This window comes from Roseateles sp. SL47 (assembly GCF_026625885.1).
Lineage (GTDB): Bacteria > Pseudomonadota > Gammaproteobacteria > Burkholderiales > Burkholderiaceae_C > Roseateles.
Genome location: NZ_CP113068.1, coordinates 4,397,987 through 4,455,657 on the forward strand (window position 1 = coordinate 4,397,987; position 57,671 = coordinate 4,455,657).

General features: G+C 65.6%; 38 protein-coding genes and 1 riboswitch (2 of these 39 running past the window's edge). Of the genes, 19 read left to right on the top strand and 19 right to left on the bottom strand.

The annotated features are described in order from the left end of the window. From OU995_RS19115 to OU995_RS19130, 4 genes are all read left to right on the top strand, one after another. A protein-coding gene (locus OU995_RS19115; RefSeq protein WP_267831619.1) for an alanine racemase crosses the window boundary here: on the top strand, window positions 1-1,009 show its 3' portion. The gene continues 134 nt to the left of window position 1, outside the view; the window shows 1,009 of its 1,143 coding nt (coding positions 135-1,143); its start codon lies off the left edge, out of view; it ends in the stop codon at window positions 1,007-1,009. Further along, window positions 997-1,830: a hypothetical protein gene (locus OU995_RS19120; protein WP_267831620.1), complete on the top strand. Its 834-nt coding sequence runs from the start codon at window positions 997-999 to the stop codon at window positions 1,828-1,830. The genes OU995_RS19115 and OU995_RS19120 overlap by 13 nt, the downstream gene beginning before the upstream one ends. Then, complete coding sequence (locus OU995_RS19125; protein ID WP_267831621.1) at window positions 1,827-2,909, top strand: GNAT family N-acetyltransferase; 1,083 nt, start codon at window positions 1,827-1,829, stop codon at window positions 2,907-2,909. The genes OU995_RS19120 and OU995_RS19125 overlap by 4 nt, the downstream gene beginning before the upstream one ends. 310 nt (window positions 2,910-3,219) lie before the next feature. After that, on the top strand, window positions 3,220-3,987 hold the full coding sequence (locus OU995_RS19130; RefSeq protein ID WP_267831622.1) for a 4'-phosphopantetheinyl transferase family protein: 768 nt from the start codon (window positions 3,220-3,222) through the stop codon (window positions 3,985-3,987). A gap of 51 nt (window positions 3,988-4,038) precedes the next feature. On the opposite strand, the gene OU995_RS19135 is transcribed toward OU995_RS19130, so the two are convergent. The 4 genes from OU995_RS19135 to OU995_RS19150 form a co-directional block, all read right to left on the bottom strand. Further along, entirely contained in the window at window positions 4,039-5,085 is a 1,047-nt protein-coding gene (locus tag OU995_RS19135; protein ID WP_267831623.1) for a HupE/UreJ family protein, read from the bottom strand. A gap of 116 nt (window positions 5,086-5,201) precedes the next feature. Further along, a complete protein-coding gene (locus tag OU995_RS19140) occupies window positions 5,202-6,590 on the bottom strand; it encodes a YHYH protein (protein ID WP_267831624.1) in 1,389 nt (462 codons plus the stop codon). A 50-nt stretch (window positions 6,591-6,640) separates the two neighbouring features. After that, a complete protein-coding gene (locus tag OU995_RS19145; RefSeq protein WP_267831625.1) occupies window positions 6,641-7,876 on the bottom strand; it encodes an NAD(P)/FAD-dependent oxidoreductase in 1,236 nt (411 codons plus the stop codon). A 2-nt stretch (window positions 7,877-7,878) separates the two neighbouring features. Further along, window positions 7,879-9,726 carry a LodA/GoxA family CTQ-dependent oxidase gene (locus OU995_RS19150; protein WP_267831626.1) on the bottom strand — a complete coding sequence of 616 codons (1,848 nt, stop codon included), beginning with the start codon at window positions 9,724-9,726 and terminating at the stop codon, window positions 7,879-7,881. 234 nt (window positions 9,727-9,960) lie between these two features. Between OU995_RS19150 and OU995_RS19155 the strand changes: the two genes are divergently transcribed. Next, entirely contained in the window at window positions 9,961-10,830 is an 870-nt protein-coding gene (locus tag OU995_RS19155) for a hypothetical protein (RefSeq protein ID WP_267831627.1), read from the top strand. 19 nt (window positions 10,831-10,849) lie between these two features. Here OU995_RS19155 and OU995_RS19160 read toward each other — a convergent pair whose 3' ends face one another. The 6 genes from OU995_RS19160 to OU995_RS19185 all read right to left on the bottom strand — a co-directional run bounded on the left by OU995_RS19160 (window position 10,850) and on the right by OU995_RS19185 (window position 25,140). Further along, window positions 10,850-11,650, bottom strand: a complete 801-nt coding sequence (locus OU995_RS19160) for a nickel transporter (RefSeq protein ID WP_267831628.1) — start codon at window positions 11,648-11,650, stop codon at window positions 10,850-10,852. 46 nt (window positions 11,651-11,696) lie between these two features. Next, a complete protein-coding gene (locus OU995_RS19165) occupies window positions 11,697-12,896 on the bottom strand; it encodes a tetratricopeptide repeat protein (RefSeq protein ID WP_267831629.1) in 1,200 nt (399 codons plus the stop codon). A gap of 103 nt (window positions 12,897-12,999) precedes the next feature. Next, a complete protein-coding gene (locus OU995_RS19170; protein WP_267831630.1) occupies window positions 13,000-14,601 on the bottom strand; it encodes a DUF4331 family protein in 1,602 nt (533 codons plus the stop codon). A 33-nt stretch (window positions 14,602-14,634) separates the two neighbouring features. Beyond that, entirely contained in the window at window positions 14,635-19,311 is a 4,677-nt protein-coding gene (locus OU995_RS19175) for a GMC oxidoreductase (RefSeq protein ID WP_267831631.1), read from the bottom strand. Between the two features lies 1 nt (window position 19,312). After that, window positions 19,313-22,573: a hypothetical protein gene (locus tag OU995_RS19180; RefSeq protein ID WP_267831632.1), complete on the bottom strand. Its 3,261-nt coding sequence runs from the start codon at window positions 22,571-22,573 to the stop codon at window positions 19,313-19,315. Window positions 22,574-22,716: 143 nt separating this feature from the next. Then, entirely contained in the window at window positions 22,717-25,140 is a 2,424-nt protein-coding gene (locus OU995_RS19185; protein WP_267831634.1) for an ATP-binding protein, read from the bottom strand. 235 nt (window positions 25,141-25,375) lie between these two features. Here OU995_RS19185 and OU995_RS19190 point away from each other — a divergent pair, with 235 nt between their 5' ends. Next, on the top strand, window positions 25,376-25,843 hold the full coding sequence (locus OU995_RS19190) for a hypothetical protein (RefSeq protein WP_267831636.1): 468 nt from the start codon (window positions 25,376-25,378) through the stop codon (window positions 25,841-25,843). 89 nt (window positions 25,844-25,932) lie between these two features. Here the strand turns inward: OU995_RS19190 and OU995_RS19195 are convergent, their stop codons facing one another. Further along, window positions 25,933-27,258, bottom strand: coding sequence for an O-acetylhomoserine aminocarboxypropyltransferase/cysteine synthase family protein (locus OU995_RS19195; RefSeq protein WP_267831638.1), 1,326 nt, complete (start codon window positions 27,256-27,258; stop codon window positions 25,933-25,935). 255 nt (window positions 27,259-27,513) lie between these two features. On the opposite strand from OU995_RS19195, the gene OU995_RS19200 reads away from it, so the two are divergent. Then, window positions 27,514-28,326: a CPBP family intramembrane glutamic endopeptidase gene (locus OU995_RS19200; protein WP_267831639.1), complete on the top strand. Its 813-nt coding sequence runs from the start codon at window positions 27,514-27,516 to the stop codon at window positions 28,324-28,326. 36 nt (window positions 28,327-28,362) lie between these two features. On the opposite strand, the gene OU995_RS19205 is transcribed toward OU995_RS19200, so the two are convergent. Then, window positions 28,363-30,555, bottom strand: coding sequence for a TonB-dependent receptor (locus OU995_RS19205; protein ID WP_267831640.1), 2,193 nt, complete (start codon window positions 30,553-30,555; stop codon window positions 28,363-28,365). A gap of 116 nt (window positions 30,556-30,671) precedes the next feature. After that, a riboswitch (cobalamin riboswitch) is annotated at window positions 30,672-30,923 on the bottom strand. Between the two features lie 168 nt (window positions 30,924-31,091). Between OU995_RS19205 and OU995_RS19210 the strand changes: the two genes are divergently transcribed. The 9 genes from OU995_RS19210 to OU995_RS19255 all read left to right on the top strand — a co-directional run bounded on the left by OU995_RS19210 (window position 31,092) and on the right by OU995_RS19255 (window position 45,111). After that, window positions 31,092-32,972, top strand: a complete 1,881-nt coding sequence (locus OU995_RS19210; RefSeq protein ID WP_267831641.1) for a hypothetical protein — start codon at window positions 31,092-31,094, stop codon at window positions 32,970-32,972. A 292-nt stretch (window positions 32,973-33,264) separates the two neighbouring features. Beyond that, entirely contained in the window at window positions 33,265-34,884 is a 1,620-nt protein-coding gene (locus tag OU995_RS27505; protein ID WP_324288589.1) for a methyl-accepting chemotaxis protein, read from the top strand. Between the two features lie 94 nt (window positions 34,885-34,978). Continuing rightward, window positions 34,979-35,950 (top strand): AraC family transcriptional regulator, encoded by a 972-nt coding sequence (locus OU995_RS19225; protein WP_267831642.1) that lies wholly within the window; start codon window positions 34,979-34,981, stop codon window positions 35,948-35,950. A 106-nt stretch (window positions 35,951-36,056) separates the two neighbouring features. Then, window positions 36,057-36,365, top strand: a complete 309-nt coding sequence (locus OU995_RS19230) for a VF530 family protein (protein ID WP_267831643.1) — start codon at window positions 36,057-36,059, stop codon at window positions 36,363-36,365. 233 nt (window positions 36,366-36,598) lie between these two features. Continuing rightward, window positions 36,599-38,011 carry a GntP family permease gene (locus OU995_RS19235; protein ID WP_267831645.1) on the top strand — a complete coding sequence of 471 codons (1,413 nt, stop codon included), beginning with the start codon at window positions 36,599-36,601 and terminating at the stop codon, window positions 38,009-38,011. 88 nt (window positions 38,012-38,099) lie between these two features. Continuing rightward, a complete protein-coding gene (locus OU995_RS19240; RefSeq protein WP_267831646.1) occupies window positions 38,100-38,543 on the top strand; it encodes a DUF2946 domain-containing protein in 444 nt (147 codons plus the stop codon). Window positions 38,544-38,953: 410 nt separating this feature from the next. Further along, complete coding sequence (locus OU995_RS19245) at window positions 38,954-41,149, top strand: TonB-dependent receptor (RefSeq protein WP_267831647.1); 2,196 nt, start codon at window positions 38,954-38,956, stop codon at window positions 41,147-41,149. A gap of 286 nt (window positions 41,150-41,435) precedes the next feature. Next, window positions 41,436-43,136, top strand: coding sequence for an Hsp70 family protein (locus tag OU995_RS19250; RefSeq protein WP_267831648.1), 1,701 nt, complete (start codon window positions 41,436-41,438; stop codon window positions 43,134-43,136). A gap of 10 nt (window positions 43,137-43,146) precedes the next feature. Beyond that, the gene (locus OU995_RS19255; protein ID WP_267831649.1) at window positions 43,147-45,111 is read left to right on the top strand and encodes a hypothetical protein; all 1,965 of its coding nucleotides are present in this window, start codon (window positions 43,147-43,149) and stop codon (window positions 45,109-45,111) included. A gap of 26 nt (window positions 45,112-45,137) precedes the next feature. On the opposite strand, the gene OU995_RS19260 is transcribed toward OU995_RS19255, so the two are convergent. Continuing rightward, window positions 45,138-46,094 carry an alpha/beta hydrolase gene (locus tag OU995_RS19260; protein WP_267831650.1) on the bottom strand — a complete coding sequence of 319 codons (957 nt, stop codon included), beginning with the start codon at window positions 46,092-46,094 and terminating at the stop codon, window positions 45,138-45,140. Window positions 46,095-46,306: 212 nt separating this feature from the next. Then, window positions 46,307-46,462, bottom strand: a complete 156-nt coding sequence (locus OU995_RS19265; RefSeq protein WP_420714744.1) for a hypothetical protein — start codon at window positions 46,460-46,462, stop codon at window positions 46,307-46,309. Window positions 46,463-46,686: 224 nt separating this feature from the next. Between OU995_RS19265 and OU995_RS19270 the strand changes: the two genes are divergently transcribed. Next, window positions 46,687-47,730: a PEP-CTERM sorting domain-containing protein gene (locus tag OU995_RS19270; protein ID WP_267831651.1), complete on the top strand. Its 1,044-nt coding sequence runs from the start codon at window positions 46,687-46,689 to the stop codon at window positions 47,728-47,730. Here the strand turns inward: OU995_RS19270 and OU995_RS19275 are convergent. From OU995_RS19275 to OU995_RS19295, 5 genes are all read right to left on the bottom strand, one after another. Continuing rightward, window positions 47,719-49,293, bottom strand: a complete 1,575-nt coding sequence (locus OU995_RS19275) for a methyl-accepting chemotaxis protein (protein WP_267831652.1) — start codon at window positions 49,291-49,293, stop codon at window positions 47,719-47,721. The two genes, OU995_RS19270 and OU995_RS19275, sit on opposite strands and share 12 nt — an antisense overlap. A gap of 270 nt (window positions 49,294-49,563) precedes the next feature. Next, window positions 49,564-51,864, bottom strand: a complete 2,301-nt coding sequence (locus OU995_RS19280) for a hypothetical protein (protein ID WP_267831653.1) — start codon at window positions 51,862-51,864, stop codon at window positions 49,564-49,566. A 349-nt stretch (window positions 51,865-52,213) separates the two neighbouring features. Further along, the gene (locus OU995_RS19285; protein ID WP_420714892.1) at window positions 52,214-53,818 is read right to left on the bottom strand and encodes an S-layer protein; all 1,605 of its coding nucleotides are present in this window, start codon (window positions 53,816-53,818) and stop codon (window positions 52,214-52,216) included. 184 nt (window positions 53,819-54,002) lie between these two features. After that, window positions 54,003-54,845, bottom strand: a complete 843-nt coding sequence (locus OU995_RS19290) for a DUF2145 domain-containing protein (protein WP_267831656.1) — start codon at window positions 54,843-54,845, stop codon at window positions 54,003-54,005. 166 nt (window positions 54,846-55,011) lie between these two features. Further along, the gene (locus tag OU995_RS19295) at window positions 55,012-56,022 is read right to left on the bottom strand and encodes a cupin domain-containing protein (RefSeq protein ID WP_420714893.1); all 1,011 of its coding nucleotides are present in this window, start codon (window positions 56,020-56,022) and stop codon (window positions 55,012-55,014) included. A 236-nt stretch (window positions 56,023-56,258) separates the two neighbouring features. Here OU995_RS19295 and OU995_RS19300 point away from each other — a divergent pair, with 236 nt between their 5' ends. Beyond that, entirely contained in the window at window positions 56,259-57,197 is a 939-nt protein-coding gene (locus OU995_RS19300; protein ID WP_267831658.1) for an alpha/beta fold hydrolase, read from the top strand. A gap of 262 nt (window positions 57,198-57,459) precedes the next feature. Continuing rightward, on the top strand, window positions 57,460-57,671 hold the start of the coding sequence (locus tag OU995_RS19305) for a patatin-like phospholipase family protein (RefSeq protein WP_267831659.1). Its footprint extends 1,042 nt past the window's final position; 212 of the gene's 1,254 nt are visible here — the first part of the coding sequence; its start codon is at window positions 57,460-57,462; the stop codon falls past the right edge of the window.

The following is a 57,671-nucleotide window of genomic DNA, read 5'->3' on the forward strand; positions in this document are numbered from 1 at the left end:
TCCGCTGCCGGAGGTGGTGGAGACCGTGCTGTCACACGGCATCCACGGATTTGATATTGCGTCCCTGCCCGAAGCGCGCTTGGTACGCCGTGTGACGCCCACCGCGCCCTTGTGGTTCATGAATCCGGTCAAATCGCGCCGGGATCTCGCGCTGGCCTGGAGCGATCTTCATATCCGTGACTATGTCATCGACAGCGAAGCGGAGCTTGAAAAGCTGCTGGAAGTGCTGCCCACCCACGACGCCGCCATTCGTGTGTGGGTCCGTTTTCAGCTCAGCACCTCCGATGCGGTTTATGAGCTCAACAGCAAATTCGGCGCCAGCATGCCGCTCACGGCGCGCTTGCTGGCGCGGCTGGCGCTGGAGACGCGATGGCGGCAGGGCCTGGCCTTCCACCCCGGCTCACAGACCATGACCGTGGAGCCTTATCTGGCAGCCTTGCAGATGGCGGAACAGCTGATCTGCGAGGCGCAAGCCGTGGAGGCCGTTGACATCGGTGGTGGTTTCCCCGGCCTGTATGCCAACCTGCCCCCGGTGACGCCCTGGCCCATGCTGGACGCCGTCGGGGCCTTTGTGTCCGGCTCCTCGAGCCTGCGCTCCCGTGAGCTGGTATGCGAGCCAGGTCGCTCACTCACCCACGACTGCATGTCGCTCTTCGCGCGGGTGCTGCTGCGGTCAGACACGGCGGTGTATTGCGGGGCGGGCATCTTCAACGGGCTGCTGCCCGCGCAGCAGCACCTGCAGCTCCCGGTGGCCACTTGGCGCGGCACACGTCGTCTGCCCATGACCGCCAAGGACGACCTGCGCGAGTTCACCGTATTTGGCCCCACCTGCGACAGCATGGACCGCTTGGCCCACCCCTATGCGCTGCCCGACGCCATCGAGGAAGGCGACTGGATCGAGTTCCAGGCGGTAGGCGCGTATTCAGAAAGTGTGCGTTGCACCTTCAATGGCTTCTCGGTGGACCACCGGGTACTTCTGCCCGAGGGAGGCACCGCATGCGCCGACTGAACGTCCGGACCGACCTGCTCACCTCCGTCGAATCGCTGATTGCGCAGCAGAATGAAGCGACCGCGTCCCTGCCAGGGGAGCCCCGGGTGGACATCGTCCGGGACCACGGCGGCGTCCGGGCGGCCGCTGTGGTCATGACGCAGGCCTTTGTGGAGAACCACGACAAGGGATGGCTGGCGTGGCTGAAGCCTGAGGAGGTGCGCCGCATCGAGGAGGGAGACCACGCGCTGGGAGAACGCCGCCTGACACCCATCCTGGCTTACCTGCTGCGGGCGGGCCTGGGGGCCGGCGGCATTCTGTGTGTCGAAACGGTGCAGGCCGCAGACGGCATCGGCCCGAGAGTGGTACGCGGCGCCTGCCTGCGGCGGCTCCCCATGGCGTGGCCGGCCCGTGACAGCCTGCTCTACAAATACCTCGTCGGCGGCTGGCATGCGCTGCGCACGTATGGCCTGCCGCGTGCCCTGGCGGCGGATCGGGCGCAAACACGGTTGCGCCAGGCCACCGAGCTCGCCCGGCGCGCACAGGGGATCCCGCAGGGTTGCATCTACTCCAGCATGATGTGTGTCCCCCGGCGTTTTGAAGGGCTTCATGTCGCCCGACGGCTGTCGGGGCCCTTTCTGCGCTTGGCCGACGAACAGGGTCTTCACATGCTGCTGCAGAGCAGCAACCCGGATCGCAATGATGAGCGGGTGTTCAAGCGTTTCGGTTTTTCACGGATCGGCGAGTTCAACTATGGCGTGTCCCGGCTCAATGCCGTGGGGCCCTACACCATCACCCTGCTGGCGCGCCCACCCAGACAGATCGAGGTCCATCCATCATGACGCCGCAATTCCAGGTGGTGCGGGATGAATCAGATCCCGCCTTCATCCATGCATGGACGACTCACGTCAGTGCCCGCGAGCTCTCTCTGGATCCCGACTATCTCCGCCTGCTGGCCGAGGCCTCGCCCGGGGTGACGCATCATTACGTGGCCTGTCGCGATGAGGACGGGGCTGTGCGTGGCCTGGCCTATATCGCGCTTCAGCAGCAGCGGATCGCCGGGCTGCTGCCTTTGCGTGTGCTGGTTCTGGGTGGGCGTGTTGCAGCGGGTCAGGCCTTCTGGTTCGACGAACAGGTGTGGAGCTTTAGCAGCTTCATGAGCGCACTCCGGCAGTTTCTGGCCCTGACCTTTCCCCATGGGCTGATCGTGCTGAAGGAGTTTTCGCGAGAGCGGGATGCCTCCGCCATTGACCAGAACCAGCGGGCGGGTTTTGTGAATGTGCCCTGCTTTCACCGCAGCCGCGTGCCCTTGCAAGGCGCAATGACCTTGGCGGCCTATCTGGACACCCTCTCCTCCAAGCGGCGTTACCACCTGCGCAAAGTGCTGCGGGACGCACAAGCTCAAGGCCTTGAATGCGAGGTATTGGAACGCTTTGAACATCTGCTGGATCAGCTGTATCCGCTCTACCTGGCAGTTAATGCGCGCGCACAGGAGGCGCGCACACCGCCCCTGCCTCGCCAGCTGTTTGATCTGATGGCCCGTCATCTGGAGAGTGTCCGCATGCTGGTCCTGCGCCAGGCCGGGCAGATCCGCGGCTTCGGGCTGCTGCTGCATCGGCACGGCCAGGTGAAATGTATGGTCATCGGCCAGGACTATGCGGTGGCCCGGGAGTTGAACCTCTGGTACCTGTTGGTCCTGCATTCGATTGAATACGCCGCGCAGCACGGCTGCGAGACCGTCGACCTGGGCTCCACCAACCAGGACATGAAGCGCAAGTTCGGTGCCGTCTGCGAAGAAATCTGGATCTCTGTCCGTCATCAGAATGACCGCTGGCAGCACTGGCTCGCCCCTTACATCCGATTCAGTCTGCGACGCATGTATGCCCAACCTAGGCGTGAGGGAGAAACACCCGTTCACTGAGCGGCCTCCCGTCCGCGCACGCCTCACCCTGTGTCCGTGCGTTTCGTCCTGTCTCCTCTCGCTCCTTCAGCTTTCTGCGCCTGCCTACAGCGCCCAACGCCACCACAACGCCACCACAACGCCACCCTTCAGCCCCCTGCAGCATCGCTTAACATCCCTGGGAGGGGTGTCGCCCTTTCCGGGCTGAGCGTCCTGCACTCAGCTTGCTCTCCGACGACCTTTTCATCGCCCCCCCGATTCAGTCACGGTGGATGCCTACTTGATCTCCGCTCGATCTCCGCTTGATCCGCATCAGACGCCCGCTTGATAAATGTCTTCTCTTGACCAGCGCGCTGCCCCACCCAGGGCGGCAGATCAATCGCCTTCCCAGGCCCGCGCCGTCATACGGCAAGCTGCCGACCTCCCATTGAATCCGGTGCTGGCCTCCGTCAAGTCCTGTCTGCTGACGCTGGAAGACGCGCCCTTTGATCCCATCTGGTTCGCTCAGGAGCGCATCGCCATGCCCACCTCCATCGCACGCAGCGTGCCGAAGCGGCAGGCGGAATTTTTCTTTGGACGATGGGCGGCGCGCGAGGCGCTGATGCAATGCGGCGTCACTGGATTCGACGTCGGCATCGGGGCGTCACGGGAGCCGGTTTGGCCCCCCGGCGTCGTCGGAAGCCTCACGCATTGCCATGGATATGCTGCAGCGGCTGTCGCCCCGGCTCGGGACCTTCAGAGCATTGGCATCGACATTGAGCAGGTCGCTCATCCGCAAAGCCTTGAGGCATTGCTGGCCGTGGCACTCGATGCCACCGAAATCGAGCGTCTGGGCTCATCCACCCACGGGCTGTCCACCGCACAGCTGGCCACCTTGGCCTTCTCCGCCAAAGAGAGTTTCTACAAGGCTGCCTTCCCGCAGGTGGGTCGCTTCTTTGGTTTCGAAGCGGCGCGGGTGGTCGAGGTCCGCGAGCGTCCTCGCGTCCTCCGCCTGGAACTGACCGAGTCACTGGCCGGTGAATGGCGCGCCGGATGCGCAATCGACGTGTCTTTCCAGTGGCTGACCAACGACGTCGTCTTCACCTGCTTCTGCGCGTGACGGGCCCCGTCGATCTGAGAAGCGGCTGAAAACGCTCCGCCGGAATCGGCATCAAACCGACAGGCGTTGAACCAACCACAGCAGCCCGCCACACAGAGCCACCACCGACAAGCCCTGACGAACCCGCATCTCCACACCCGGTGGGAACCCAAGACGAAGCCCCCGCATCAGCCCCAGAAACGCAACCCCGATTGCGAGCTGAACGAGCTCAATGCCAAGGTTGAAGCCCAGCAGGCTTTGCCACAGATGCTGGCGATCCAATCCCCGCGCTTCCAGAGCACCGGCCAGCCCCAGCCCGTGCACCAGCGCGCAGCCAAAGACCAGCCAGAGACGCATGGGCGTGGACATCGAACGGCCATTGCGTGCGGTCCACCCGTCATGCAGCACCACCCCCACGAGGGTCAATGCAATGCAGGGTTCAACCACCGCCGATGGCCCTTGTACGCCGCCCAACAGACTCAGACTCAAGGTGGCGGCATGCCCGGCCGTGAATGCGGTCAAGGTCATCAGAACCAGGCGCCAGCTTGTCAGACCGGCCAGAACGGCCAGCAGGAAGAGCAGATGATCGGCCCCTGACAGGATATGCGTCGCGCCGAGGCGCATGTCGTCGCGCAGCACCGCCATGGCTGAGGGGAAGAGCAGGTGCTCCGGATCTTCGGGGCCAAACACAAGCAATTGCCGCTGCTTCTCGCCCGTGACCGGATCTGCACGTGTCGCGGTGACCACGATGCGCTGTTCGTCCGGTTGATCGCCATACAGGGTGACACGGTAGCGCAGCTGCCCGTTATAGGCGTCCTGTGGATGCCGGAGCTGAAAGCGCCCCAACACCACCAACTGCGTGGCGGGGCCGGCAGGGTCCTCATCGGGCGGACTGAAATTGAGAAAGGTCCCCTCCAGCAACAGCGGGCCCTCGTCATCCCACAACTGCACCTGGGCCTGCACATCGGCGGTCAAACGGGGCAGATGCCGTGCGTAGGCCGCCTGTGACATGCCGTGGGCAAGGCCATCGCTGGCGTAGGGAAAGGCACTGACCGGCAAGGACAGCACCACATACACCCCCCCGTTCACGAAGTTCAGCGTGCCCCGTTGGGGTGGCATCAAATGCGCCTGGGCCTGCACCCAATGCAGGCTCAGGCCGAGGGCCAACACGCAAAGGCATTGGCGATGGAGGGCGCGGGGGGGCCGCCAGGAGCTGATTGCCTGTTGCCAGGCCGTCATACGTTGCCGCTGATGCAGCGAGGCGCGTAGGGATAGGTGTCGGTCACGACGTAGTAATAAATGCCGCCTGGAAACTCCGGCGTCACACCGGTTCTGCCATTGCATTCGTCCAGATCACCGCCATTGCTGCTACTGTAGGCCCAATCATTCTTGAACGTGCCCAACGGGAACACGCTGACGCTGGGGCGGGTGGACAAGGTCGTGGCAGTGGCGTTGGGTTTGTAATTGCCCCTCAACGCCACCAACCCGGAGGTGGCATCGCTGGCGGTCCGGTATCCGTATTTGAAATAGATGGGATAACCGTCCATGGCCCAGCCGATCAGCACCATTTTCTTGGCCACCGCCGTGCTGCTGTCGATCTCGCCGCCCAGCGCGGTGAACAGACGTTCCGGCGCTCCGTGGTAGTGGTAATCCCCCGTGGGCTGCACATGCGCCAGGTTGCTGTCCGCGCCAAAGTCAAACGGGGTCACCGCGACCAATGCCTCAAGGCTCCAGGCACCGCCCCCCAAGAGCGTGCAAGACCCGGTGCCTGCCGCTGAATCCGGGCATCCGCCACCCGTGTTGGCGTCGAACTTGATGCCGTTCAAGCCATACCCGGTGGGTTGCACGTTGTAGTTGGCGCTGGAGGCCTTGCTGGGGGTCAAGGTGATGGTGGCCACCGACACGCTTTGCGTACGGATGGTGTTGGGGTTGCCGCTGTTGGGGAATACACCGACCGCATGGTTGGGGATGCCATTGGCCGTCAAGCTGCGGGCCGAACTGCTGCAGGTCCAGCTATAGCTGTAATTCGTGGTGACATTGCTGCTGATGTTGCTGGTGTTGTTGGCATTCACCAGGCCCGTGACGGTGCTGCCGGTACCGCTCACGGCGCAACCAACAGCCGCGGTGGAGTTGGCCGTTCCCGTTCCACTCAGAGCCACCGCTGTGGCGCTGGTGGAACTGCCCACCGCCGTGTTGAGGCTGCTGTATTTGGCCAGGATATCGCCGGAACTTGCAGACGGTGTCACCGTGACGGTGCCTGAGGCAGCACTGGTGCCCACCGCATTGCTGGCTGTGACTGAACAGGTGTAGCCACTGCCGTTGGTCATGCCAGACACAGTGATGGGGCTGGAAGTGCCGCTGCCAGTGAGGGTCGACCCCGTGGCTGTGCAGGTCGCGGTATAACCGGTGATGGCCGATCCACCGTTGCTGCTCGGGGCGGAGAAGGCGATGCTGGCAGACGCATTGCCAGCCGTCGCGGCACCAATCGTGGGCGCCCCCGGAGCCGTGGCCGTCGTCGTTGAACTCGTTCCGGCGCCCCCACCACACGCTGTCAGCGCTGCGGTCAGAAGGGCCACAGGAATCAATCGTCCCGGCGTGTGTGCCTGGGCAGTGAACATCTGCATGGAAGAGCCCCTGGTTGCAACGGCTGCCGTAGCGTCAGACAGGATTCAAGTTATTGCAAGCCGGTAGCGATCTCCCGGCGGGCAGGCGTGTGAAATTCCGCAATGTCCCCATCGCGTGCCGGCTGTCGCCACTGGCTACGATTCAAGTTCATCCGATGCCGGTCCCAGAACGCGTGGCCACGAAACCGCACAGGCCTCGCATAGACCTCCGACAGACGCGCACGGTAGAGCCACTGCACCTGCGCCATTTCCAGAAAGAAGTCGCGCCGGGCCCCCGCCTCCCCGCTCAGCTCTCGTGAAATCGCCAGGGCAGCGCTCTCCGCCGAGGCCAAGGCATGGAACAAGCCCTGGGAGGCGATCGGATCAAAGGCCAGCACCGCATCACCAATGACATACAAGCCGGGCAGCCCCGCACATCCATTCACATCCAGGGCCACACTGCCGGCCGGCTGCACACGGGTCTGAATGCCGGCCATCCGCTCCGGCACCACCTCCCGCAGCAGGGGGTGGGACCGGGACTTCGCCAGCAAGGCTTGAGGGTCACGAAGCGCCCGCATCACCGACGCATCCGCGTCCGTATGGAACGCCAGCACCCGGCTGCCAGACGGAACCCGAACGCTGTACCACCACCCATCGGCATCGGCACAAAGGCGGGTGCTGCGGTCCTCGTCCTCCAGCGGCGGCAGCAGCGCATGGATGCACACCAGCCGATCGCCGTCCGCCCGGTTCAGCCCCAGACGTCGGCACACGGCGGCATTGCGCCCGGTGGCGTCCACCAACACCGGCGCGGTGTGTCGACGGCCCCTGGCCACATCCCGCACCCACCACCGGCCCCCTTCCCACGAGACCTGCAACGCTCCGCTCAGAGCCGTGACACTTGCTCCCACCTCGGTGGCAGCGTTCCGTAGCATCCGGTCGAAACGCAGCCGGTCCAGATGCCACCCAGGGCCGTTGGGGTCGCGCAGCGCATCCGTCCACACCGGTGAATCACTGTCCCAAACCGAGATACTGGCGCCCCGCTCCGCATGCCCATCCGCAACAAATCGGTCCCATAAACCCTGGCGGCGCAGCAGCACGGCCGCTGCACCGGGCAGAGACTCGCCAATGCGCCAGGCGGCGCCCCGGGAGGAGACCGCAGGGGGTGGCGCCCGCTCCAGCATCAGGACCCGATGCCCCGGCGACAGGCGCCGCGCCAGCGCCGCACCCGCAGGTCCGCTCCCAACCACGATGACATCCCAGTGTTGGGTCTCCCCAGCGCCCATCGGCACGATTGGCACGATTGGCACGCTCAGCGCCGCGGCGTCCGGGCGCGATGAGCCTGCCGCATCTCGTGGTCGGTTCTCGCCCGCGCCTCGTGGCTGAGTTCCTTGCCGCCACGGTCTTCCACCTGCATGATCGGCGGGAAGTCCGGGTCATTGGCAATGCCCTCGCGCACCTCCACAATGCCCTGCCGGTCGAAATGCTCTACCATCGCCTGCAGCTGCTGCTGATAGCCCTCGCCCAGCGTGCGATCCCAATCTGAACGGTCATTAAAGGCGGCAATGCGTTCCGGCCGCTCCAATGACAGGTCCATGAGCTTTTGATAGTTTTCAGCGCTCAGCACCTGATTCGGCACACGAGCCGGCCAGAACGTCGGCAGGTAGGGGTCGTACTGTGTGTCGTAGCCGGAGCGGCAGCTGGCCGTATCGGTCTGCCACGGAATCGCCATCCAGCGCGTCAGCGACCCGGGAAACTGCGCATACAGCGGCCCGTTGTACGACAGCACTTCCGCTGTCGTCAGCGTGCTCCCGTCATCCGGCTCGGGGTTGCCCTTCTCACGATGGCGCCAGCGGTACGGCTCCATGTACATGGTGGCATGCCGGACCGGCCAGGTGACTTCGCAGCCCGGATGGAAGGCGTCGGCCAGGCAGAACTCCAGGGCTGCACGGTCCAGCATGGCGGGCTGTTCCTGCAAGGGCACCTTCTCCAGGTGCCGGTAGGGCTCATGGCCGGTACCAAGGTCCGATTTGAACTCCCCCCGGGCCCAGAGCGCCAGCAGCGCCAATTGCGTGGTGGTCAGCGCCGTCATGGCCCGCGGTGTCGGCGGCATGGGAATGTCCATTGCATCCCCATACACCCAGGGCCAGGGCTTCAATGAAATGTCGTGGTCCTCGGGATTGCGAAAACTGTTGAACACCGTCCGCCGCAATTCGGCATAGGTGTCACCGGGCTGGGACAGCTGGCGCAGGTAGTCGGGCGCCAGGAAATACTGCGGCATTCCATATCCAAAGCCGGCGGCAAAGCCTGCATTCACCCATTGCAGATCACACAGCGCCTTGAGAATCGGCAGGATGTCGTCGCGGAAGGACGGCAGCCGGGGCGCAGGCAGTTGGCCGGACTGCACCGCCACATCCGTCATCAAGGCGTAGAGCGTTCTCACCGACTTCTGCTGCGGCCCATAGTTGGGTGGCGCTACCACCACCCAGGCGGGGGTCACCGGCACCTCCCGTCCGTTCAGCACCACCTTCGCGGTCACGGGGCCGTCACTCGTATCGTCATACCAGCCATCATTGTTGGCAAAGGTGGTGGGCGCTTGGCCGTCCACCGAGGCGGACTTGCCGTGGCCGCCAAACACACGCAAGCGTCCGCTGGCGTCGGTGCGCAGTTCTCCCAGCGGAACCTCGATGCCAAAACAGGTGCCGCCATCGAATTGGTAGTTTGGGCCCTGCTGGCCAGGGGCGGCAATGGTGCGAGCACCTGGCAGGATTGACAGTGACTTCCGATCCGTCACGTTGGCATTGCGGCGCGTGGTCGGCGGCCCGTTCGCGGCTTCGGGAATGTCCAGGGCCAGCTCGAAGTTGTACCAGGCGGCCTTGTGGTTGGCCAGTTCCACGGTCCAGGCCATGTCCACACCGTCCCCCATCAGCAGCTCCCGGACCACCCGGCCCTGCGCGTCGTAGCCGTAGATGCGGAATTCGGCCACTTCCCGTTTCAGCGCACCAGTGGCATCACGGTACGCCCCCGGCGGTAACGGGGCCGGCTCCACCACCTGGGGGCCGATGTAGAAGCCGTCGTCCTGCGTGGAATTGCCAACACGGGCCACACCAATGGACGGGTGGATCTTGGCATAGACGATGTCGCCGTCGCGTGAGGTCATCGATGTCTCCCTGATTTTTCAGACGGTGGATGTGCAATGTGGTCACTGCATTCATCCCGGGAAACGATACGTCCGCCCCATGAGATCCTGGCCGGGGTGCTCATCAACATTGCGGATATGGAGAGCCAGAAGCGAACGATCTTTTTCCTCCGCATTGCCGATGACGATCAGGGCGCATCGAACTACCCTCCAATCAAATTCAACGGCCCTCCACCGAATGGCGGGCGCCTCGGGATGGAACAGGGAACCCGGGGCTATTTCGCCTATGTGCCCTGGGGCGTCACCGAGATCAATGCCCGGGTGGCGCTCGCGCTGGCCCGGTCTCTCCGGCACCCGTCCGCCGCCGCCCTGTGGGGGACCCGGCTCCCGGAAGCCCGGCAGCGCCTGCAGCATTGCACCGACCTGGTCCTCGCCCGACTCACCACCACCGGCGCATGGTCCCCCGTCAACGACACCCATGAGCCCCGTTTTGTGCGCACCGATTCCACCGTCATGTCCCTCTGGGCCCTGCTCGAAATCCAGCGTGTGGCGCCTTCCGACGCGTTGAAGCAGCCGATTCAGGACGGCCTGCGCTGGATGCTCACCAACGCCGACATGCAGACCGGGGGATGGCGGCCAAGTCCCTTCCAGCGAAACAAGCTCGAAGGATTCCCGGGGCTGGCCGCCAAGGCCATCTATGTGCTGCTGCTGGCGGTGCCGGACCACAAGGCGCTCTTAGTGGATGGAGGTTTCGGGGACATCCTGACGGCCTTTGACCATTGGCTGGCCGGCGAAGAGATTCCCCCGCGCCAACTGAGCTTCACCACTCGCAGCCTCTCGGACAACGACCGCATGCATGATGCAGACCGCTATCTGTATCGGTCACCCCGCATGCTGGAGGGCACGACCCACCTCTGGTTTGCCTGGGCCGCGCTGGCTTGCAAGGCGCGCGAACGGGACGCCGACCAGTTCCCGGACGTGAAGACCTTCCCGGGTTGTGGCCGCCTGGCCGTGCGGGTCAACGAGGCCGTTCAGTTCGTGACCAGCGAGACCTCCAGCTATGTCGCGTCCGAGAACCTGCTGGCGCTGGATGCCATCGCGGAGCTGTCACTGCCACCGCGCTGAGCGGTCCCCCCGTGCAACCTCAGTCGGCCCGACGCCGCCCGAGCTGCAGCTTCGCCATCCAGCACGCCAGCACATAACCGGCCCCGCTCATCAGCAGCACAAGCGCGCCAAACACCAACCCGGATCCGGGCTCACCGCTGGCGGGTGCCACCAGCCGGGCCGCCCCCACCGCAGCCACCAGCAGACTGAGCAGGGCCAACGACACGGTCATCACCTGGGAGGCCAAGGGCGCCAGCCGGTCTGCACGTCGGATAAGGCGCGCAATCCACAGGCCGCCCAAGGCGTCGGCAGCCAGCATGCCGCCGGCAAACAGCAGCGCCAGCGTGGCAGCCTGGAGGGGCCCGCCCGAGCGCCCGGCGGCCAACGCAAAGACGGCTGCCTGGCTGATGGTGTCAAAAGACAAGGCGAACAGCGCACCGACGGCGGCAACCGTCACCGGTCGTTTGGCATGGACCCATCGCCACCGCTGCAACGGCATGGCCGTTGCGTCATTCACCGGCCTCATCACGGCCGCCAGGTTGCCCACCCCCAGCAGTGTCAACAAGGCGATCGAACACAGGCTACCGCCGGCCTCCAGCCAATGCGGCACTTCCAGATGATGGCTGAGTCGGTTGGCCGCCACCGCCACCACCAGCACCACCGCGCCATGGCCGGCCGCAAACAAGGCGCCGCACCAGCGCGCAAAGCGCTGGCCACGTCGTGCGTTCAGCCGCGTCAGACCATCGATGGCCGCCAGGTGATCCGCATCCGCCCCGTGCTGCACACCCAGCAGCAAGGCAATCAGACACAGCGTGAGCCCGTCGGCCGGCAGGTTGGACATCAAGGCAATCTCCCTCGTCATGAAGGTGGGCGGCGGGCGGGGTGGTCTAGCGATGGACGTGAAAGCCACGCGCATGCGGATTGAGCCCACGTGCCTGCTGCGCCAGCCGCTGACCTGCCTCCGCCGCCCCCGCAGCCTGGAAGATCGCCGCAGCCCGTTCCAGCGTATGCGCATCCCGCTCACGTGAATCCAGGGCGCGCTGCATGGGCACCAGCGCTTCGCTGGCGCGGCCGGCCCGGTAGAGGGCCCAGGCCCAGGCGGCCAGCGTCGCCGGGTTCTCGCGCAGCGCCAGATCCGCACCGGCCCAGCGCAGCGCCTGCGTGCCGTCTTCCCGCACATCGGCATGGAAGTCGGCCAGGTGATGCAGGTAATGCACCTCCCCTTGTGCCACCGAACTCATGAAAGCATCCAGCGCCCGGCCGAACCAGCGCTCGGCCTCGGTGGCCCGACCCATGTGCGCACACAGCTCGCCCATGGCCTGCTGCAACTCCGGGCGGTCCACTTCGGCCAGCACCTGCTCATACAAGGCATGGGCCGCCTCGCACTCATCCATTGCCGCCAGCAGCTCGGCCCGGTGTTCCGCCACCAGCCAATAACCGGTGTAGGCCCGGTTGGCACGGTCGTAGTGGTCCCGCGCGGCCGCCAAGCGACCGCGCTTCAGGTCCAGCACGCCCCGCTGCAGTTGCAGCCAGGCGTAATGCCGCATCTCCTTGGCGGTCAACTCGTCCTCCGCATCATCGAAATGGCGTTCGGCCGCGTCGTCCTCGCCGCACTTGAAGGCCAGATGCGCCAACCTCGCGTGGTTGTCCCAGGTGGGACTTTCGTCCAGCACACGCCGGTAGAGCCGCTCTGCCTCGTCATGTCGCCCCTGTTGCAAGTGCAGGTCGGCCCGCAGCGCCTGGCCCGGCATGCTGTCCCGCAGATCCGGACTGGCCTGCAGCGTGCGCATCACGCCGTCCAGACGGTGGAACTTGAAGTCGATGTTGGCCTTCAGGTAGCTGAGATCCGGGTCCGGCCGATCCGCGCTGATCAGGGCGGACAGTTGCCGGTCCACGAGGCTCAGTCCTGGATAGTCGCCGCGCAAGGAGGCCTGCTGGTAGCGCTTGTAGATCAAGCGGTGCAGGCGGCCGCGGTCGGCATCTGGTGCGTCCAGCGTGCTGATCTCGCTGGCCAGCCGGGCGAGTTCGGCCTGGTAGTCGGTCTGTCCGCCCCGGGGGCTTGGGGCTTGGATGCTGGAGGCGGTCATGGCGGTGGTCGCAATCGTGGTGACAGGCGTGGTGGGAGGCGTCGTGACATGCAGGTTGGCCGGGGTGGCTGCCTGAAGGTCCGCACAGGTGGCAGTGCGGGCATCAATACGACTCCGGCCACGGGGGCGCCAGATAGGGGAAGTCCGTCAGGAAGGGCTTGTCGTTGTGGAGCGGATTCGGCGAGGTCTTGGGTTGTACCGGTGCGGCCTGCCACAAGGCCGGGTCGCTCAGCAGCTCCAGGTGGTACTTGCGGCCGTTGAACTCCGCATCCATGTCCAGGAACATCGCCAGGAAGCGATTGGCCACCTGGTCCTCCAGACGCCGGCCAAACGGCCAGGTGCCGGTGGTGTCCATGTCAATGGCGCAGACGTTGGGGATGAAGATCTCCACCGGCCGGCGCAGCGGGATGTCCAGCCCTTTGGGATTCCAGCTGTCGTCGGGCATGCGCAGCCGCTGGAAGAGCAGTTTCCTGGCCCGAGGAAAGGCGGTCAGCACATGCTCATAGGTCTTGTGCACCGACACCGGCGAGTGATCATGGTCAAAGCAGGTGGCCAGACCCAGGGCGCTGATGGACGGGCCAAAGCCCCAACCGAGGTGGGCGGTGCGCCGGATGAAGGTCGGGGCCAGCCAGAAGTTGTTGGCGCCCAGTTGCCGGTTGTCTTCGCGCTCGCTGAAGCCGGCATCTGCAAACGGCTGACCATCCGTGTCCACCAGCTTGTAATGCTTGAGTTCGTCGTCCAGCCGGAACGCATCCAGCACGCTGCGGGGATGCTCCAGCCAGAAGGGGTGGTCCGGAATGGTCTCCACCTTGTTGGCAGCCTTGCGCACCCAGCTTTCTCCCCAGGTGTTGACGATGCGGTCCTTCTGCGGCTCCCGCGTCAGGAAAGCCAGCGGAATCTCCAGCGCGATGGTGTTGATGTTCTTGCCGTTCTGACAGTCGTAGCCGGAGTAGACCAGCCGGTAGTCCCCGTTCTCGTCTTTGCGAAACCGGTCTCCCTTCCACTCATACGGGCCGGGGGGCAGGTCCCGCTTGGACCCATTGGGGCGGCCCTTGACATGCAGATAACCCCAATCCGGATCCTTGGGATCGGCATTAAAGAGATCATTGCCCTCCAGCTCCAGCAAGGTTTTGGGGATGGGCAGCTCGCGCAAATCGGGTCGGGTGTGTGGCACGTGATAGAACTGCGGCGCATAGTTGATGGAGCGAAAGAAGCCGGTCAGGTCATTAAAGAAGGCATCGTCGCGGCCACCGATGTAGGTCTTGATGGCATGGCCATCCGGCGTGTGGATGTCCAGCACCTGGTTGGTGTCCACAGTGGTCGAAAAATCCCCACCGGGAAAGCCGAAGAATCGCACTGTCGCCCGTTGTGCTTCGTCGACGGTCACGCGGATCTCGGCCGCACTGGAGGGGCCCAGATAGCGCTCCTTCACGGCCTCGAAGTAATGGAGCAGGGTCTCCAGCGTCTGGTCGTCCCCATGCGGCCAGACCGCTCGCGGGGCCGGTGCGATCTGGATGCGGTAGAGCATGTCGGTATCCAGCGTGCCGGCCGTGGGGACTGCTGCGAAGGTCAACGCGATGTAGACCTTCTCTCCCCCGGTCTTGTCGTCGCTTGGAAAGCCGAACAGATCGTAGAGATCGGCCGCGCTGACATCGATGTCGGAAAAGATCGTGTTGACGGCATTCGGGTCGTTGTGGTCTGCCATGAGCAGCTCTCCTTGCGGTGGGTCCGGGGCGTTTCAGCGGAGGAAGACCGACAGGCCCGCGTGCTGCCCCAGCATGCGGTACGCCTCCCACTGGTCATCGTCGAAGAACTGGTCGGCCGTGCTCTGCTGCGGAAAGACCGGGTGGGTCTGCGCGTAATAACGGACGTCGGTCGGGATGTCCGGGCACAGGCTGGGTTTGATCAACAGCAGCCAGCTGGGTTCGCTCGGTTGATGGTGATAAACGACCCGGGCCAGGGCCGCATAGTGCCCGCCCTCCCGCTTGAGCTGGGTCAGCGCGCCGATGGCGCCCAGGTCCACCTGACGGGCGATCCACGCCGGCACTTCGCTGTGCAGTTGGGCCGGCTCCAGCCATTCGATGGTGGCGTTGAAGTCCAGCCGCACCTGGCGTGTCAGCAGCGCCAGATCATCGAACTGATAGGCCTCGTCCTGCGAAGCGTCGACCGCCACCATGAAAGGCAGTCGTCGTCGAATCAGCTCGTAGAGACCGGTGTTGTCGAAATGTCCGCCGTCGCTCAGATACCAGAGCAGGCTGGAGGCGCCGGGAAACCACGCCCGCCATTCATCCAGCAGCGTGGCCTGCAGCCGGAAGGCCGCACCAGGCAGCGACTTGATGCGCCGCCACAGGCCGGGGGGGAAGCGCCCGGGGCGCTGATCCGCCGGGATGCCACTGTCCCACCAGTAGCCGATGCGGATGTTGAGCAGCCCCAGCAGCAAAGACTTTGCCAGCGTGGTGCCCCGCCCCAGGCCGGTGGTGTAGGCCGCACCGGAAATGGCGGTCCACTGCCCGAGCTTGAGCCGCTCCACCTCCACCGCTTGGTCGTCCCGGCGGGCCAGCACATGGAATTGGTTGGGGTCTGGCGCCACCAGCACCGGTGCCACCCCCACACGATGCATCGGCGTTTTGTGCTTGGCCGGATCGCGAGGGACCCAGAGCGCGTGATGCCGACGTCCGACACTCAGGCCGGCAGGACCGACACACAGCGACAAGCCCTTGTCGTCCCGCAACTGCCGGCCGGAGTTCCGGTCCACGGTGTCGTTCACGCAGGCGCCGATCAAGTGCAGGGGGCCTCCGTGGTCCTGCGGCCGGTAAAGGTCAAAGTCGATGTCATCACCCGGGTCCGAGATATTGATCGGGATTGGCGCGTCCACACCGGGGGGATGCACCCGCGCATCGTTGGACGCCCCCAGGAAGTTGCGCACCAGCTTTTGGGCGTATCCGGCCTGCAGCGAGGACAGATTCAGAAACGGAAAGATGCGTGCCACCGCCAGGGACGCCAGCAGCGTGCTGGCCACCAGCCAGGGACCGACATGCGGCCAACGGAAGGCCCAATGCACCATCGCATCCAGATAAAACAGCAGCAGGAACAGCAGCCCGAAGGCGATGCCTGACAGCAGCAGCTGCTGCAGCAAGGGTCCGGACGGCAGCAGAGGCGCGGGCTTTCCGCTCAACACCTGCATGGCCATCGAGCGCAGCAATGCCAGCAGCGGCGGCAGGACCAGCATCGACCAGCCGGTCACGGTGAAGTCCCCCTCCCCGGCCGCCCGGGCCAGCGAGTCCAGCACCACCCAGAACACCGCCAGGGCAAAACCGAACAACAGGCTGCCCAGCACCCGCGAGAGGCGGGTCCGGATGATGGTGCTCGGCGGGGTGGGCGGTGCGGACGTCTCGCTGCGCAGTGGTCCGCGCCGGGCACGCTCAGGGTCGTCGTCGGGGATGCCCCAGCTGGCCATTTCCTGCGCGGTCCAGGCCAGCAACAGCACCACCAGAGCCAGCGCGCCCCAGGGCAGCAGCGACGGCACACCGAGCGCAAAGACAGCGCAAGCCAGCAGCGCCACCCACAGCCACAACGGCCGCAGCACATCACGCCCTTCGTGAGGATCCTTCAGGACGAACCAATACCCTGACGCCGTCGGTACCACCCCCAGCAGCAACACCAGCACGGGCAAGGGCCACCAGGGTGACAGACCAATGCCCTGGAAGCGCCAGTCCGGGATCGAAGTCTCCGCCCACCCGTCGATCAGCCAACGTGCCAGCCCGAACAGGCCAAACACCAGGGCCCCGATCCACAGATGCACAAACGCGAGGTTGCGCAGCACGATGGCCAGATCGTTCTGGAGGTCGGTCCGGCTGCCGCTGTCGATGTAGTTCGCATGCTTGCGCAGCCACCACACCTCCGGTGATGACGGCGTCGCCAGGATGGAGGCTACCCGCCCGGCCTTGTCCTCCACACAGGCCTCCTGGCGCGTGAACAGGCGTCCCAGGAAGGCCCCTGTATAGCCGCCCCCGGACACCGACGACACCATGTCGATCTGGCGCAGGCGGCCGCGCATGGCCAGCGCCTGCAAAACGCCCAGGCAGAAGGTGGCGCTGCGCACGCCGCCGCCTGACAGCGCAAGGCCCACCGTATCGGCAGGCAACTCGTCCTCGACCGGCGAGGACACGGGCGGCAGGCCTGCCGCTGCACGCCGCAGGCGGATCTCGCCGGCCTCCGCCGCCCGCAGCGCCCTCGGGTAATCCGGCGAGTCAGCCAACAGCACATCCGCCGCCTTCTCACCAATCATGTAGGTGGGGGTGACGATGAAATAGCCCGGGATGCGGGGGAACACCGAGGCATCCACCACCCGCAGGCCGGACACCCCGTGCACTCGGAAATCGCTGCTGAGCACGGCATCCGGCTCGGTCAGCGTGGCCGTGTCCGCCTGCCATCGGTCGGCGCCAATCCGGCAGGTGCCGCAGGCATGGTGCCCCCAGGCCTCGTCGCGGATCCACTGGTCCAGCGCCGGGCCAGCGGGCAGCCCCGGCTGGACCTCATTGCCGAACACGCTGATCTTCTGATTGATCTCCCGCATCCGTGTGATGGCCTCGGACAAGGCGTCGACGTCCTCGCGCGCACCCTCTGCATGGGGGGCGTCGTCGCCTTCATCAAACGAGTGGAAGTCGATTTGGGGCACATCCAGCGGGTCCGCCGTGCGCAGGGTCACCGAACCATGGCGGTTGTGGGTGTAGGCCTTGAGGATGACCCAGCTCCACAGGTTGCGTTGCTCCTTGCCTGACCCCTTGTGGGCGTAGAGCACTTCTTTGGAGTAGCCCCAGTAGTAGCCCCGGAACGCGGCCGGCACGCCGAAGATGAACAGGTCCGGGTCCCGCCGCACGGCCTGGTTGGCCGTCGACGACATCATCAGCGCGAGTGCGCCGCCGTTGGTGGAATACAACCCAGAGCCATCTTTCAGCCACTGCTGCAGCGCCTGATCCCCCGGCGTGTCGGGTGTGAAGCTCACCCCTTTCAGCGTCGAGAAATCCCGGGTGGCTTCGCTGATGACGCTCACCTCGTAACGGTCCTGCATGTGCCGGCCCACACCCGGCAGATGCACGATGGGCGCCAGCACCTGCCCGTGACGGTCCCTGGGACCTTCGATCTTCAGCTTCTCCAAGGCCTGCCGGTCCCCGATGCCGCTCAGCATCAGCACCTGCGGCGAATTGAAGGCGCCGCCGCAGACAATCACCTCCTGCCTTGCAAACAGTTGCAGCCGCGTCGCCGTTCCCCCGGTGGCGCCGGCCAGCGGGCTGGCACGGTAGAGATGCGCCCCCTGAAGCAGTTCCACGCCGATGGCGCGTGGCGGGTCGGTGGCGCTCGCGCCGGGTGCGAACACCACCCGGGTGACATGCACGCCGGTTTCAATCACCAGATGTTCAGGCAGGTCCTTCTGGGTCTGGAGCAGATGCTCCCGCAGGCCAAAACGCCGGTGGCCATCCGTGCCGATCGAGATCAGCGACAGATGGGCCCTCGACGGCAGGTCCGGGGACCGGACGTTGGGGTCCAGAAACTGCAGCAATTGCAGGTGGGCCAGCGAGCGCAGAAAGGTGCCTCGCTCGTCCTTTCCCCCCAATGTGGAAAGCGCCACGTCCAGCAGCACCCGCAGGAAGGTGTTGTCGCCCTTGACGATGCTGGCAATCACCAGCGGGTCGATGAAGCTGGTCGGCAGCCAGCCCTTTTCTCCGTGGCCGCCAGGGTCCAGTTGCCGGCGCGGGTTGATGAAGGTGGCGACCTTGCGGGCCGCCGTCAGCACCGTGCCGAGGGTCTTGCGGCCAAAGGTGTTGTAGACGCCGTAGTAGAGGCACTTCTCGATCTTCGGGAAGTAGCCCTGCATGTGGTCCGACCGCCACGAGGGATCGTTGGTCCGGTTGGCGATCCAGTCCCAGTCCGCATCATTGGGCCGGATGATGATCATGGCGTAGTGCGCCGTGCAGCCGCCAATTGCGGCGGTGCGCGGGTACTGGATGCCCCCCTGGCCCAAGCCTCCCTGCCGTGAGGGGTCCTGGGTCGGTGTGTACTTGGTGTCCCGTTGCTGGCGGGCGTCGTTGTTGTAGTGGCGGACGGAAAAGGTCCAGCTCATCTGGGCATCTTCTGTCGCCGCGCCGTGGAAGGCCGGCACCACCGCCACCTGCCGCATGCCGCCGGAGGTGTTGTCGCCGGGTTGAATCGGCAGGGGCTTGCCATCGGGCCCCATGGAGGCGTCCACGCCGGCCTCCAGCACCAGCACCCGCCGCCCGCCCTTGGCCAGGCGGGCCGCGAGCGGGCCTCCACCCGCGCCGGAGCCAATGACGATGTAGTCGAAGGGCGTGGCCTGCGGGTCACGCGCCTGGGCCAGCAGCGTGGCGCGATCGGTTGGAGCTGTGGCGGCACTCATGTCACAGCGTCTCCAGGAAGGCCTTCAACTGGCGCTTCTCATCATCGCTGAGACTCTGCGCGAACCAGTGGCCACGGTCCAGAACCAGGTCGGGGCACTTGCTCGCCCGGAGCAAGGGCTTGCCGGCTTCGCTCAGGAAAGCCTCCAGCGCCTCGCCCCGGTCGTCGGACAGCCCTTCCACCTGCACACGCAGCATCCCGCGCACCAGCCCGGACACAGCATGGAACAGATCCAGCGCAGGCGCCTCCGGATTGATGTTCATCAGCAGGTTGACCGGTGTCCCCATCGGAATCGGCCCAAGCCGAATGTCCGTCAAGCGGCCGTCCACAAAGGCGCTGGCGACATTGCCAATACCCAGGAACACCAAGGCGCTGAGGGCAAACACGATCCGCGCCGCTGTATGGGCATGTTGCCGGACCAGGAACCACACCCCAGCGGCCAAGGCCACCAGCGGAATCACCCACAGCCAGGGCAGGATGGTGTCGATACCCGTCGCCCGCAGCAGGGCCGCCGTCAAGGCTGCAAACACCGTGAGCGCGAAACCTGCGAGCTTGGCCCTTCCCACCAACACCAGCACGATGGCCAGGAGTGCTGCCAGCCACCACAGCCATCCGGACAGGAAGGCCGTGAGGCCCTTGCCCGCCACCCCTTCAATCAGCGGACGGATGAAGGGGGCACGGAAGTCGATCCAGGAGCGCTCGGTGGTCCGGTAGATGAAACCCGGCTCATGCGCCAGCGCGGGAAGGCGCTTGCGCAGGTCGCCGGGCCGGCCGCTGCCGACGGCCCGCCGTTCCGGCCAGAGCAGCTTGTCGACGGCATCGTCGAAGGCGGCGAGCCGCCCTTTGACCGACGGATCCCCGTTGTAGAGCCCCAGTGCGTTGTTGTGGAGCAGCGGCGCGCTGGTCCAGAGGCTCACCAGCGAAGCGGGTCGGTAATAACCAGGGCCGCCGGCGGGTGGCGCGTAGCTGTCATTGTTGCCCCAGCGGTCCACCCCCTTCTCCGACACGAGCAACGGGTTGTAGAAACGCAGCTCGCCCACGGCGGGCAGCGCCTTGTACGTCTCGGAGGAGAAGTTGTCCCATACCTGCCCCTTCATGCCGTTGGTGGCGACCGAGCGGCCGGAATTGGTGCCCACCAGCGTGATGGGCACGCGGATGTCGTTGGAGAGATAGTTGTCCTTCAGGAAGTCCAAGCCCTTCGACTGCTCGGCGGAGACGTACGCCTCCAGGCGCTTCACATAGGCCTGGTAGGCCGGGCTGGCCTGGAAGTCATCCCATTCGGCGTAGTCCATCGGCAAGGTCAATACGGCGGCCGGATCACTCATGGCCGACCGGCGCCAGTCCCTTGAAAAGCGCCACTGCTGCTGGTCCGGCTGCTTGCTGGAATGGCAGACTGCACAGTGCTGGAGGAAGACTTGCCGCCCTGGCGCCACCGCAGCCGTATGGACGGCCAGCCGCGCCTGCCCGTCCGCCGTTGCGGCCAGTTTCATGGCCTGGGTGGAGGTCACGCCCGTCGGCGAGACATAGGTGAAAAACGACTCCAGCTGCGGGATGCGAAACGCCTCGGTGGCCTGCCAGTAGACCGACTTGTCCTGGATGGTGGCCAGCTCGAAGGGCCGCTGGGGCTTGAAGCCGATCACCGGGTTGTGCAGGTGGCGCCACTGCTCGGAATAGGCGCCGATGTTGAGATACACCCGAGACAACGCGCCCTCCACCCCGATGCTGTCTGCGCCGTCCAGCAGCACGCGGGGTGTATGGCGCGGGTTGGTGAGGACATTGGGCGCGTCCTCGATGCCGCGTTGCCGCAGGTTGGAGGCGCTCTGCAACTCCGGTGGATTCAGCTTGGCCCGGCCCAGACGCGGGTTCAACTCGAATATCGCGGTGATGGTGTTGGCGTTGTTGATGTGGTCGGTGCTGACCAGTGACGTGTCAATCGTGCCCGGCTGCTGGCTGGCCACGAACTGCCAGAGGAAGCTGCTGGGCGTCTTGAGGTTGGAGAAGGCTTTGTCCGGTGTCCAGTACTGGGAGCCGATGGTGCTGGACATGTTGGCCCAACCCGGATTCGCCGGGTCGGCGGGCGGGTTCAGCGGATGCGGCCCCACATGGCAGAAGGCGCAGGCCATGCTGATGCGGAACGGGCGCACCAGCTTGGGATCGGCCCGGATGCGGTCGTCGGTGTAGTAGGCGTCCTGGGTCGGGCTCTTCAGCACCCGTTCGTTCCAGTAGGCACGGGCCTGTTCCGCCGCCTTGGAATCTCCGAAGAAATCGGGGTTGAGCATCAGCCGCAGCCCGACCACGCCGGACGGGTAACCGTAGACCAGCGGGTCGATGCCGTCATTGGGCATCTGCTTGATGGTCTCGTCATAAAGCTTCTGGTCGCCGATGCGGAAGAACTCGGTGTAGGCCGCGCCCTTGTGACTGGCCGGCGGCTTGACCACTTCCGCCAGCTTGCCGGTCTTTGCGTCGATGTCGGTGGCCGGCTGCTGCAGCTTGATCTTGTCGCCGTCGGGCTGGTCCAGATAGAGCCCGAGGACCCGTCGGGCGGGGTCGGTCTGCGCGCGCATGCCGGGCTGGTTGATCAGGCCGGCTTCCTTGAAACGGGCCGCGCGCTGGCGGGAGTCGATCAGGATGAGAAAGTCCGCAATGCCATAGCCGTTCTCCTGCAGCCAGCCCCAGAACGCATCATTGCCCTCGCCCCACAGCATCCAGGTGTTCTGGCCGCGGATGGCCTGGCGCGCCGCGTCGGGCACTGCCTGGCCGTCGAAATAATCAATCGGCCGCAGCTTGCCATCCGGCCCCACCACCTGGTCCACCTCGCTGAACAGGTTGCGCATCTCGGTGGGAAAGCACATCTTGATGCGGTGGTAGAGCGTGGACCCGTTGGGGCTGCGGCTGCCACTTGCGGCCTCGTCACCGGGGGCTGCGGCCTCGATGCGGTCGGACAGCTTCTCCCACCCGGGCTGGGAGCGCGGCGTGAGGCCAGCGGCCGGATAACGCGCCCGGAGTTCTTCCAGTGACGGGTGGGCGCTGCGTCCGTCAGGGGCGGAGGCCGATCCGTGGGCGGGCGCGCTCGCGGCGGAAGGCGCCGCCTTGGGCACAGGTGCGGTCGTGGAAGCCGGGGCCGGTCCGGGCCAGCTTGTCAACGCTGCAAGCGCGGCCATCAGCGCGCCAGTGGCCAGCACTGCGCCCGCGCGACGGGTCACTCGAAAACGCATCAATCGTGCCACCCGGGTCTGCCAGGCCGCGACCATTCCAACCAGCATGGTGCATCCTCCGTGGACCCGAGATTGCCGCGCAGCATCCGGCCTTGGGGGACCGTGTGGATTGAAGCTTGGCCGACGTGACGTTGAATGCCCAGAATTGCAGGAGTCCCCGCACTGCGCTTCCGCAGATTGGAGGATGCGCTTCAATCCGGTGACACGGGAAAACCCGGAAGGTCTGGGGGCCGCCGATGCGGGTCTCGGCATCCCTGCAGCCAGACCTTGACCTCTTCCATCGACATCTGAAAGCCCGTTGCCTTGCCGGCGGCTTCCTCCTGACCAAACGCCATGGCTCCCAGTTGCCGGCGGGCATTGGCCATCAGCGGGGCGAGGAAGTCCTCATCCACCCGCTCCCGCCGGATGCCGGATTCCTCCAGCCGGGCTTGTGCCGCGCCAACGAACCGGGCTGCGGTGCCCGCCTCCCCCCGACAGGCCGCCAGGCCCGCGCTGCATTCCAGCAGGTCTTTGGCCATGGCCTTCATGCCGGCCGACTCCCACAGCGCCACGCCCTCCAGCAGCCATGCAGCGGCACTGTCCAGACGCGCGGTCGAAATGGACAGGCGCACCAGATTGCACAGCGACACAAAGGTGCCACCGGCGTAGCCCAACTGCCGCGTGATGTCGACGGCCTCTTCATAACAGGCCTGGGCGGCCTCCACATGGCCCAGCCCGCGATGGATCTCGCCGAGATTGTTCAGCGCCGCGCTCAGCCGGGTGGTCATGCCCAGCGCGCGTGCGGCTTCGCAGCTCTCGGCGGCACACGGCAGCGCCAGATGGTCCTGCCCGAGGGCATGCAGGCCTTTGGTCCGCAACATCAGGGCGGCAGCCACTTCTCCGGCATCGCCCAGGTCTCGGGCCATGGCCAGGCTGCGGGACGCGGCCTCCAGGCTCTCGTCGTAGCGACCCATGCGGAAAGCAATCGTGCCCACCGCCCCCAGGGCGCGGCAATGCTGCAGGGGCGCAGCGGACGCCCCCGCGTGCGCCAAGGCATCCGTGGCAAAACGGTAACCGCGCTCCAGTTGGGCTGAATTGAGCCAGTAGCGGGACAACTGCGCCGCCAAGGTGAGCGCTTCGCCGCCACCACGCTCTGCCTGCTGCAGGCAAGCGAGTTGCGCCGCCACGATGTTCTCCTGCTCTCGACGCAGCCGGGCCATCCATTCGCCCTGCGCCGGACCTTGCAGCGCTGGGGCGGCCTGCTCCACCAGGCCCATCACCCACCACAGGTGGTTCTGCCGTGCCAGCGGCCCTTCCCCGCTTTCTTCCAAGCGCGCCTGCGCAAATTCCCGAACCGTCTCCAGCATGCCGTAACGGGTCTCGGGCGGTCGACGGTCCACCACCAGCAGGGACTTGTCATTGAGGCTCACCAGCAGCTCCAGTGCAGCCATGGCGTCATGCAAGCCGCACACGGCGGCGGCGGAGGCCAGCGTCCAGCCACCGGCAAAGACGGACAGGCCGCAAAAGGCACGCTGCTCGGTGTCCGTCAGATTGGCATAACTCCACTGAAGGGCTGCCTCCAGCGTCTGGTGGCGGGACGGGGCGCGGCCCGTGGCGGTGAGAAACCGGAAGCGGTCGCCCAGCCCCGCCTCGATCTCGGACACGGACAGAACACCCGCACGTGCGGCGGCCAACTCGATGGCCAGCGGCAGGCCTTCCAGCCGGTGGCACAGCGCGCCGACCGCCGGCAGCTGTGACGCCGGCAGGTCCAGATCGGGACACGCCAGCACGGCTCGGCTCAGGAACAGTTGTACCGCCTCGGATGCCGAAAGCGCGTCCGCCGCCGCGCTGGCCGGCAGCGTCAGCGCTTGGACGGGAAAGACCTGCTCGCCGTCGACATGCAGCACCACCCGGCTGGTCGCCAGCAGCGTCAGGCCCGGGCAGCGGGTCAGCAGGCCGTCACCCAGCGCCGCGACCGCCGCCAGAACATGCTCACAGTTGTCCAGCACCATCAGGACCCGCCGGTGGCCCAGATGTGCCGCCACTCGGTCTACGGTGGGCACGCCGGGGTCTTCCCGCACGTCCAGCGCCACCGCGACGGCAGGCACCACGCCCAGGCCGTCGGCCACCGGTGCCAGGTCCACAAACCAGGTGCCGCCAGGGTAGTGCTCCGCCTGCTGATGCGCCAATTCCAGCGCCAGGCGTGTCTTGCCGCAGCCACCGATGCCGGTGAGCGTCAGCAGCCGGTTCCGCCTCAACAGATCAGCGCAACGGGCCAGGGCGGCCACACGACCAATAAAGGGTGTCCGAGGCTCGGGAAGAGGCGGCCCATCCGCCTGCGGCGTATGCAGCCGGGCGGTGAAGCGGTATCCCCGGCCCGGAATCGTGGCAATGACCTGGGGCCCGAGCAGCTTGCGCAGCGTCGAAATCTGCACCTGCACATTGGCTTCCTCCACCACCACGCCCGGCCAGACCAGGTTCAACAAGGCCTCCTTGGTCACCAATTGCCCGGCCCGCTCCACCAGCGCCAACAGCACGTCGAACGCGCGGGACCCTAAGGGCACGGGCACCCCACCGATCAGCAACTGGCGCAATTCAGGGTTCAGCTCGCAGGCATCAAAGACGAAGCCGGACATCGGCGCCTCCAGGGTCGCGTCTGACGGACACGGTACGACATCGAACTTCCGCACCCGCCGGCCGCCTTGCCTTGCAGGTTTTTGAATTCTTTGGACCGCTTAAGGACGGCGGCGGGGGCCGTGTGGAACATTGAACTCACGCCCCGACCGCCAAGGCCAACACGACCTCAGCGTCGAGACGCGGAGAGCTAAGCACGCTCTTGTTGATCACGCCATCCCACGAAAGAGGTTTGCCATGACATTCACCGCCCATGCATCCACCACGTCCGATCTGGCCCTGGCCCACAAGGCCGGACCGCTTCACGGCCAGTTGCTGACGGCGCTCCAGCCTTGGATTGACGGCAGCACGAAGGACCGCCAGCAACTGCTGGACAGCGCGCTGATCAAGCTGCGGGACAGCGGCCAGATTGACCATGCCGAGTACCGGACCATCCGGCAGATCTTTGAACTGCTGGGTGCGCCCGACACCACCACGCCGGTCCTGATTGACCGCCTGACGACCGAGCAGCACAACGCCGAGCGCCGGTCCGCCAGCGCGATGATGCATCTGTTCCTGAGCATTGGTCAGGACAGTGCGTCCCGTTCGGCCGTGCCGATTGCGGCGGCCGACCTGTCGGGGGGCATCTTCGGCGGTGTGGTGGGGGGGCCGTTGGGCGCGCTGGCGGGCGCAGCGGCCTTGTCACTCTTCACCGCGCAGAAGTGAGCGCCTGGGCACAGGCGCTGCGCTTGCGTTGACCCTGTGCCCCACTTCAGCGCCGCCGCTCGGCAGGCGCTGATGGCGCCTCGTCTACCTCAAGACGCCGCAGCCGCCAGCGCCTGATCGAGATCAGCCACCAGGTCATCGATGTGCTCGATGCCGACCGACAGCCGAATCGTGTCTTCCGAGACCCCGGCCTTGTCCAGTTCAGTGGGCGAGAGTTGCCGGTGTGTGGTCGAGGCGGGATGCGTGGCCAGCGAACGGACGTCGCCGATATTGACCAGGCGGGTGAACAACTGCAGGGCATCCAGGAAGCGTGCGCCGCGCTCGCGCCCTTCCCCCTGCGGGCCTTTCAGGCCGAACGTGACAATGCCGGACGCCTTGCCCGACAGGTACTTGCGGACCAGCCCATGGTCGGGATGGTCCTCCAAGCCTGCATAGTTGACCCAGCTCACCTGCGCATGGCGCTGCAGATGCCGGGCCAGCGCCAGCGCGTTGTCACTGATGCGATCCAGACGCAACGCCAGGGTCTCGATCCCCTGCAGAATCAGGAAGGCGTTGAACGGTGACAACGCCGCACCGGTGTTTCTCAGCGGCACCACGCGCGCCCGACCGATGTAGGCAGCAGGGCCAAGCGCCTCGGTGTAGACCACCCCGTGATAGCTGGGGTCCGGCTCATTCAGCCGCTTGAAGCGTTCCTTGTGCTGCGCCCAGGGAAAGCGGCCGGAATCCACGATGGCCCCGCCGATGCTGGTGCCATGGCCGCCCAGATACTTGGTGAGGGAATGCACCACGATGTCCGCGCCATGTTCGATGGGCCGGCTCAGGTAGGGGGACGGCACGGTGTTGTCCACAATCAGCGGCACGCCATGCGCATGCGCAATCTGGGCAATACGCTCGATGTCGGTGACATTGCCCTGCGGATTGCCCAGCGATTCCACAAAGATGGCCTTGGTGTGCTCGTCAATGAGCGCCCCGAACGATTCGGGCTGCCGGTAATCCGCAAAGCGCGCCTTCACGCCATATTGCGGCAGCGTGTGGGCGAGCAGGTTGTAGGTCCCGCCGTACAAGGCGCTGGAAGCGACGATGTTGTCCCCGGCCTCGGTGATGGTCAGGATGGCATAGGTCACCGCCGCCTGCCCGGACGCCACGGCCAGCGCGCCAATGCCGCCTTCCAATGCCGCGAGCCGTTTCTCCAGCACGTCATTGGTGGGGTTCATGATGCGGCTGTAGATGTTGCCCGGCACCTTCAGATCGAACAGATCGGCGCCATGCTGGGCGCTGTCAAAGGCGTACGCCACCGTCTGGTAGATGGGCACGGCCACGGCTTTGGTCGTGGGGTCGGGGGAATAACCACCGTGGATGGAGAGGGTTTCGAAACGCCAGGAGGACACTGGCGTGGACGAGTCGGGCTGGGACATTCGATGCTCCGGCGTTGGGGATCGTGAGAGGCTAAAGGGACGCCTCCAGCCCGCCAAATCAGCTTTACGCATGAGGTCATGCGCTGGGTGACGCGTGCCCGCCCGGATCCCGCGGATCCCGGATCCCGGATCCCGGATCCCGGCGCCGGGCAGCCGACGTATGCACAGCACCTCACGGCTGGCCGCATCAGGTCTGCTATCTTCTGCCGCCGCCCTAGCGCGGACCCACAGAGAGAAGCTGCCCTGAGAGCGCCCATGCACAACAATCGATCACCGTTCCCTACCGCCCTGCAAGCCGCCCTGCTGTTGCTGGCCACCCTGGTCTTGGAATATCTGCTCAGTGCAGCGTTCTACGACGCCCGCAACAGCCTGGGTCTTACGGGTGAGCAGATGTCGGTGCTGGTGACGGTGCTGGGCAACGGCATTGTCATTTCCGTGGCCATGCACCTTCAGGGCTGTGCCTTTCGCGACCTGATCCAGCCGGGCGGCACACCGTGGCTGCCCACGCTGGTGCTTGTGGTGCCGCCGGTACTCCTGCTCACCCCGCTGATCCTGCTGTTGGACACCACGCTGATCAGCGCATTGCAGTCCCTGCTGCCGCTGTCTGCCTATGAAGTGGCCACGTTCAGCGCCATGAACTTCCAATCCCTGCCCATGGCCCTGGCGGTCTGTGTGGTGGCGCCGGTGGTGGAAGAGATGTTCTTCCGGGGTGTGCTGCTGCGCGGCTTTCTCCAGCTCTATCCACGCGCTCGGGCCATTGGTTACTCCGCCCTTTTCTTTGGCGTGGCCCACCTCAACATCTATCAATTCTGTCTGGCCTTCTTCCTCGGCCTGCTGCTGGGGCTGCTGTATGAACGGGGCCGTTCTTTGCTGCCCTGCATGGCATTACACGCCGCGCTCAACACCAGCGTCTATCTGTTGAGCAGTGGCACCGACACATCGGCTGCAGACGACTCTGCTGGCAGCACGTCTCTCACGTGGCTGGTTGCGCTGTTGCTGGCCGCCGCAGGGGCTTTCGCACTGCAGAAGGTACTGCGCTTGTGGAGCCCGCCCAGGCAGGCTGCTTGAGCGTGCCCGGGCCGGTGCGTCCGTACACGGCGTGAGTCAGAAGCTGCGGCGCAGGGTCAGCCGCAGCGTGCGCGGCTCAGCCGGATGCACATGCCGATCCGCCACCGGCGCCGCTTCCCCCGGCAGTCGAGACTCATAGAAGTATTCGATGTCGTTGACCTTCCGATCCATCAGGTTGAACACGTCCAGCGACACCTCCGTCTTGGGGCCAAAGCGTCGGCTGACACGCAGATTGGTCGTCAGTGACGAGTGGGAGCGTACGCTGTTGTCCTCCACCAGCGCGGCGCTGCCAAGATAGCGCCAGTTCAAGCTGGTGGACCAGGGGCCCAACTCGCTCAGGGTGAATCCCAGAGTGGCCACCTGATCGACCGCATTCGGGATGCGATTGCCGGCAGGGTCGGCATCGGCAAAACGGGCATGCGTCCAGGCGAAGTCCGCGTCAATCAACAGCCAGGGCACCGGCACATAACGGTTGTTCCATTCAATCCCCCGTCGCCGGCTGGGGCGATTGGCCTCGGTCGCGCCTGCGTCCCCCACATAGACAAGCTCTGAATCGAAGTCGAGCTTCCACAGCGCCAGGGAGCTTTGCAAGCCCGGCCACCATTCGCTGCGCAGCCCCAGTTCATAGCCCCGGGCTTTCACCAGTCCCGGTGCGGGATCCACAGCCGCCGTCACGCCGCGGGCATCGTTGCTATGGAATCCGCGCCCCGCGTTCAGAAAGACCTCGGTGCGAGCCCAGGGCCCCAGCACCAGTGAGAATTTCGGAGAGGCCAGCGTCTGGCGCGCACTACCAGCAGCGGCGTCACCAGCAGCGGCGTCACCAGCAGCGGCGTCACCAGCAGCGGCGTCACCGGCGATCGGGGTCACCCGGAACCGCCCCTGGTCCGCCCGGACCCCCACCACCATGCGGGCCCAGGGCGACAGCTCCAGGCTCGTCTGTCCGTAGAGGCCCACAAGCGTCTCGCGGATCCGGTCTTCGCGGGTGACTTCGGTGACCACACGCTCCTCGGTCTGGAACAGGCCCACCCGGGCGCGGTCCTGGCGCACCTGCAGCCCCACTTCGGTCCGGGCTGGCCAGTGGCCCAGCGTGTGGTCCACAGCATGGCTGGCCCGCAGCCCATACACCTGGCGGTCATCCTGCTGGGAAGACTGATCGCCGGTCTCGGGCCGCTCCAGCGCGTAGGTGAAGTTGGAGAACAGGGCCAGTTCATAGTCCATGGCGTAAACCGCCACCTGGCTGCGTTGGCCCTCTTCATCGTGCACCCACTCCGCCGACAGGCTGGTCCGCCGCGTGCGACCTCCATCACTCGGGTCGACAGCATCAAACCGGCCAAACGGACGCCCCTGCCAGGTGCCGGCATCGATAAGGCGCTGCGGCACCTGGTCGGTCGAGCGCCAGTCCGCGTGATAGTCCATCAGGCTGACGCTCCAGCGATCAAGCCCTGCACGGCGGGACAGACTCAGCACGAGGTTGCGCCGATTCAGGTCTTCCGCGAGTGTCCAGGGGCCGTCATTGCGCATCAGCTCCACCGCCCCCAGCCACTGGACACCCGCCCCCAGGTCAGCGGAGCCTGCCGCCAGGCCCCTTCGATAGCCCCCCTCCCCGCCGGCCAGCGAAACCATGGGAGCCTCCATCCGCTGTTGATAGACGATGTCCGCCGACCCGGCCGCTGCGAAGTCACCATTGGGCGCGAAATACGGGCCTTTCCGATAGTCGATGTGATCCACCAGTTCGGGAATCAGGAAGTTCAGATCGGAATATCCCTGCCCATGCGCATGGCTGGGGATGTTGACCGGCACGCCATTCACCGTGGTGGCGAAGTCGGTGCCGTGATCCAGATTGAAACCGCGCAGAAAGTACTGGTTGGCTTTGCCGTCTCCGCTGTGCTGGGTCACCATCAGCCCAGGCACGAACTCCAGAATTTCCCCCGGCCGCAGCGCGGGCCGGCTTTTGAGCAATTCAGCGCGGATGGTCCCCTGGGAGGCCGCATCGGAGCTGCCGATGCCGTTGTCGTAGTGGCGCCCCTGGATTTGCACCGTCTCCAGGCGTTTCTGCACCGTTGTGTCGGCGCTGGAGGTCGCCGGGCTGTCCGCTTCGGGCTCGGCCCAGGCACAGGCGCTGGTGAGGAGCAGGCCGGCCAGCACGCTGGGGCGAATGCGCACGCCATGAGGGGCTTTCGCAGCGTGAGCCCACGGGGAGATCCGTGGCAGTGTCTTCAGTCTCGTCATTCTCATCATTCCTTCCACCTGCGTCCCCGCAGGCGTGTCGGTGCTGATGCTGAGAAATGAGCGCGACCCGGGCTGCGCATGGGGCGCGCAGCCTCGACGGCGCGCCGCACCCCGCAGCATCCGGAGCAGTCGCAGGCCGGTATCCGGGCTCGCGGCTTGAGTCCGTTGCACCCAGGCAATCAGACCCTGCGCCCTGACCTTCCCAGGCCGTGAGGCCCAGTGGCTACCGGTGATGGACACCGATCTGAGGACGCTTTCAACCGCCGACCGTTGCGGGGGCAGCACAGGCATTGCACTACAGCGTGCGCACCTGTTTCCCGTTTAACCCGACCGGCCAGCGGTCAAGCACCTTCGACTGAAAGACGCCGACCGCCCCTTCAAAGGGCACCGTCGGCGGATGCGGAGTGTAAGCGAGCCTTCATCTCCCCCATCCATGGGCCCTGGACAGCAAGACAGGCGACAAGTTCAGCATTTTTCCGATTCCATGGCAGTCAAAACGCCGGGATATTGGGGGGCGCGTATCCACTGAGGTCGACATGACGAGCACCTACACCGCCACAGCCGCCATCACCCCCACCCCGCCCCTGTCAGTGGGCCAATTCATACCCAGCGACACCCCCAGGCCGGGCGTGGGCCTCTGCCTGTCCGGAGGCGGTTCGCGGGCCTGCTGCGCGGCCATGGGACAGCTGCGGGCCCTCTCCCATCTTCAGCTCAACGGGGCAAGCCTCCTGTCCCAGGTAACGGCCCTCTCCTGTGTCTCCGGTGGTTCCTGGCTAGGCGTGCCCTACGCGTTCCTGCCCGCCGACGGCACCAGTGACCGCGATTTCCTGGGGGTTTACAACGCCAACCAGTCCGCCCTGAATCCCATCGATCTTGGCGACATCGCACCGGGCAATGCGGGCTATGCCATGACCTCGGAGATGTTCTCGGTCGAGGGCATCGCACTCACGGCGCTGGAGCTTTATGCCCTGTCCCGCTGGGAGGATCCCGCCAATCCCCTGCCCGCCAACCTCCTGTGGCAGGTGGTGATTGCCAGCCACATTCTTCACCCTCAACAACTGGCCTCCAGTGGCGAGAACTACGCGCCGAACGACACCTTCACGGCGAATGAAGCGTCGCTGGCGCGAATCCGGGAAAACAATCCAGCATTGGCCAACACCACCACCTACACGTTTGCATCCGGGGCTGGACGAACCCAGCGGCCGTTCCTGATCTGCAACATGGGCATGCTCCAGAACCCGAGCGCGGCGGCCGATGCGCCCTTGATTCCCGTGCAGGCGACCGGATTCTTTGGCGGCGTGGTGGGGCACCCCGATGCCACGGATGCCAACGAGCTCCCGGTGGGTGGTGGTGGCATTGAGACCTTCGCGGTGAACTCCATTTTCCTGGGCAGCCGCAACAACCAGGCGTTGGTGGGGCAGAAACGTCCGTGGTCCTTGACCGACATCATGGGTTGCAGCAGCGCTGCGTTCGCCTTCTACGTCCATGAAAAGATCAAGGAATGGCAGAACGATCGAACCAAGTTCCACACGGATCTGGCCCTGCGCAATCCGCATCTGCATCAGTGGATCGATCAACACCTGCCTGCTCGACATCAGGCCCAGGCCAGGCTCCTGGCCAATGGCCACCCCGACCTCGAAGCGGCGTTGCAGGCGTTGTCGTCGCTGGACGACCTGATCCCTGCCTATGATTCGTGGCCGGTCGCTAGCCCCGCCGCCAACCTGGCCGTGAACCGCTATGCGGATGGCGGCAGCCTGGAGAACACCGGTGTGGCGAGCATGCTGGCCTACAGCGACATCCAGCGCGTCATTGCGTGCGTCAATTCCATGACTGCCCTGGCCGTGGCGGACTACGGCATTCCGGATGGCTCAGGCGGCTGGCTGCCTGGCACCCAGATCAAGGTGGACGATCAGATCCCCCCGCTGTTCGGATTCATGCCCTACAGCAGCACAGGCTCCAAGGACCAATGGGGCTATGTGCCCTATCAGGACGCAGGCCCGCAAGCGAATCCGCAGTTCTCAAAGAACCAGGTGTTCAAGTCAAGTGACTTCGCCGGTTTCCTGACGGGTATCCAGCAGGCGGTCGGCAAGGCCTCATCACCGAACGGCCCGGCCATCTTCCAGCAGCGTCTGGATGTGGTGGAGAACCCCTGGTTCGGTGTGCAGGCGCGGTCTGTTCCGGTCACCGTCGTGTGGGTGTATTTGAACGGCAGCGGGGAGTGGGAAGCGCAATTCGACGGCCATTGGCTCATGCAAGCCTTGATTGCCTGGGAGAAGGAGTCCTCCAGCTTCCCGAACTTCAACACCACCGGTACCCACCTGAGCGCACGGCAGGTCAACCTGCTGGCGCATCTGACGTCTTGGTCGGTGGTCACGGCGGAGCAGAAGAGCGGCATCTTTTCGCAGTTGTTCCGCTAGGGCCTGACTGAACCGGCAGCGCAGGCGGAAGGAACCTGAAGCGTCAGGGTCTCCGGCGCGCGCCGGCGGTCCAGGAGTCTGGGACAAGGCTCACCAGCCCTGGGAAGAGCGCTTTGCGCCCATCCCGCGCGAATCACGCCCGCCGTGAGTGATCCCGGGGTGATGCGCACCCATCCCGGGCGGACGAGCGGCGCGCGATCACCTCCAATCCAGCGTCCGCAACGAGCCTGCGCGGGACCCACGCGCCGCCAGGCGCGCAGCCATCGCCACCTCCCCACTCTCGGAGCAACTCATGAACTGGTTCAAGCGCCTGAAGGTCGGCACGCGACTGACCCTCGGCTTTCTGGTGGTCGCCGCCATCGGCGGCGTGATCGGCGCCGAAGGCGTTCGCGGCACGGCACAGATCAATGACCTGGCCACCCTGATGTACGAGCAAGAAATTGCCGGCATCACCGACACCTCGGAGGCCAACATCCAGCTGTTGAGCGCCAGGCTGTCGATACGCAGCGCCGTGCTCGCCACGACCGCAGAAGAACGCGACCAGCATCTCAAGCAACTGGATGACGAACTGAAGCAAGCCAACCGGGAACTCGACAGCGCGGAACATAGCTTCGTCACCGCAGAAGGACAGGCCCTGGTCAAAGACGCCAGGGCGGCCTTGCAGGCGTATGGAACGGCGGCCGCTGCCACCGCCATTCAACTGCGAACCGAGCCCCTGATGGACTCGCGCGCCTCGACCCAACAACTGTTTCATGTGCTGAGTCCCCTGGCCCAACGGGCTGATGAACTCCTGGGGCAGGCCGTCAACCGCAAGAAGTCCGATGCCAGCCGACACAACAACGAAACCGACCGCATCTATGCCAGTGTCCGCACGACGCTGATCTGCTTCACGATCGGTGGTGTGCTCACCGGTGCCCTCCTGGGAATCCTCATCGCGCGGGGACTGACCCGACAGCTCGGCGGTGAACCAGCGGATCTGGCCAGCGCGGCGGTGGCCATCTCGCAGGGCAAACTCAACACACCGATCATGACGCGTCATGCCCTTCCCGGTAGCGTCGTGCATGCAATGGCCGCCATGCAGGAGGGACTGCGCCAGGTGGTCACGTCCGTCCGCGCTTCCAGTGACAGCATCGCAACGGGGGCCCATCAGATCGCCAGCGGCAATGCCGATCTTTCTCAGCGAACCGAAGAACAGGCGAGCAACCTTCAGCAGACGGCCGCGTCGATGGAGCAGTTGTCCAGCACCGTGCAGAACAATGCAGACGCCGCCCGGCAAGTGACCGCATTGGCCAGCGGCGCCAGCGACGTTGCATTGCAAGGCGGAACGATCGTGGGCCGGGTGGTCAGCACCATGCAGGAGATCCACGCGGCCTCGCGGCGCATCTCGGACATCATCGCCGTGATTGAGGGCATTGCGTTCCAGACCAACATTCTGGCGCTCAATGCCGCCGTGGAGGCGGCTCGTGCCGGCGAACAAGGACGCGGGTTTGCCGTGGTGGCCAGCGAAGTGCGCACACTGGCCAAACGTAGTGCCGAAGCAGCCAAGGAGATCCGCACGCTGATCGGCGACAGCGTGGGCAAGGTGGAGCTGGGCAGCCGGCTGGTGGAAGAGGCCGGCAGCACCATGGACGACATCGTGAACCAGGTCCGACGCGTCACCGACCTGATCACCGAGATCAGCGCAGCCACCCATGAGCAGACCGCCGGCATCGGCCAGGTCAGTGATGCGGTGCTGCAACTGGACCAGGTGACGCAGCAGAACGCCGCGCTCGTCGAAGAGGCCACTGCTGCGGCCGACAGCCTGGATCAACAGGCCAAGCTCCTGGTCCAGACGGTCGCTGCATTCCAGCTGGAAACGCAGCAGGAGGCGGGCTTGCGTGCCGCCTCACTTCCCCATGTCTCGACTCCCTGAACAGCGGGCTCTTCGCGCCCAGTGGGAAAATCCCGAACCCGGAGTGTCTTGGGCCGACGCGCGACACCCGGACTGTCTGTCCTGAATCCAACTGATGTCATTTCTTGATCTGCCGACTCCGATGCCCACGTCGGAGTTGCAACGACTCCCGTCCACCGTCCATCTCAATCCGTACTGCCGGTTCGACCTGAACGTCGTTCGTCTGCACGAGGGGCTGGACCTCTATCACTGGCGCGGCCGATTCGAAAAGGCCTTCGAGCTTCAGCTGATGGAGGACACCCACCGCCTCTTCTTCAACTTCCCGCTGGCCAAGGAGTCCCACTATCTGTTCCACGACCCACGGGGCGCCGTGGGCTGGCTTCGTGAAGACGGTGGCAGCATCATTTACGGGCCTGGGGTGCTGGGCCGTGTCCGCCACGAGGGCGACCTGCACAGCCTGACGCTGGCCTTCCGCCTGGACTTCTTCTTTGACTGCGTCGGACACATGGACCCCGATCTGAGAGCCGCCCTGGCTCGAGGCATGGTCTGGGAAACCGGCTATGGCACACGCGCACTGCAGTTGGCGACCCATTCGCTGGCGGCCAGTTTCTCTGCCCCTCACCATGAGGATTCGGCGTTTCCGCATCTCCGTCTGAAGCTGCTCGCCCAGTCGCTCATGGTGATCGCCGTGCTTCTGGAAGAACGCACGCTGCGCATTCCCGCCGCCGCGCGTCAGAATCCCCCGGAGATCCTGACACGGCTGCTCCAGGCGCGGGAGGTGCTTCTGGAGGATCTGGGTTCCCCCCCGGACCTTGCCGCGCTGGCCAAACGTTTCGACCTCAGCCCCGCCGCATTGAATGCCGGTTTCAAGCGGACCTTTGGTCAAACCGCCCGCGCACTGCACCAGCGTGAACGGATGCGCGAGGCCCGCCGCATGCTCAGCGGAGAAGCATCGGCGAGCGTCATGGCGGTCGCCGTACGGATGGGCTACAGCAACGCCAGCCATTTCGCTGCGGCGTTTCGCAAACAATTCGGTGTGAACCCCCGGCATGCCCGCAGCGGGGATGATCTGATGCTGGATGCCTAGGGTTGGCGGCCCGTGGCCGGACAGGACTTTTTGGCTTGCGTGGGATGCGGGAGCGCACGGAGCACGGAGCACGGAGCACGGAGCACGGAGCGGCTGATAATGCGCCATGTCCGACACCCCTGACGCCCCTTCCTCTTCCTCCCCGGCCCCCGCTGCATCTCCGCCCCCACCCCCACCCCCACCCGCCCAGCCACGCAACCCGCTGCATGGCATCCGCTTGGAGGACATGCTGACGGCGCTGGTGGCCACCTACGGCTGGCCCGGCCTGGCAGAGCGCATCCCCGTGCGCTGTTTTGCCAGCGACCCCAGCCTCTCTTCCAGCCTCAAGTTCCTGCGCAAGACGCCCTGGGCGCGGGACAAGGTGGAGAGTCTTTATCTGTTCATGCTGCGCGATCAGCGTCGCCAGACGCGCTGACAGTCCGGGGATCTGCCCCAGTTGATCTACCCCAGTTGATCTGCGCAGGGTGATGTCCCCGCATGGTGACCCGCATGGTGTCCCCGCATGGGGCCGCATCGACCACGGTGCGGGAACCGCGCACTCTGCGCCCCCACTGCGGTCGCTCCCTGATATCGTCACCCCGCCCCGCTTCCGGCCCTGCCAAGGCGTGCGGAATGCCAACGAATCATCAACGACGGAGACAGGCGAACATGAGCCCTGGGGACATTCAATTGCTGGTCATCGCCTTCGGCAGTGTGCTGGGGCTGGTCGCCTTGATCGTGACCAAACCCAGGCTGCATCCGCTGGTGGCGTTGCTGCTGGTCTCCATGGCCGTCGGGCTGTGTACGGGCATGCCGCTGAACAAGCTGGTGTCAGCCATCTCCGGCGGCGCGGGCAAGACGCTCGGTGCGGTGGGGCTGGTCGTGGCGCTCGGGGCCATGCTGGGCAAGTTGCTGGCGGATTCGGGCATCACCACCAGTGTGGCCGATGCCATCGTCAGTCGTTCGTCTTATCGGGCCCTGCCCTGGGCCATGGCCGCCGTCGCCTTTGTGGTCGGCATTCCGATGTTCTTCGAAGTGGGCCTGGTGGTGCTGCTGCCGCTGATCTTCGGTGTGGCGCGCAAGCTGGAGAGCGACCAGCAGGGGAAAGGCTCGGCCTATGTGTATGTGTCGGTGCCGGTGATCGCCGCTTTGGCGGCCATGCACGGCATGGTGCCGCCCCATCCGGGCCCGCTTACCGCCATTGCCACACTGAAAACGAGCGTGGGCCCCACGATGATCTACGGGTTCATCGCCGCCATCCCCGCCATCATCCTGGGGGGGCCGGTCTATGCGGCCTTCATTGCCCCGCGGATGCGGGCGCGGCCGGACGAGGCCATGATTCATCAGTATGTGGCGGAGGGGCGCGGGGCCGAGCACGGGCAAGAAGCAGCGGCTTCGGCGCCCGCCCGCCCCCACGTGCCCGGTGTGGGCATCGGAGTGCTGTGCGCCCTTCTGCCCGCCGTGCTGATGCTGTCGCATGCCGTGGCCGAGATCGTGCTGGACAAGGCGTCACCAGTGCTGCACATAGCGGCCTTTGTGGGCAACCCCATCATTTCGATGCTGCTGGGTTTGATCTTCGCCATGGTGATGCTGCGCTCCGGCGATCCGGAAGCCGTGCGGCAATCGCTCAGCCAGAGCGTCAAGCCGATTTCGAATGTGCTGCTCATCATTGCCGGTGGCGGCGCGTTCCAGCAGGTGCTGACCGATGCGGGTGTGGGCAACGCCATTGTTCACATGAGCCATCTGTGGGCGGTGTCTCCACTGCTGCTGGGGTGGCTGATCTCCATGCTGCTGTCCGTCTCCACCGGCTCGGCCACCGTGGGCATTGTCGGCGCCGCAGGCCTGCTGGCCCCGCTGTCGGCTTCCGACGCGGCGATCAATCAACCGCTGCTGGCGCTGTCCATTGGCTGCGGGTCTCTGTTCTTCAACTATGCCAACCATGCCGGTTTCTGGCTGGTGAAAGAGTCCTTTGGCATGACGATGGGGGAAGCCACCCGCACCATTTCCGTGGTGCAGTCGATTGTGGCTGTCGTGGGATTGCTGATGGTGTTGGTGATGAACCTGCTGCCGCCCCTGGGCTGACGCCCGGACAGCGCCGCTCCCGAATCGAACCTTGAAATGAGACAAGCTTGGGGCCGCCAGCGCCTTCGCCGCCTCCTATAATTTTTGAATGCTTCAACAACGGCGCTTCAAAGCCTTCACCGCATGGGTGGCCAGCCTGGTCATCCTGTGGAGTGCGCTCGCGCCGAGCTTGTCGTATGCCTTTGTGTCGGACGTGCCCGGTGGGTGGATCGAAATCTGCTCGGTCACCGGCGCCAAACTCGTGCCGGCGCAGGCAGCTTCCTACGGCGCTGATGCCGCAGTGTCCGGCTCATTCAAGTCCGACACTTCCAAGCCCGACTCATCCAAGCCCGACACTTCCAAGTCCTCGGCCCTGAAGTCCTGCACCTATTGCAGTTCTCACGTGCAGGTGTTGGGTCTGCCGCCCGCCCCTGCGGCTGGTCTCACCTTGGAGGCTCTGGCCTACCACCTGCCGGAGCTGTTCCTGGCAGGCGTGCGAACCCTGTTCGCCTGGGCCAGTGTTCAAGCACGCGCCCCGCCGCTGAGCCCTTGATCGGCTGATCGCCGCCGCTCCGGTCGGCGGGCGCGTGAGCGGCCTTCGCTGCGTTGCTGCGTTGCTTCGCTGCGTTGCTGCGTTGCTGCGTTACTGCGTTGCTGCGGCTGCGTTGCCGTAGCTCCCATGCCGCAGCGGTCTGCCGGGCGCAAGCCTGTGTGGCCCGTTCGTTTCAGCGCCGGCGCCGCGTCGCCACCTGCGCCTCCGACCTCCATCTGCCCCCCGGTTTCCATGTGCGACGCCTCGTACTGCGTCCGTGCACGTCCGCTTGCACGTCCGCTTGCACGTCCGCTTGCACGTCCGCAGGCGCGTCTGCCTGCACGTCTGCCTGCGCGCTTGCGTGCCGATGCCGCGTCCCTGCGTCATGGTCCGTCATGGTCCGCCATGGTCCGCTTTTGAATGATCTGCTCATGTCTTTGCATCACCCCTCTTCCCTGACCCTCGCAGCCCTTGCTGCCCTGTCTCTGCTGAGCCAGGCCCAAGCACAGTCCGCACCGCAGCCGCAGTCCGGCGACACACTTGCGCCTACGGCGGCAACGTCACCGGCCGCCACGCCCCTGTCCCCCTCCACCCCTCCTTCCAACCAGCCTTCCAGCGCTGCTTCCAGCCTTCCTGCCAACGCTCCCACCGCCGCACCCGCCGCACCCGCCGCACAGCAGGACGCAGTGCTCACCCTCGGAACCGTTCGGGTGGAGGCCCGATCCAAAGGCCCGCTGGACGTTCGTCGCGTGTTCAGCTCCGTCGACGTCCTGGGCGCCAGCCTGTTGGAAGACCAGCATGCCGACTACAGCTGGGAGCTGCTCACGCGGGCCCCTGGCGTTCAGGTCACACAATTCAAGCAAGGCACCGACGCGGGCCGTTTCAGTTTCCGGGGCTTCAATGGCGAGGGCCGGGTGAATGCCGTCAAGCTGTTGATCGACGGCATTCCCAGCAATGACAATGCCGGTGGCATGCCCTATTTGGATGCCGTCTTCCCGCTGGAGATGGAGCGCATCGCCGTGGTCCGGGGCACCAATGACGCGCGTTATGGCCTCTACAACATTGCCGGCAATGCGGATGTCCAGACCCGCCAGGGCGGTAACGAGGGTCAGGCCAGCGTGACGGTGGGCAGCTACGGCACCCGCGAAGTGCAGTTGGCCAAGGGGTGGGAGTCGGGCGACTGGAGCCAGAATTACTTCATCGGCTGGCGCGACTCGGACGGCTATCGGGACCATGCGGATGCGCACAAGCTGGCCTTGTCCGGCAAATGGTTCTACACCCGCAACGACCTCGGCTGGCGCGCGGGCCTGACCGCCCGTTACTTCCATAACGACGCGTTGGAATCCGGCTACCTGACGCGTGAAGAGGCGGAGCAAACGCCGCGCATCTCGCCTGCCTATGCCGCCTCGGACCGCAGTGAGCGCACCGTGAGCCAGGTCGCGCTGCATCTGGACGGCCGATGGAACGAGGTGTCGAGCTGGACGGTCAAGGCCTATCGGAACGCTTACGAGAATCAGCGCTTCGTCCGCTTCTCCGCCGCAGGTGTGCAGCAGGAGCGAGACAACGATGAGCACCATGAAGGCCTGCTGGCCAGCGCCAGTTGGCGCCCCACGGTGGATTGGGCGCATGAGGTGGTTCTGGAGGGTGGTGTGGAGGCGCAATGGCAGCACAACGAAGCGCAGCGCTACCGGACGGTGGACCGTGTCCGCACCTCGCAGTTCCGCGCCTGGGACTTTGACCAGGACAGCCAGGGCGTTTATGTGCAGGCGCTGATTCGCCCGGTGGCGGCCCTGAGCATCATCCCGGCGCTGCGCCTGGAGCATCTGGACGGGCAGTTCCACGACCTGCTCGCCGGCAAGACCTACGCGATGTATGACTACGGGGTGGTCAAGCAACCCAAGCTCAGCGTGATCTATGCAATCACACCACAGGCCAGCGTGTATGCGAACTGGGGCCGGACCTTCCAGATCGGCAGCGGCATTGACGCCTACAAGACCCAGGAGCGCAATCTGCGTCCGTCCCTCAACACCGGCTGGGAGAGCGGTATGAAATGGCAGCCCCTGCGTGTGCTGGAGGGGCGCCTCTCCTACTGGGAACAGCGGGCCACCGGCGAGGTGGCGCGGGTGCTCGGCGTCGATGGCTTGCCCGATGCCGGTGGCAACGGCAATGTGGGCCGCACACGCCGCCGGGGTGTGGATCTGCAACTGAGCGCCCAATGGAGCCCGACCTCGCGCACCTGGGTGGCCTATTCCCGGCAGAAGGCCACCATCGTCACGCCCGACCCGAGCGCGCCGTTGACAGCCGGCAAGGAGATTGAAAACGTCCCCCACTACCTGGTCAGCGGCGGCTGGGACCAGCAACTGGCACCGCGCTGGAAGCTGTCCGTGTGGGGCAATGGCCAGGGCGGTTATTACCTGGAGCGCACCAACACCGTGGCACGCGCCGGGCAGTACATCCAGTTCAACACCAGCCTCACGTATCAGGCGTCGCAGCAATGGTCGCTGCAACTGCAGGTGAAGAACCTCGCCAACCGGCACTATCTCTACGCCTGGTATGACAGCGGCTCTTCCGGGTATTCCCCGGCGGATGGTCGCAGTGCTTACGTGAGTGCGGACTGGCGGTTCTGAGGTACACCCCGGTCCGGCGGGCCCCTGGCGGGCCAGCTCCGGGTCAGTTCCGGGCCAATGCCGGGCCAATGCCGGGACGCTGCCGGCGCGGGTGTGGGGACGGTTGCGGAGAAATTTGTGGCGGATTTCTCACGCCGACGCCGCCACGACCCCCACCCGTGCCTTCCCGGCAAACTTGTGCCGTGGTGCGCCGGACCAGCGGTGCTATCCTCCCGCGCCTTCGGGGCACGTCCATCGAATCGACCGACCCCGACATTCCAACAACGACAGCACAGGGATCGGACTCATGATCGTCGGTATCGACCTCGGGACTACCAACAGCCTGGTGGGCGTGTTCAAGGACGGCGCGCCCGTCCTGATCCGCAACGCGCTGGGGGACTATTCCACCCCTTCCGCCGTGGCGCTGGACGATCAGGGCCAGTTGATCGTGGGCCTGGCGGCACGGGAGCGGGCCGCCACCCATCCGCACATGTCCGCCCAGGCGTTCAAGCGCTGGATGGGCACCGAACGGCGTGTACGCCTGGGCGACAAGGAATTCCGCCCGGAAGAACTCTCCGCCCTGGTGCTGCAGTCCCTCAAGGCGGACGCCGAAGCGTTTCTGGGTGAACCGGTCACCGAGGCCGTGATCACCGTGCCCGCCTATTTCAACGACGCCCAACGCCGCGCCACCCGCATGGCCGGTGAACTCGCCGGCCTGAAGGTGGAACGCCTGCTGAATGAACCCACGGCTGCCGGCCTGGCTTATGGCCTGCAGGAGCGGGAGAACAACAGCACCTTCCTGGTGTTCGACCTGGGCGGCGGCACCTTCGATGTGTCGGTGCTGGAGTATTTTGACGGCGTGGTGGAAGTGCGCGCCAGCGCGGGCGACACCCGGCTGGGCGGCGAAGACTTCGCCCACGTGCTGGGCAAGCTGTTCTGTGACCGCTGCGAAGACATCACCACCGCGCGCCGCGAGTCCCTGGCCCAGAGCACCCACTGGTGGCGCGCCGCCGAGACCGCCAAGCGCGAACTCTCCGAGCGCGATTGGACCCGCATGCAGCTGGTGCTGGACGGCAAGGCCCTGAGCGCCGAGATCACCCGCGACGAATTCGAAAAGGCCAGCGCGGAGCTGCTGCACCGCCTGCGCCGCCCGATTGAACGCGCCCTCTACGACGCGCAACTGCAACCGGCCTCGCTGGACGAAGTGGTGCTGGTGGGCGGCGCCACCCGCATGCCGATGATCCGCCAGATGATCACCCGGCTGTTCCAGCGCCTGCCGCTGCGCACCATCGACCCGGACCAGGCGATTGCCCAGGGCGCTGCCGTGCAGGCCGGCCTCAAGGCACGCGATGCGGCGCTGGATGAGGTGGTGCTGACCGATGTGATGCCGTTTTCCCTGGGCATCATCAGCTCACATGAGGTCAATGGCACCCTCGTGGGCGACCGCTTCAGCCCGATCATTGAACGCAACACGCCTGTGCCGGTGTCTCGTTCCGGCATCTACTCGACCGTGGCCGACAAACAAAAGGCCATCAAGCTGGACATCCGCCAGGGCGAGTCGCCCGTGGGCTCGGAGAACCTGAAGCTGGGCGAGCTGGAAATCGCAGTGCCGCCGGCCAAGGCGGGCCATGCCAGCGTGGAAGTCCGCTTCACCTACGACGCCAACGGTTTGCTGGATGTGGATGTGAAGGACCTGCTGGGTGGCACCACCGCCAACACGCTGATCCGCAACACCGCCACCGACATGTCGGAGGACCAGGTGGCGCAGGCGCTGGAAAAGCTGCAGTCGCTCAAGCGTCACCCGCGTGACGACGCCGACAACGTCTATCTGATGGCCCGCGCCAAGCGCCTGTATGAAGACCGTCTGGGGCCGGACCGCCAGATGATCCAGGACTGGATTGCGCAATTCAGCAGCGCGCTGGAAACGCAGGACCCTCGCGTCATCCGCGACGCGCGGGGCGCCTTCAAGGCCGCCTTGGACAGCATCGACACCAGCTTCCGCTTCTGAGGACACGGCCATGAAGGATTGGCAGCGTGTGGGGCTGGAAGCGCCCAGCACTGACCTGGGCGCGATCAAACGCGCCTATGCGAAGGCGGTGAAGGTCACCCGGCCGGATGATGACCCGGTGGCCTATCAGGAACTGCGTGAAGCCTATGACCGGCTCGTGCAGCGGGCGCGGCATGTGGCCGCGATGCAGGCCCGCGAGCAGGCTGCCGCGCAGGAGGAGGCCGAGTCCGTTGTCGAGGTGGCCGCCGAGGTGACGGTTGAGGCGACGGTTGAGGCGACGGCCGAAACGACGGCTGAACGGCGCGAAGCGGTTCCAGGCGCGGGTTCAGACACGACTCCAGACGCAAGTTCAGAAGCGGAAGCCAAAGCGGAACAAGCGGCGGAACTTAGAGCCGAACCGCAGCCGTCGCCCACGCCAACTCCCACACCGGAACCAGAGCCAAAGCCGGAACCAGAGCTGGAACCAGAGCCGGAGCCCAAGCTGACGTTGCAGCCAGAGGCACCCGGACCCACCCCAGCAACGCAAGCTCCGCACCATGAGCCTGTCCGTGACACAGCGGCAGCGATCACGCCGCCAGCGGTGGAGTTGCCGCCACCGCCACCGGCACCGCGACCCGCGCCAGCCGATCGCTTTGAACTGTTGTCTCCGGCAGCCCTGGCTCAATGGCTGAATGACCGCTCCCTGCTTGGCCGGGACGCCCTGATCGCGGCCTTGCCGCAGTTGCGCGACCAGCTCAATCACCAACCCTTTGAGTGGCGCGTCGACAGCTCGGTCCAGATGGCCCGGCTGGTACTGAACAACAGTGCCGACTGGCCTGCCCAGGCGCTGAATCTGCTCTTCGAGCACTTCGACTGGTTCGACATGGGCCGCACGCGCCACGAACTGGGCGACGACGCGGCACTGGCGCTCACGCGAATGGCGGACGACTGCCTGGAGCGGCCGATCCATGAAGCCCATCTGCTGCGGCAGTTCGGTGAAGCGATCGCGTTCTCCCGCCTGATGGGGCAACGCCGCAAGAGCCCGTTCTGGGAATGCTTCATCATGGCCTTGCTGAAGCCGGTGCTGGAACTCCAGCTCCAATGGATGAGCCCCGCCCTGTGGCGCCGCTTCGGTTTTGCGCCGTCCTACAAGGAACAGCGGTGGAAGCTGGCCTTTCAGTGGGGACGGGCTGCGCAATGGGCGTTTGCCGTGCTGTCTGTCCTGCTGATGTATTGCGCCTTGAGAGGCAGTTGGGGCTTCGGCATCGACGCGGCGTTGCAAGGCGTGGTGGCCACGGTCGCCGCCATGGGCCTCGCGCGCATCGAGGTGTTTGTTGTCTTGAAGGTGCGCGAATGGAAGGAATGGGAGCGGGTGACTCACGCCCTTCGGCTGACCCGCCTGCCGCTGGACGTCATCATTCCGTGTATTGGGTTGGGACTTCTGGCCGTCGCCGCGCTGGGCGATCTGCTGGCCACGCATGCGGACCAGGAGGTGGGCATTCTGATGCGGTTGCTGGTGGTGCCGGGCGCCTTCCTGGCATTGCCCAGGGACTTCCGCCAAGCCATGATTCCGCTGCTGCTGGTGCCATACTTCCAGCACTTCCATGGCCTGTTCTACGGTTTGACCGGTTATGGCGTCATCCTGTGGGGCATGCTCGGCGCACAGGCCTACGCGCAAGGCTGGGTGCGGGTGGACAACGGTGAGGTGACCACGGCGTTGATCAGGTTCCCGAAGAAATCGCTGAGTGACTGGGTCTTGCTCGGCACCGTGGGTCTCCCGGTGCTGTTGGCCTGGATCACCGATCGGGCCGGCTTCTACACCGTGATGTTTGCCTGGCTGCTGGCCGACGCCGTGGCGTTGACCGAGGTGGGGGTTCACGGCCCCTGGGCCCTGCCGGTGATGTGGCTGGCGCTGGCGGCCGTGCTGGGCATTCAGCGTCTGGCTGCCACGCTGGGACTGCATGTCTTGCGTCGTCTGGTGCCTCAACCGCACTGAGCCTGAACGCAGGACACTCGAAGCCCTCAGCCCCCGGTGTAGGGCCCCCGGCCGGGCAAAGCCCATAGCAAACCCGAGGTGGCGCCCCCCGGCGCCACCGTCAGGTGGTCTTCGCCCGCCAGCACATGGCTTTCGATGTGCAGCGAGCGATAGCGGCGGCGCTGCAGCAGCGTCTGGAATCGACGCATATCGGCCACCATGTCCGTCTCGCTGTTGTAGCGTGCCCCCTGCCCGACGGCCTCGTACCCACCGACATACTGATACACACGGGCCGGCAGATCCCGATGGGTCCGCGCATGCTCGGCCTCCCGCTGGAACAGGACGTGGTCGTCGAACCAGTAGGACGGACTGCCCAGGATGTAGTGGCTGAAAAGCGCCGGCTGCGTCAGCAGCACCTGGGCCGCGAACAGCGCGCCATAGGAATGCCCGAGGATCACCCGCCGCTTCGGGTCCAGCCCATACCGTGCGGAGACGGCCGGCACGGCCACGTCCGCCAGATACCGCAGGTAGTCCGCTGCACCGCCATAGGGGCCGCCACCGTAATGGCGCGCGGACCGTGAAGGCCGGCTGAGCGGATCGGTGGGCGTGTAGTCACGATTGCGCATGGACACGGCGGATTCGTCGGCCGGCCCGGCCAGGCCGACCACTGCAAAGTCGGCCAGGTTGCGCCCTTGCTGCCCGACCCGATGGCGCAAGGCACGCACCAGAGGAAAGGCATACGGAGCATCCGTCACAAAAACCGCCGCCAAAGAGTTGGTGGAAGAAGGTCGCACGCCCGGTGGCAAGTCCACCCAGACTTCATAACGCCTGCCGGTTTGAGGGTCTGGCAGCAGATGCACAAAGCTGTTGGGGAGCGCATAGGGGCCGGTCGACGGCGGCAGCTCGCCGGACGGCTGCGGCGAAGGAGGGATGGCCTCCCCTCGCGCGGAAAAGCCCAGAACCGGCGCAAGCGCAGTAGCCAGCAGATGCCTGCGAGAAGTCATTCAGTTCACCATCCCATTCCATCCAATCCCATCGACCGCATCTGCCGTCCCGCTCCTCTCAGGGACCGGACATCGCAGACACGGTCGATTCTCTCGGGGATGTCCCAGGTGCTGTCCGCGCTTGTCCGTTACTGCGGTAACGGCATCACGGCATCACAGATTCACCATGGGGCATGACGGCCATGATGGCCGCGCTCCCCCTTCGAAGGGGCTCAACCGTGCAGCCGCGTGGCGACCTCGGCCACCCGGGCGGCGTAACGCCTCACGGTCTCCAGGTCCCCTTCGGACATTTCCTGCATGCTCGCGTCCGACGGCGATTGCAGCAGAGCCCCCACCGAGCCGCTTACGCATTGGGCGGAGCCAAACATGGAGGCCGTCACTGCGGCGCAATCTGCGCCACATCTGCGCCACATCTGCGCCACATCTGCGCCAGCTCTGCGGGTTTGCGCGACATCGCACGCACGGGCGCAGCGGGCAAGCCTCGCTCCGGCCCATGAAGCCGAAATCGCCGACAACCAGCCACAGGCATCGGATGGGCGGTGAACTACCCTTCCAGGGCGTCCAGGTTTCTCCCCCTGGGCAGGAGTCCTCCATGCACTGCCTCCGATCCTCCCAGCGATGGTCCTGGACACGTCTATGCCTATCGTCTTTGCTGGGGCTCGCCAGCTTCAGTGGATGGGCGCAGGACGCGACGATGTCCGTCTCGGTGTCCGCGACGGCGATGGCGTTCCTTCAGGACCAGCAACCAACGCCTCAATCCTTGGAGCGCGCGGGAAGTCTCTACACCCACGCCGCCATCTCGGGGCAATCCGGCGGTCTGACGGGCGACGCCCAGTCAACCGCCTGGGGCAAGGTGGGATACGGCTACATGCAGCTCTACGCCTCAGGCGGCACGCAGCTCAGCGGCGGCGGGCCGGTGGGCGAAGTGAAGACGTCTGCCACCGCGCGTGCCGGGCTGACCGATAGTTTCCTGATCACCTGCCCGGCCTGCGTGGCCGGCACCGAGGCGACGGTCACCTTCCGCGTGCTGGCCGACGGTGGCGCCGGCGCCGATGTCCAGATGGTGCAGGACCCCAACGACGGCATGGGTTCCGCCTCCTTCGCTTATGCCTCGATCAGCAGCAGCTTCACCATGAATGCGCGGGATGCCAACGACCCGTCCCAGGCGGCTGGCAGTGCGTTGGGGCTGTCCGTCCTGCGCATGGAGCCCGGGGGCGGTTATTACCATGACCGCCCCTTGTGGGGCGAGTGGGTCACGGCACGCTTCACGCTGGGCGACCCCTTGTCCTTCAATTGGTGGGCGGTGGCGGATGGCAACGCCGCGGCTGGCAACTACACCGACGTGGGCACCATGAACGCATCCACGGTTTACGGCGCCAACTACAGCGCCGGTTTCTACTGGGGCGGCATCACCGAGGTGCGCACCGCCAGCGGGGACCTCCTGACCGGCATCACCGCCTTCAACGCCGCCGGAGTGAATTACGCCAATGCGCTGGCGCCTCCGGTGCCGGAGCCCTCTGCGACGTGGCTGATGCTGGCGGGACTGGCGGGACTGGCGGTCAACGCCCTGCTGAGAGGGCGCCTGCACAGGCGGCGCGGCCAAGCGACCGCGCCGCTGCAGCTGTCATGCCGCTAAGGACATGCCCGCGCCATGGCCTTGTCGGGCCAGCTTGAACACCTCCACCACCTGCACCAGTTGCCCGGCCTGACCCTTCAGGCTTTCGGCGGCGGCCGCGCTCTCTTCCACCAGGGCCGCGTTCTGCTGGGTGACCTGGTCCATCTGGCTAACGGCTTCACCCACCTGGGAAATCCCGGTGCTCTGCTCCGAGCTGGAGGTGCTGATTTCGCCCACGATGTCCCGCACCCGCTGGATGGAGTTCACAATTTCATCCATGGTCTTGCCGGCCTGATCCACCAGCCCGGCGCCCTGCTCCACCTGCTCCACGCTGCGGTGGATCAGACCCTTGATCTCCTTGGCCGCTTCCGCGCTGCGCTGAGCCAGGGCGCGCACTTCGGACGCCACCACAGCAAAACCACGGCCCTGCTCGCCGGCACGCGCCGCTTCCACGGCGGCATTGAGCGCGAGGATATTGGTCTGGAAGGCGATGCCGTCGATCACCCCGATGATGTCGCTGATCCTGCGGCTACTGTCGCTGATGTCGCGCATGGTGTGCACCACCTTGCTCACCACTTCACCACCTTGCTGCGCCACCGAGGAGGCCCCTTGAGCCAGCTGGTTGGCCTGCTGGGCGTTGTCGGCGTTGTGACGCACGGTGGTGTTGAGCTGCTCCATCGTGGCTGCCGTCTGCTGCAGCGCACTGGCTTGCTGTTCGGTGCGCTGGCTCAGGTCCTGATTGCCCTGCGCAATCTGCGCACTGGCGGTGGCCACGCTTTCGGAATTGGACCGCACATTGGCCACCACCTCCGACAGCCGGACCTGCATGCTCGCCAGATTGGCCAGCACACTGGTGGTGTCGTCCGCACGCTGCGCCAGCGGCTGGCTGAGGTCGCCCTGGGCCACACGCGACACGGCCGCCGACAGTTCATCCGGCTCCGCCCCCAGCGCCTGGCGAATGCTGCGGGCCAGTACCCACCCCACCCCACCACCAATCAGCGCCATCAGCACCGCCAGTGCCGACATCAGCAGCACCCCGGTGGAGGCGCGCTGCTCGCTGGACTTCGCGAGGGTGTCGGCCACGCGCTGCTGGAGGTCCGCCGAGTCGTCAACGGCCTTGAACACGACCTCCTGCAAGCTCCGCACTTCGCCATTGATGGCTTCGCCCGCCGCAGCTTTGTCGCCCTTGGCACCCAGCTCCATGGCACGGTCCATGGCCGCGTTGTATTTGGGCCGAGCCTCGTTGATGATGGTCAGGAACTCACGGCCTTTGGGCAGGGTGACACTCTTGTCCAGTTCCGCCAGGATGGCGGAGTTCTTGCTGCGCAGTTCGGCAATCTTCTTGCGCTCGCCCTCCACAAAGGCGGGGTCGTTGTTGATCACGGTGTTGCGTGCATACCGGCCAATGGTCTGAAGGTTGTCCTTGAGCTCATTGAACTGCGCCAGCTTCACCATTCGGTTGCTGGCCAGCTCATTGATACCGGTGTTGAGCTGATTGAGCGTGATCGCGGCGTAGGCCACGATGGCGACGCCCAGTGTCACTGTGGCGCCAAACCCCAATGCGAGCCGTTTGGCGACTGTCATCTTCCTGACCATGGTGCTTCCTTCAAGATTGAATGAAGAAATCGGCAACCATTAATCTTTTTGCCGAGTTTCGATGAATTGGAGTATCAATTCCATCGAATAAGGCGGATGCGCGCAATACGCCCGAGCTAGCAATGCCAATGGGGCTGTGCCGAAAGGCACAATTCATCCATCGGTTTCGAAGTTAAACGCTTCAGCGGACGTGACCAATTGCTCGAACCGCCCGAGCCTTCCCCCCCGATGTGGGGTTCCCACCCCTGCGCGCAAGGGTTAACCCTCGTCACCCAAGGCGGCCTCCAGTTTCAGGAACACCTCCCGGGTTGATGGGCGATCCGATTGCGCGTCCCATGACGCGCCCAGCGCGAACTGCCAGCGCGGAGAGAGGCGCTTCTTCCACATCACGGATCGGTGGCGGGTCTTGTCCGTCCACGCCGACTGCCCACCGGCCGCGCTGCGGGCACTTCTTTCGTTCTGCACGATCACCCGAATGCTTTCCCGCGCGCTGAGGTGCAGCAGGGACAACAAGCGCATCCCCGTCTCTCGCAGGGCCGCATAAGGGCCTTCACCGGCAATGCGGGTCCCGGTGAACACTGGATCGATCTCCAGGCTTCTCCCGCCCGGCAACGCCCAGCGCGTACTGGCCTGCATCGACCACCATCCGCCACCGCCCACCCGGTCCAGGTCGGTGTCCAATTGCCGCCCGATGCTGCCCTCGGCGGTCAGGCGAGCCAGCCAGTCGAAGGGAGTGGTCTCGATGCCTCCGTGCAGCGCAGGCGTGTCGTGCAGCCGGCCGCCGCTGCGGGCGCGTTGCTGGTCCGCCCCGGCATGCAGCCAGACCGACGTGCGGCGGGTGGTGGACAGCCAGAAGCCGGTGCGAAGTTCGCGGCGGATGACTTCCCCCCCCGGCTCCTCACGCGCAGCATCGCGCAGGCTGCGCGCTTCGGACATGCCCACATGCCATTCCGTCTGATGCAGCAGACCGCCGCCAGGCAGATGGATCTCGCCCAGTCGGCGGTTCACCTCGCCAGAGGCGCGCCACAACCCCGCCTGGTCCACGAAACCCAGCAGATTCACGAAGTCCGGCCCGGTGACCGAGACCTCCGCTGCATTGAGCCAGTCGTCATCGCTATACAGCAGCTTGGCCCAGCCGGAACCGTCGCGACGGGTGGAAGCCCGGCCACTCACAACCTGATCGTTGGGGTCCACCACCAGGTTGTTGCTGCTGGCCATCACACTCCACTGCGCCTGCCAATGGCGGCCGTCGACGCTGCGACGCCAGAGGCCATCCACACCCGCCAACTGGCCTTGCCCGCCGCCCTCCACCGTCCGGCGCGACAGCAGGCTGCCCAGGGTCAGCGCCTGACCGTTGTCGTCCTGCGTGTCGGGTGTGCCATGAGCGTCCTGCGGGCGCAGGTCGTTGCTGCCAGAGGGGGCGCCAGGGTCCGATTGCCAACGGCCGCGCAGCACCTGGGCTGCACTGGGCGCCGTCAGGGTCCACTCATCGGTGCCCCACGGGCGGCCACGTGTCACCACGGTGCCGCCACGGTCTTCGGCGAGCAGCAACGTGGCGTCCGCCCCCACACCACGCCAGGTGGCCCGCAGGCCCCAGCGGGGGTCTGCCACCGTGCGCGAATAAAAGCCCGAGAGCGGCAGCCCGAGCACATCGGCGCTTTCCAGAAAGTAGCGCCGCTTCTCAGCCTGGGCCAGCGCCACCGCGCGATTGCCGCTGGTCTGCGGCGCATCCACATCCACCTGGGCGAAGTCGGGGTTCAAGGTGGCATTCACCAGCCAGTCGGCGCGTGGGCGCCACCAGCCTTCCACGCCCACACTGCCACTGCCTGTCTCCTGCCCCCCGGTGCGCACCGAGCGGCCCGTCCATTCCACGGTGACGTTTCCCTCCTGATGATCGCGGTGGTGGCTCAGGACGGAGGTGAGGCCGGTGACGGGCTCGCTCGCATGGAGAAAGTTCAAGGCTTCGGCATCCGCCCGGCCACTGACCAGCAAGAGATCACCGGCCCCTGGCACCGCACGCGCCACCACCATGCGCCAAGGGGCGGCAGCCTGATAGGGATAACGCAGCGCGGCCAAGGGCCAGCGGATTTCCATGCTGTAGCCATCCGGCAGCAGCGTGGTGGCCACCTGCACCGGGAAGTCCGGCCCCAGATCGTCCTCATCATCCGAGGCCCGGTACAGCCCGTCCGTGACCACGCCGGCCAGGCTGGCCTTGATGAACATGGCCGATTCGCCGCGCCCGTTGGTGTCAATCCAGACCCCGATCAAGTCCTGGTCCCGCTCGACCGCATCGCGCCGCGACAGCAGCGTGCGCGGCGGCTGGGACGACCAGGCGCGGATGCCGATGACCAGAGCCCGAGCGTCCGCCATCACCTGGACCTGCGTGCGCAGGTCGGCGGCATAAGCGCCATTGGCGGTGGGCTGCAACTGGGCGAAACGGGTGTGGACGGGTGCCCGGCGCCAGACCTCTTCGTCCAGATGTCCATCCATGACCAGGGCCGGTACCTCTTCAGATGCGGTGAGCACCTCGAAGGCCGCTGCCGGGGGGGCTGACAGCATGCACACGGTGGCGGCGAGCGCGGGGCGGCGCCAGAGGACTGCAGCGGGTCTGCAGGATTGGAATGGGCGGCGGGCCACACGGCCGGCCTGGTTCAACAGCCGATGAAAACGCAAACGGACTCCCTGGAGTTCAATCATCCCGATGGTGTCTCCCATCAATGGACAAAGAGTATCTCAGGTGCTGCGCCCGTGAAGCGACTCTCCGCCCAAGGGCGCTGCGATCAGCGGCCGAAGCGTCCGGTGCAAGGAACGAAACCCATCGATATGGCGCGTTGAATCACCGGGTGGGGTTGGGAAAGGTGCTCACCAGTCACGACCCCATGCCAGCCCGCCGGTCAGGGTTCCCGGCTCACTTCACCGTCAGGAAGATCGGGTTGGAGTAGAACCAAAGGCTGCCGTAGTTGCGGTCATTGATCTGGTCATGCCGCGTGGCGTTGTCCGTGGTGGTGATCTTCTGATCGGCCAGCGGTTCCCCGCCTGCGGTCAGGCCGGCCACATCCTCCGCCAGATTGGTGCCGCGCAGCCGGAAATACTGGCTCTTGCTGGCGGTCACCGTGGTGGTGACGGAGTAGTAGCCATCGGCGCTCTGCTTCCAGTCAGCGCTGGTGAAGCGCTTGAGCACCCGGGTGCTGGCATTGGTGGCCACGTTGTAGGCCGCTGTACCTGGGGCGGCGGGTGTGCCCACGTCCCCCACGATCAGGTCGACGTGATGCACCTTGGGCACCATATTGCCCAGATTGCCGCTGTTGACCGGGCGCTGGTAGTTGTTGACAGAGGGGCTCTTGAAGCGGATGGTCAGCGTGACCGTCTTGCCCGAGGCAGCCACCAACTCCTGGCCCATGAAGACCTTGTCACCGTCTGCTGCCGCATTGAAGTCCAGCGCATTGATGAGGTCACCGAAGACGCCAAAGCTGCGCCCGGCGCGCAGGCTGTCCAGCAGCCCGCTCACGCCGCTGCTGCCCTTGGGCTGCCACACATAGTTGCGGGCATATTCACCGGGGTAGTAGCCGCTGCTGTTGCCGGCGGCGTCAATCTCGAAATGCGAGTCGGAGTTGGCCACGTTCCAGATGCGGCGCCCCTCTCCCAGCAAGGCGTCCCACACGCCCCCCAGTTGCGCCACCACAGCGTCCGTGCCGCCATAGGTGCGGTTGGGCTTGTTGGCGTCAACATACGCCGAGGTGTAGCCACCGCGGTCGGGCTCCATCTGGTTGCCCACCATGCCCTCGATGGCAAACACGATCTTCGGCGCGAGGTCATTCAATTGCCGGAAATCCGCAATCGTGTATTTGCCGGGATTGCGCGACGGATGGTTGATCAGCGCATAGCTGGTGTCGGGATAGTTGTCCTTCAGCCAGGTGATGCCCTTGATCGTGTCGGCGGCGGTGCTGTTGGCCCGCTGCGGATACTTGGCCTTCCAACGGGTCACGTCTTCCGCTTTGAACAATGACTCATCGCCGGTGGTGAAGACGTATTGGAATTCCTTGACGGCGCTCACCGACGAGCTGAGGCTGGTGCTGCCTTCGAAGATGCCAATGCCGATGTGGTCGTGGGCGGGGGCATCCCATTCAAAGCCGGAGAAGATCAGCTTCTTGTCGTAGGTGCCGCCGGCCTGCAGCGCCTTGATGCGAGGCATCTCATAGGCCTCCATGCCGTAGGCAAAGGCGACCGGTGCCGCCAGCAGGTTGCCGTTGTTGTCGTACTTGGACGACCGCAGGTGGTTGGTCACCGCCATCCAGTCCAGCCCATACGTGGTGAAGGCCTTGCCCAACACGAAGTCCAGCGTCTGGGTGGTGCGCGAGTCATCGGACTGCACGGTGTGCACATGCAGGTCACCGGTGGTCCAGGCGCCCTGCTCGGGCGTATCCCCGTTGCTGCTGCCGCCGCAGGCCGCCAGGGCCAGCAGCGAGGCGAAGGACACGGCCGCAAGACGGAAACGAAGGGAGCGAGCTGGCACGGTTTGTTGCGCGGCCTGTTGAGCGGCCTGTTGCGAGAACGGGTGCGGGGCTTGCGAGGTGATAGGGAGGAGTTTCACGGGGAGAGGCGGCCGAAACGCAGCGTTAACGAAAACGCCGGACTGTGTCGGCGCGCGGTGTCACCTCCGTGACAAATCCGCGCCATGGCGGCCAGGCGTGCGAATGTCAGCGCGGCAGATCCACCACTGTGGGCGCCGCGCCCCAACCGCTGCGGGAGAGCCACTGGAAGATGGTGTCCGCCGTGGTGGTGTCAATGTGGCCGGTGTAGCGTCGTGCGGACGGGTGATCGTCAAACGCAACATGGGCCATGCCGATGCGCGCACCCAGGCGCTTGGCCGCCGAGATGCGCAGGTCACTGGGTTGATACCCCGCAGCCTTGAGCCATTGCTGGGCCTGCGCGCGATTGAAGACCTCACCCGGCGCAGCCGCCGAGGCCAGGGTCTCCAGCGCCCATTGATTGCTCTGCTGGTATTGCAGCGCCCACGGATAGGCCAGCATGCTGTAGGCCGGTGTGTGCAGGGTGGCCGCGCGGGTGTTGTCCTTCAGCACCGGCAGGAGTGCTTCCTGCAGGGCGGGCTTGAGCACCGAAAACGCCCCTTCCATGCGAAAGGGCCGATCCATGAAAAACTCCGCCAGGCCCTGGCGGTACAGATCCGCCTGCGCCGTGCCGCATTCATTGAGCTTGTGCAGCACTCGCCACACGGAGGCGCCCTTGGCATCGGTCTCGCGGTAGACAAAACCGACGTGTGACCAGCGCAGGCCGTAGTCCTCCAGGTTCTGGCCGGCGCGGGCCAACAGCACCACCTGCGCGCCGGACCTGTCCAGCGCCTCGGCGGTGCTCTGCGCCAGGGCCATGGCGTCGCGCACCTGCTGGGCGGTGAGCGGGGCGTCCTCGCAGGCTCGGCCGGCATGGGCGGTGCCGGGCAGCGCCAGGGCCCATGCCGCCACCAGGCTCCATGCGGCGGCGGTCGCCATGCGACGGGCCGCAATCAACATCTCCACGCTCATCGAATCACCTTCTCCTGGCGGGTCATCCGCTCGTTATGCAGCTGCGCCTCGTCGGCCTTGGACAAGATGTCGCCAGGGCCCACCGCGATGACGGTGACGCACATGCCTGCCGACAGCGCCCCAGCCCCCACGGCCTGGCCCACCAGGCGCCCGCTGCCATGCGATGCTACTCAAGATGGGACACCGTTGAACCGGCACCTTCACGCTGGAGTGGCCACGCCAGCGCCCGCACGGCTCCCGGAGCCTGACCGGTCACCCGCTTGAAGGCGCGACTGAACGCGGCCAAAGAGCCATACCCCAGTTCCGTCGCCACCGATTCCACTGATTGCCGGTTCTGCCCCAGGCGTTGCAGGGCCAGGCGCATCCGCAGTGCCGTCAGATACCGCAGCGGTGTGACGCAGGTGGCCGATTGGAAGGCCTGCGCAAACACCGACCTGGACTGTCCCGCCACCTCGGCCAGGGACGCGACGGTCCATGGCTGACCGGGCGCCTCGTGCATCACCGCGAGCGCCCTTCCCAGCCTGGGGTCCCTCAACGCCTGAACCCATCCGTCGGCCCCTGGGCAGCCGTCCAGCACCCAGGCTCGCACGATGAGCGCGGCCACTACATCGGCCAACCGGGCCAACACCCCTGCAAAGCCGGGCCGCTCAATGGCCGATTCGCGCTCCATGGCCGCCAGCAGCGGCTGGATCTCCGGCGAGCACTCCATCAGCGTGCCGACATGCATCACCTCCGGCATGGATTGCACCAGCGGCTGAAGTCCCCCGAGATCCATGCCCATGCAGGCACTGAACAGCAGACGGGTTCTGTCGGAGGGATGCTGGGGCACGAGGAGATTGGGGTCGGAAGCGCCGGGCGGCCTCCAAAGGCTGAACGCCTGGATCTGCGCGTTGGGCAGGCCTTTGGCCGTGGCCACGACATGCGTGCCCCCACGAGGCAGCAACACGGCATCACCGGGCCGCAGCCCGTGCCATTGACCCTCCGGACTGCATAACCAGAGCGGACCTTGGCCCGCAAAGTGAAACTGCCCCCGACCCTGAGCGTTGTCGAATCGAAGACCCTGCCCCGGTGCCAGCAGGCTGCGGCGGTACAGCACGCCGGAAAGCCGCATGTCCAGCAGCAAGCGGGAGACCAGATCGGCATCCGACGCATTGGCGGCATTGGCGACTTCGGGCAACTTCAAGCGACTCCATTCACGGCCCGGCACACGCCGGGACGAAAGATCAAACAAAACCGACGCTTCATCATAGACCGTCCACCTTGCTGGCCGCCACACTGAAGCCTCTTCTCCACTCTCCGCTTGCCGCTTTGGCCATGAATGCTTGCTTCACAGACCGTGCCTCCCCGAAGGAATCATCACCGATCCATGCAGGGGTGGCCTCACCGCAGAGCCGCCCTGATCCGGCGCGCGCAATGCGCCCAGCGACGGGGTCCCGCCTGATCAGGTTCACCACCGGTGCCCTGATCTCCTTGGTTCTGGCAGGCCTGGCACCCTGGGCCGCCGCCGAAGAACGACAACTGCGCGTCGCGGCCCCGGATGGGGTGGAACTCGCCGTGCAGGAATCCGGCAATCCGGCGGGACGCCCCATCGTGTTCATCCATGGCCTCCTGGGCAGCAGGATCAACTGGACCGCGCAACTGAAAAGCCCGCAACTGCAGCGCTTTCGGCTCATCACCTATGACCTGCGGGGGCACGGGCTGTCCGACAAGCCCGACAACGAAGCCGTCTATCGCGACGGCAAGGCTTGGGCCGATGATCTGGCGGTGGTGATCCAGGCCACAGGCGCCCAGCGCCCCGTGCTGGTGGGATGGTCCTTGGGCGGTGTGGTGATCTCCAACTATCTCGCCACGCATGGGGACAGTGACCTCGCAGGCGCGGTGTATGTCGATGGCGTGATCGAGCTCAAGGCGGATCAGATCAGCCCCCACCCCAAGGTGTATGCCGGTCTGGCGTCACAAGACCTCCCCACGCACCTCAACGCTGTGCGCGACTTCCTCCGGTTATGTTTTCAACATCAACCGGACCCGTCCAGCTTCGAGCAACTGTTGGCGAATGCCGCCATGGCGTCCTGGACCATGACCCGCACCGTGCCCTCGATGACTGCCCTGGCCGCCGAAGGATTGCCCAAGGCCCAGGTTCCCATGCTGCTGATCCAGGGCCGCCACGACGCGCTGGTGATGGGCAAGCCCAGCCTGGCTCGTGCCCGCGAACTCAACCCTCGGGTGCGGACCTTGACCTACGAAAACTCCGGTCATGCCCCGTTCATGGAAGAGTCCGCGCGCTTCAACAGCGACCTTCTGCACTTCATGAAGAGCGCGGAGACCTTCGCGCCCCCATCACGCCATAACTGATACTTTCATCACAGGTGGCCACCAAATTGGCCGTCTTGCGGATGCCAGGCGCCCACAGGGAGCGCCCGCACCTTTAAATTGCATTGAGAGACAAGTGCGGTGCGGGCGCGGTGCAGGAGCGGTGTGCCCATCGTGTCACCGTGCATCAGATGAGGGACCGCTGAGATGTCGTTGGTGATGAAGAAGCGTCTGGCCTCGGGGGCTTTGCCGCCCCATACCCGGGAGGCCGAGGATCGTCCGTTGACTTCAGCGAGACGTGGCCATGAGGTATGAACTGCCGCTGACCGGGCTGGTGCTGAGTGGCGGCGGCGCCAGAGCCGCCTATCAAGTGGGCGCATTGCGCGCGATTGCCCGCATCCGGCGGGAGCAGCTGACGCCGCAAGCCCGGCGCCGCAACCCCTTCGGGGTCATCACCGGCACCTCGGCAGGCGCCATCAATGGCACCGCCCTGGCCTGTTACGCCGACGACTTCGA

Coding starts and splice junctions, on each gene's coding strand:
- OU995_RS19120 (WP_267831620.1), top strand. CDS start 997: ATGCGCCGACTGAACGTCCGGACCGACCTGCTCACCTCCGTCGAATCG.
- OU995_RS19125 (WP_267831621.1), top strand. CDS start 1,827: ATGACGCCGCAATTCCAGGTGGTGCGGGATGAATCAGATCCCGCCTTC.
- OU995_RS19130 (WP_267831622.1), top strand. CDS start 3,220: ATGTCTTCTCTTGACCAGCGCGCTGCCCCACCCAGGGCGGCAGATCAA.
- OU995_RS19135 (WP_267831623.1), bottom strand. CDS start 5,085: ATGCCACCCCAACGGGGCACGCTGAACTTCGTGAACGGGGGGGTGTAT.
- OU995_RS19140 (WP_267831624.1), bottom strand. CDS start 6,590: ATGCAGATGTTCACTGCCCAGGCACACACGCCGGGACGATTGATTCCT.
- OU995_RS19150 (WP_267831626.1), bottom strand. CDS start 9,726: ATGACCTCACGCGACGGCGACATCGTCTATGCCAAGATCCACCCGTCC.
- OU995_RS19155 (WP_267831627.1), top strand. CDS start 9,961: ATGGAACAGGGAACCCGGGGCTATTTCGCCTATGTGCCCTGGGGCGTC.
- OU995_RS19160 (WP_267831628.1), bottom strand. CDS start 11,650: ATGTCCAACCTGCCGGCCGACGGGCTCACGCTGTGTCTGATTGCCTTG.
- OU995_RS19165 (WP_267831629.1), bottom strand. CDS start 12,896: ATGACCGCCTCCAGCATCCAAGCCCCAAGCCCCCGGGGCGGACAGACC.
- OU995_RS19170 (WP_267831630.1), bottom strand. CDS start 14,601: ATGGCAGACCACAACGACCCGAATGCCGTCAACACGATCTTTTCCGAC.
- OU995_RS19175 (WP_267831631.1), bottom strand. CDS start 19,311: ATGAGTGCCGCCACAGCTCCAACCGATCGCGCCACGCTGCTGGCCCAG.
- OU995_RS19180 (WP_267831632.1), bottom strand. CDS start 22,573: ATGCTGGTTGGAATGGTCGCGGCCTGGCAGACCCGGGTGGCACGATTG.
- OU995_RS19185 (WP_267831634.1), bottom strand. CDS start 25,140: ATGTCCGGCTTCGTCTTTGATGCCTGCGAGCTGAACCCTGAATTGCGC.
- OU995_RS19190 (WP_267831636.1), top strand. CDS start 25,376: ATGACATTCACCGCCCATGCATCCACCACGTCCGATCTGGCCCTGGCC.
- OU995_RS19195 (WP_267831638.1), bottom strand. CDS start 27,258: ATGTCCCAGCCCGACTCGTCCACGCCAGTGTCCTCCTGGCGTTTCGAA.
- OU995_RS19200 (WP_267831639.1), top strand. CDS start 27,514: ATGCACAACAATCGATCACCGTTCCCTACCGCCCTGCAAGCCGCCCTG.
- OU995_RS19205 (WP_267831640.1), bottom strand. CDS start 30,555: ATGACGAGACTGAAGACACTGCCACGGATCTCCCCGTGGGCTCACGCT.
- OU995_RS19210 (WP_267831641.1), top strand. CDS start 31,092: ATGACGAGCACCTACACCGCCACAGCCGCCATCACCCCCACCCCGCCC.
- OU995_RS27505 (WP_324288589.1), top strand. CDS start 33,265: ATGAACTGGTTCAAGCGCCTGAAGGTCGGCACGCGACTGACCCTCGGC.
- OU995_RS19225 (WP_267831642.1), top strand. CDS start 34,979: ATGTCATTTCTTGATCTGCCGACTCCGATGCCCACGTCGGAGTTGCAA.
- OU995_RS19230 (WP_267831643.1), top strand. CDS start 36,057: ATGTCCGACACCCCTGACGCCCCTTCCTCTTCCTCCCCGGCCCCCGCT.
- OU995_RS19235 (WP_267831645.1), top strand. CDS start 36,599: ATGAGCCCTGGGGACATTCAATTGCTGGTCATCGCCTTCGGCAGTGTG.
- OU995_RS19240 (WP_267831646.1), top strand. CDS start 38,100: ATGCTTCAACAACGGCGCTTCAAAGCCTTCACCGCATGGGTGGCCAGC.
- OU995_RS19245 (WP_267831647.1), top strand. CDS start 38,954: ATGTCTTTGCATCACCCCTCTTCCCTGACCCTCGCAGCCCTTGCTGCC.
- OU995_RS19250 (WP_267831648.1), top strand. CDS start 41,436: ATGATCGTCGGTATCGACCTCGGGACTACCAACAGCCTGGTGGGCGTG.
- OU995_RS19255 (WP_267831649.1), top strand. CDS start 43,147: ATGAAGGATTGGCAGCGTGTGGGGCTGGAAGCGCCCAGCACTGACCTG.
- OU995_RS19260 (WP_267831650.1), bottom strand. CDS start 46,094: ATGACTTCTCGCAGGCATCTGCTGGCTACTGCGCTTGCGCCGGTTCTG.
- OU995_RS19265 (WP_420714744.1), bottom strand. CDS start 46,462: ATGTTTGGCTCCGCCCAATGCGTAAGCGGCTCGGTGGGGGCTCTGCTG.
- OU995_RS19270 (WP_267831651.1), top strand. CDS start 46,687: ATGCACTGCCTCCGATCCTCCCAGCGATGGTCCTGGACACGTCTATGC.
- OU995_RS19275 (WP_267831652.1), bottom strand. CDS start 49,293: ATGACAGTCGCCAAACGGCTCGCATTGGGGTTTGGCGCCACAGTGACA.
- OU995_RS19280 (WP_267831653.1), bottom strand. CDS start 51,864: ATGCTGTCAGCCCCCCCGGCAGCGGCCTTCGAGGTGCTCACCGCATCT.
- OU995_RS19290 (WP_267831656.1), bottom strand. CDS start 54,845: ATGAGCGTGGAGATGTTGATTGCGGCCCGTCGCATGGCGACCGCCGCC.
- OU995_RS19300 (WP_267831658.1), top strand. CDS start 56,259: ATGCGCCCAGCGACGGGGTCCCGCCTGATCAGGTTCACCACCGGTGCC.